This is a genomic window from Saccharopolyspora sp. NPDC050642 (assembly GCF_040654735.1).
Classification (GTDB): Bacteria; Actinomycetota; Actinomycetes; order Mycobacteriales; family Pseudonocardiaceae; genus Saccharopolyspora; species Saccharopolyspora elongata.
On sequence record NZ_JBFAIN010000025.1, the window covers coordinates 1 to 57,671 of the forward strand.

Consider the following 57,671-nt stretch of genomic DNA (forward strand, 5'->3'; position numbering starts at 1 on the left):
GTGCTGGGCGACCCGATCGCGGGGCACCAGCCGGGCTTCAGCCTGATCGCCGATCACGGCGGGATCCTGCCGAACGGCCTGATCCCGCTGGTGCTCGTGGTGCAGGGCATCGTGTTCGCCTACTCGGCCGTCGAGCTGGTCGGCGTCGCGGCTGGGGAGACGGAGAACCCCGCGAAGATCATGCCCAAGGCGATCAACTCGATCATGTGGCGGATCGCCGTCTTCTACTGCGGCTCGGTCGTGCTGCTGTCGCTGCTGCTGCCCTTCAGCGCCTACCAGAAGGGCGAAAGCCCGTTCGTCACGGTGCTTTCCGGCATCGGCGTCCCGTGGGCCGGCGACGTGATGAACCTCGTGGTGCTCACGGCCGCGATGTCCAGCCTGAACTCCGGGCTGTACTCCACCGGCCGGATCCTGCGGTCGATGTCGGCGGCCGGATCGGCGCCGAAGTTCACCGGCCTGATGAACCGCAGCCAGGTGCCCTACGGCGGCATCCTGCTCACCGGCGCGGTGTGCGTGCTCGGCGTCGGCCTCAACATCGTGGTGCCCGGGGATGCGTTCGAAATCGTGCTGAACTTCGCCGCGGTCGCCATCATCACCACCTGGTCCATGATCGTGCTGTGCCACCTGCTGTTCGTGCGCAAGGCGAAGTCGGGCGCGGTGGAGCGGCCGTCCTACCGGCTGCCGGGCGCGCCGGTCACGCAGATCGCCACCTTGGCGTTCCTGGCGTCGGTGGTGGTGCTGATGTGGTTCGACGTCCCGGCCGGGCGGCTGACGCTGCTGTGCGTGCCGGTGCTGGTCGTGGCGCTGGTGATCGGCTGGTTCGCCGTCCGCAAGCGCGTGGACACCACCAAGGCGCTCGACGAGAAGGTCTGAGCAACGGCAGGAGCGGGAGCGGTCGCGGACCACTCCCGCTCCTGCGTTTCGAGCCCCGCAATGAACCTTGAACGGCAATTCCATCGGTGGCGGGTTTCGCTGTGTTCACAGACCGGGCGGTACACGAACCCGCAGCCTCTGGCTTGCAGGTGGGCAATGCCTCCGGCGGTACGATCCCGGCCAGCCGAGCGCGTCTGGTACAAGTCTTCAGCTGATCTTGGTCCACTTACCTTTCGCGGTAGGTGATCGGGCTGTCTTCGCTGGGGGCGGCGTACCGGGCGAGGCGTGCGCGGGGAGCTTCCGGGTTCCAGGCGCCCGAGGACGTCTAGCGATGCGGGCTTTCCAGCGCTTCCACGATGAGGTTCAGCGGGTCTACCGGATCCAGGTGCAGTTCCGGGTCCGGAAGTACCACGGGCCGCTCGTCGGCGGCCCAGCCCCACTGGCCGCCGGCGATCATCATCAACGACTCGCCGAGGTAGGCCATCGCCCCGCGCCGGAAGTCCGCGGCATCGGGGCCGCCCTCGGGCCGGTAGGAGTTGACGAGTGCTTCTTCCAGCACCAGCAGGGAATCCTCGGACATGTCGGGCTGGACTCGAATTCCTGGTCCACGTGCCAGGTGTCGAGGCGCATCACCAGGGGCTGGACATCGTTGATCCACTGGCTCAGCTCGTCCCCGGACGTGCTCGGGGCCGCGGCAGCGCTGTCGGGCATGACGATCACTCCAGGGACGCTCGCCGACGCCCGGGCTGTTGCGCTACTGGGGACCGCAGCGCGCCAGGCCGCGGAGCGCTCGTGCCCGGGCGACCGGGCTAGGGGCGCTCTCGGTCAGCTCGACCGAGGTCAGGAACTGCTTCCTGGCGTCCGAAGGGCGGCCCGCCGCGAGGTAAGCGTCGCCGAGGTGGTTGCGGATCTCGATCGTGGTCTCGACCGCGTCGGCGTCGACGGCGTCCAGCGCGGCGAGATGCCGGGCGATCGCGGTGTCCAGGTCGCCGGACTGCTCCGCCACGGTGCCCAGGTGGGTCAGCGCGAACCCGCGGATCAGGACATCACCGGTCCGCTGCGCGAGGTCCAGCGCCTCGGCGAGCACCTCGCCCGCCTCCTGCGTGGCGCCGACCCGGCACAGCTGCTCGCCGAGCGCGCACACGGTCATGGTGCGCATCCGCGGATCGTCCAGCTCGGCCGCGAGCACCGCCGCGGCGCGCAGCTGTTCCAGCGCGACGCCGTGCCGGCGCATCTGGCCGTGGAGCATTCCGAGGTTGGACAGCATGAGGATCCGGAGGCGGTCGTAGCCGAGGTCTTCGGCGACGCCCAGCGCCCGGGTCAGGTACCCGGCGGCCTCGTCGTGCCGGCCCAGGGACCTGGCCGCGGCGCCCAGCCCGCCGAGCGCCCTGGTCTGGCCCTCCGCGTCGTCCAGCGCCCGGTAGCCGGTGAGGGCCTTCTCGAAGCAGTCCCACGCCTGCTGGTAAGCGCCGCGCATGCCGTGCACGTTCGCCAGGCTCGTCCACAGTGGAGCGGTCTGCCGCGGATCGGTTTCGGCGGTGAGCACGCACTCGTGCATCCGGCGGGCATCGGAGAACCAGGTGCGCATGGTGTACGGGTCCACGACGGCGGAGGTGATCCGCCCGGCCGCCGCCGGGTGGCCGGTTCGCGCGGCGTGCTCGACCAGCTCCAGCAGCGTCACCCGGCATCCGGTCAGCCAGTCCGCGGCGCTTTCGGCGTCGGTGAACGGGAATCCGCCCCGGTCGTCCGGTTCCGGATCCGGTTCACCGGTCAGCAGGACCCTGGTGCGGCGGGTCGCCCGCTGGTAGTGGTCCAGCACCCGTTCCAGCGCCCCCGGCTCCGGCGCGGCCTCGGCCAGCCTGCGGGCGTAGTCGGTCGCCAGGTCGTGCAGCCGGTACCGGTCGATCGCCGCCACGTCGAGCAGGCCGGCGTCGACGACCCGCTCCAGCAGGTGCCCGGCCTCCGGCGGTGCGACGTCGGCGAGCGCTGCGACGCAGTACTGATCCGGTGCGATACCAGGAATCTCGCCCAGCAGGCGGAAGATCCGTTGCTCGGCCGCGGGCAGCCGGCTGTAGGACAGCGCGAACGCCGCCTCGATGCTGCGGTCGCCGACCGCGAGCTCGGACAACCTGCGATTGCCGTCCGCGAGCCGGCTCGCCAGGTGCGCGAAGGTCCACGCCGGTCGGCTGCGCATTCGGGCCGCGACGATCCGGAGCGCCAGCGGCAGGCCTCCGCACGCCCGCACGACGTCGTGCACTGCGTCCGGCTCGGCCTCCGCCCTGGCAGCGCCGATGAGCCTGGACAGCAGGGCGGTGGCGGCGTCCTCGCCGAGCGCGTCCAGGGTGACCTGGTGGTCGACGTCGAGGTCGACCAGCCTGGTCCGGCTGGTCACCAGCACCCGGTTGCCGCCCCCACCCGGCAGCAGCGGGCGGACCTGCTCGGCTGACGCGGCGTTGTCGAGCACGACCAGCAGTTGGGCGTCGGCGGTCGCGGCGCGCCACACCGCGGCCCGCTCGTCGACGTCGTCCGGCACATCCCGGTCCGCCACGCCGATCGTGCGCAGCAACCGGCCGAGCGCGTCCGCCGGACCGAGCGGCGATCGGCCTGCCGTGTGCCCGTGCAGGTCGAGGAACAGCGCGCCATCGGGGTAGGCCGGGCGCAGCCGGTGGGCGAGGTAGACGACCAGCGCCGACTTCCCGACCCCGGCGATGCCGTCGACGGCGACCAGGTGCGGTGCGCCATCGGCACGCGGCGACAGGTGCTCGGTGAGCGCGGAGATCTGGTCGGCTCTGCCTTCCAGGCGGACGTTGTCGGGCGGCAGCTCGACGCGTCCGGCACCGCGCCGCACGGGCGGAGCGACCCGCTCGCCGAGACCGATCGTGACGTCGTCCTCGCGCAGCACGGCTTGGTGCAGCGCGCGAAGCTCGTGCCCCGGCTCCACGCCGAGGTCCCGCACCATGCGATCGCGCAGATTCCGGTAGTCCTGCAGCGCATCGGCCACCCAGCCACCGCCGTACCGGGCCCGCATCAGCAGCGCCACGCTCGGCTCGTCGTAGGGGTGCTCCGCGATGAGTGCGCTCAGCGCGTCGATGGCGGCGGAGTGCCGGCCGCTGCGGATCCACAGATCCGCGAGTTGTCGCCACGCGGTCAGGCCGCGATCGAGCAGCCGCTGGCGTTCGGCCGCCGCGTGGCCGCCGGGCAGCCCGGCCAGCGGTTCTCCGTCGAGCAGCGCCGTGGCGCTGATGAGCGCGGCCTCGGCGTCCACCCGCCGGTCGGCGGCCAGCGCTGCGGTCGCCCGGTCCACCAGGGAGTCGAACTCGGCGGCGTCCAGGTATGCGGACGCGGTGATCTGGTAGCCGGCCCCGTGCCGCCGGATGACTTCGTCGGTCGCCCCGGCGGCGCGGAACGCGGCGCGCAGCCGGTAGAGGTAGACGGAGACGACGTTGGAGCCGCTGGCCGGAGGCTCCTTGCCCCAGATCGCCCCGAGCAGCTCGTCCGCCGTCCGCACCGCGTTGCGGTTCAGCAGGAGCGCGGCGAGCACCGCCTGCTGGCGGACCGGGCCGAGCCCCACCGGCTTGTCGCCGCACCAGGCCCGCAGCGGCCCGAGGACGGCGAACCGCAGCGCGGGAGTGCCCTCGTCGCTGGCGATCGCGCCCTCCTTCGACCAGACGAGGTCGCTCACCCGAGCGACGGCGTTCCATCGGCGCACACCCTATCCGCCAGGTTCGCCGCGCGGAGGCGTTCCCGCGCCGTGGGGAGAGCTGGTGAAGTTCGCCGCCAGGACGCGCGGTCGCGGACGCACCCGTGGCCCGCGTCCAGAACGACGCGGGCCACGGAGATCTGTTCCTCGGTCGGCAGGGTCAGTAGCCGGCACCGGCCTCCTGCAGGGCCTGCCAGAACCCGTGGACGATCTGGTCACCGGGCAGGCCGAACGAGTTCAGCACGTTCGCCCAGGCAATGGTGTCTCCCGACTGCGTGAGACCGTCCATCACGCCCTGGTAGATCTCGTTGTCGTTCAGCATTTCCCGGGGCATTGGGGCCGGGAAGGCGGGCGGGCCCCAGGTGATCGGCGCGGACGGCGGGAGCAGCAGGTGCCCGACGTCCGCGAAATCGGCCGGCCTGGCCCAGAAGCTCCGGTTCGGATCCGCGTCGCCGTAGGCGCCGTGCGCGGTGTTGAGCCGCTGCAGCTGGCCGGAGAACGCCTGCGCGTTGGAGATCGGGTTCGCGGCGTTGCAGACGACGTCGTCCTCCCGGCAGATGCTCGCCACCTTGATGTCGCGGAAGTCGCGCGGTCCGGGGGTGTGCATGCCCGGGCCGTCCGGGGCGACCGACATGATGCCGCCGGAGGGCCCCTGCGCGCCGGTGTCGGCGACGCCGCGGCGCGGATCGGCGATCAGCACGGCGTTGACCAGTTGGTGCGGGACCTCGTTCTTGCTCGCCAGCAGCTCGGTCGCGTCGCCGGAGATCAGCGCGCCGAACGAGTAGCCGACGAGGGTGATCCTCGACCCCGGGCAGGCGCGGTGGAAGTCGACGACCCGCTTCTCCAGCGCCGGGGCCGCCACCCGGCGCGTGTTGTCCAGGCTGTGCGGGTGCACGCCCGGGACGATCCCGTCCTCGTACCGGAACTTCTCCATGTGCGCCCCGGCCGGCACGGCCGTCCCGGCGTCGTCCCAGGTCCGGCCGGTCAGCCCCCGGCCCCTGCCGTCGGTCAGGAGGTAGAGATGACTGCAGTCCGCCGTCGCCGCCGGTTCCGGCGCGGCCGCCGCGATCTCGACGCCACCCAGACCCGCGGCCAGTGCGACGCCCGCCAGCGCCAGACATGCCTTCTTCACCAATCGCATGGAATGCCTTTCCATCTGCGCGCAGCATCGACCGCACATTCCGCGGAAAGTGCGCGCGCCGCGCTGAGGAGGAACGAAAACGGTTGAACCGGGCCCGGATACGGTGAGCATGATCGTCGGGCGGCGATCACGGGGTCAACCCGGATTCGGCGGGAAATCCATTCGCGCCGCCCGATTTCATCGCCATTTCATCGATGCGGGAACGGGCGCCCGGGAAATCGCAGGAACGGGCTACGGCTCGATGAGCCCGGTCCGGATGGCGTAGCGGGTGAGTTCGAGGCGGTCCCGCAGCCCGAGCTTCTGCAGCAGGTTGGCGCGGTGCCGTTCGACCGTCTTGATGCTGATCACGAGCAGGTCGGCGATCTCCCTCGACGAGTGGCCCTCGGCGACGAGCTTGAGGATCTCCTCCTCGCGGCGGGTGATGACCCTGGTGCTCGACTCCTCGTCGGCGGCGTGGTCGAGGTAGTTGCGGATCAGCGCCGTGATCGCGCCGGGGTAGAGGAAGGGTTCGCCGCGCATGGCGGCGCGGCACGCCTCGACCAGGTCGCGGTCCGCGACGGATTTCAGCACGTAACCGGACGCACCGGCCTTGAGGGCTTCGAAGAAGTACTGCTCGTTGTCGTACATGGTCAGGATGAGGATGCGCAGATCGGGGTGGCGGCGGGAAAGCTCGGCGGTCGCCTGCAATCCGGTGAGCGCTCGGGGCGGGTCTCGTGCTCGGACACGCCTTGCTCCTCGCGGGCGGCCTCGTCCTCGCCGCCTCCATCGGGCACCTCGCCTGGCGGCCGAACCCCTGACGGGCACGAGCCCGGGGCGAACCGTGGGACGCGCCGACACCGGCCCGGTCGACCGGGTGGCCCCGTCGCGGATGAGGGGGAGGCGCGGCCGTGACCACCGCCCTGACGATCCTCGACTTCCTGACCGCGTTCGTGCTGATCGCCACCGAACGCATCCACCGGGTCGCCGCCGCGCTCGGCGGGGTCGCCGTCATGGTGCTGCTGGGCATGATGATCACGGTCAGCGTGCTCAAGCACACCGGGGTCTTCGACTACCTCGCCATCTGGTCGGCCAAGAAGAGCTGCGGCCGGACCTTCCGGCTGATGGTCATCCTGGTGCTGTTCGTGATGGTGGGCGGGCTGGTCGACGTCGGCGCGATCGACACCCTCGGCCGCGCCGCGATCGACCTGGCCGGCGACGACTACCTGCTGGCCGCGGTGGGGCTGATCATCGGTTCCGCGGTGGTCGGCGGCATGATCGACACATCCCGTTCGTGGCGACCACGATGCCCATCGTCGAGGAACTCGTGGCCACCGTGCCCGATCCGGACATCGGCCGGGCGCTGTGGTGTTCGCTTGCGCTCGGGGCCGACCTCGGCGGCAACGCCATCGCGGCGCGAGCGCCAACGTCGTCGCCATCGGCTGGGCGGCCCGCAACGGCCATCCCATCGGCTTCTGGGAGTTCACCAAGCACGGCCTCGTGGTCACCGCGGTGACCATCGCCCTGGCCACCCTCTACGTCTGGCTGCGGTACTTCGCGCTGTAGGCGGTCTGCCGGTGCCGACGGGCGGCACCGGCGCAGCCGCCCGGGCCAGAGGGTGCAGCGGGCGTCGGCTGGCGGGGTGCGCACATGATGAAGGCCCGCCGGGGGAGCGGCGGGCCTTCATCGGTACTCGGTGATGGGTGCTGTTCGTCAGGCGGCGTAGCCCTTGGGCTGGATCAGCGAAGCGAGCTGGTCGAGGCTCAGCCAGTAGTCCTCGATCCCGCTGAACCGCGCCGGGTCGGAGATGTGCACCGTCTTGTCCGCCGCGTTGTAGCCGACGATCGCCACGTAGTGGTAGATCGTCTGGCTCGACGGGTAGCCGGGCGGCTGGTTGCCGGGCGCCGCGACGATGTTGGCCACCATCGCCTTGCCGTCGGTGACGTTGCGTACGGTGTCCGACCACAGCTGCTCGGTCATCTCCGGCGTCAGCGAGCGGTCGCTCCAGTCCCGGGCGACGTACTGGGTGCCGGTTCCCGCGAGCTGCTTGTTGAGCCCGTCGACGACCTGGCCGATGGTGTCCGTGCCGTTCTCGGTGGTGCCGAGTTCGGCGGCCATCGTGCCCTGGTCCGGCAGCGCGTCGGTCTTGCTGGACAACGCGATGCGGGCCGCCGTGGGGCCGCACCAGTAGCTGGTCTTCTGCGCCTGGTAGTCGACGTCGAGGGACTTGGTGACCGGCGGCGGGGCGACCGCCGGGGCCGGGGCGGCCGGAGCCGGGGCAGCCGGGGCCAGGGGGGCGGCGGGGGCCTCCGGGGCTGGAAGGGCCGCCGGGGCGGGGAGAGCGGCCGGGGCTTCGGGGGCGGCCTGGGCTTCGGGAGCCGGGGCGGCGGCAGGGGCCAGCGGAGCTTCGTTGTCGACGGGCCGGATCTGCACGGGGTGCGGGGCGGCCTGCTCCGGGCCCGCGCCGGCCAGCAGCGGCTGACCGACCATCACGAGCGCTCCACCGGCGACGACCACCGGGAGCACCTTGCCGGACACCTTGCCGATGCGGGCGGTACCGCCCGCCTTCGGGCCGAACTTGTCAACGAGTGCGCGGACTGCGGCCTTCGGGGTGCGGCCGCCCGCGTTGCCATGCTTGTGCACGTGCGCCTTTCCGGGTCGGGGAAGATCCGGGCACCACCGCCGGGGTGCGGTGGCCTCTCGGGGCGAGGCGTCGTGACCGGACCGTGATGTACAGCCACCAGCAACGTAACTAAGGGTCACTGGCACTTCAACGTGTCACCTGATCAGGTCGGTATTTGACCCGGCTTGACTCCGCTCCGTAATGGTTGGCGCTGATCGGTCGATAACTCCCCGGCAATTCCCGGAAGCGGCCGCCCCGGGATCCCGTGCCATCAACGCCGCTGGCGACATTTGCACTGGTGAGGAGCCTGGTAATCCGCCGCGCGGAGAAGATCGAAGACGCCGGCCCCGGGCTCGTCCGGGCCGAGATCGGCTCCTCGCGAGCCGACCCGCGAAGATCGGCCAAAATGCGGTCGTGAGCCTGGGCACAGGGGCCGCGGCTCGCCGAGAGGTGATCTCACCGGCCGCGCGGGCTCACCACGGGTTGGGCCTGGGTGCGGCCGGGTCCTCGGTGGCCCAGGCCACGTGGCCGTCCGGCCGGATCAGCGCGGACCGCCGCCCAGTCCGGGCGGTGCCCGGCGAGTTCGTCGCGGCCCATGACACGGCAAGGAGTTTGCTCGTGCTGCCTATGACTCGCACCAGCTCCACGGCGGTCACGAACTTCAGGACGTCGTCGTTCAACGGCCGCAGGCCGTTGCGTTGCGCGCCGCGGTTGCAAGCGGCTCGAAGACCGCTGCGCGCGGAACGCTGACGCGACGCCGACTTGTGTTGCCGTGCAGGGGAATTGACCGGCCGGGAGGAAGTGGCGGTGACATGGTGGGGCTTCTGGATCTCAGTGCGCGGCGGTGGTGTCGGGGGTGCTCTCCGGCGCTGGGACGTGTCCGGTGGCTGCGCGCCGGCTGGTCAGCAGCGGGACGAGCGCCAACGCCAGCAGCGCCAGCACTGGCTGCGCGACCAGGGCGGCGATGAACGCCTGGCTGTAGGCCGCCGGCGCGGTGTCGGCGCCGAGGACGGTGAAGAACAGCAGCCCGATCACGGTGACCCCGAACGCCATGCCGACCTGCATGATCGTCTGGATGACGCCGGAGGCCGCGCCCGCGTCCTCCTCCGGGACGTCCACCAGCACCGCCGCCACCAGCGGGCTCATGCCCAGGCCCTGGCCGACGCCGATCACCGCCATCGACGGTGCCAGCATCCAGCCGGTCATGCCGGCGCCCGCGCTGATCGCCGTGAACAGGATGGCGACGTTGCCGAGGACGTTGATGGCGTAGCCGAGGCTCAGCACGTGGTTGCCCAGCCCGGGCTGCAACTTCGGGGCGAGCAGGGAACCGATCGTGAACGTCGCCGCCAGCGGGGTGAAGGTGAGGCCCGCGTACAGGGCGGTGTGACCGAGGCCCGCCTGGAGTTGCAGCGGTAGCAGGAAGAACAGGCCGCTGTTGCCCGCGAAGAACAGGAGAGCGATCGCGTTTCCCGCGCTGAAGCTGCGGATCTTGTACAGCTGCGGCGGCACCAGCGGTGAGTTGTCGCGGCTGGCGACCCGCCGTTCCCACAGCAGGAAGACGATCAGCGCCGGGACGGCCAGGACCAGCAGCGTGATGATCCACGACGGCCAGCCCAGTTCGCGGCCCTGGATCAGCGGGAAGATCAGCAGCACCAGCGTGACCGTCAGAAGGCCGACGCCCAGCGAATCCAGCCGCGCCTCGGCGGTGTCGGCGAGCTTCGGCAGGGTGGCGGCGGCGATCGCGATGGCGATCAGCCCGACCGGCACGTTGATCAGGAAGATCGGCCGCCAGGTCAGGCCGAACAGGTTCGCGCCGATCAGCACGCCGCCGATGAGCTGGCCCGCGATGGAGGCGAGCCCGATCGTCGCACCGAACACGCTGAAGGCCTTGGCGCGTGCGCGACCGGTGAACGCCAGCTGCAGGATGGACAGCACCTGCGGGTAGAAGATGGCGGCGCCGAGTGCCTGCATGATGCGGAACACGATCAGCAGCGCGGGATCGGGCGCCAGCCCGCAGGCCAGCGATGCCAGCGTGAACAGGCCGCTGCCCAGGAGGAACATCTTGCGGTGCCCGAAGATGTCGCCGAGCCGGCCGCCGGTCACCAGCACCACGCCGTAGACCAGGATGTACCCGCCGATGATGAGCTGTACCTCGGCGAAGCTCGCGCCCAGTTCGTCGCGGATGGCCGGGGTGGCGACGTTGACGATGAAGTCGTTGAGCATGGACAGGAACGTGCCGGTCATCACCGCGACGAGCATCAGCCACTGGTGGGCGGAGAGCTTCCCGGCCTCGGCCGGCGCGGTGCCCGGGGACTTGGGCGGTGCCATGGACGTTCAACCTTTCGGATCAAGGACTTCGTTCGTGCTTTCTTGATCGAGAATCGGCTCGAACGGGCCGGGGAACAACGCCGAACTGCGGTAGCTTCGCTAAGGCACGTTTAACGATGGAGGCGATCGGGGTGGAGTTCCGCGAGTTGGAAACCTTCCTGGTGCTGACGGAGGAACTGCACTTCGGGCGCACCGCCGAACGGCTCCACGTGTCTCCGCCGCGGGTCACCCAGAACCTCCAGTCCCTGGAGCGCCGCATCGGGGGAAGGCTGTTCGACCGCACCAGCCGCCGCGTCGCGCTCACCCCGCTGGGCAAGCAGTTCTGGCAGGACGTCAAGGACGCCTACCTGCAGCTGGACCGCGCGGTCGAACGGGCTTCCGCCGCCGCGCGCGGCATCGAGGGCGTTCTCCGGGTCGGCTTCCTCGGCTCCGGTGCGAACGAGTGGACCGCCGAACTGGTGACCGAGTTCCGCACCCGGCACCCCGGCTGCGAGCTGCGGATGACCGAGGTGCACTGCGCCGACCCGCTCGGCCCGCTGCGCATCGGCGACGTGGACGCGCTGATCACCAGGTTGCCCGTGGCGGAGCCGGACCTGACGGTGGGGCCGGTGCTGCTGTCGGAGCCGAGGATGCTCGCGGTGCCGGTCGATCACCCGTTCGCCGGGCGTTCTTCGGTGTCGGTGGAGGACCTGGCCCGGGTGGAGGTCATCGACGTGGTGGGCCCGGCACCGGACTATTGGTGGGAGTTCCACGTCCCGACCACGACGCCGGGCGGCCGGCCGATCAACCGCCGCCAGGCCGTGCGCACCTTCCAGGAGCTGCTGACCGCGATCGCCAACGGGCAGGGCGTGTCGCCCGTGGTCGAATCGGTGTCCCGGTACTACGCGCGTCCGGACATCGCGCTCGTGCCGCTGCGCGGCATGCCGGACTCCGAGGTCGCGCTGGTGTGGCGCACGGCGGGGGAAACGGCTCGGGTGCGGGCGTTCGCAGAAGCCGCCGAGCGCGTTGTGATCAGTCGCGACGACGAGAAGGCGCTCCGCTTGGCGTGACACGTGGACGGATTCCGATTCGACCCGGCCGGCGAACTCGCCCGCAGTGCGGTCGGGCCGGTGCTGTGCGAATCGAACCGTCCGAAGTGCTCCGCGAAACCAGAATCATCGCCGAGCCGTAGCCGGAACAGCGCTCGCCGGCGTCAGCTGGTCATGCCGCCTGCGAACGGCATCGCCTGCCAGTGGGCGACGGCAGGCTTCAGGTACTCCTCCAACACGGGCAGTTGCGGCACGAGCGTGAGGGTGGCGACGACCCGCAGCATCCCCACGGCGTTCACGAACTTCATGACTTCGTCGTTCAACGGCCGCAGGCCGTTGCGCTGTGCGCCGCGGTTGTAGGCGGCTTCGAGGTCGGGGCCGAGCGCGGCCAGGTCCCACTCGACGGGGCCCAGCGTGACCAGTTCGAAGTCGGCGAAGAGGTGCCCGTCCACCCCGGCGAAGATGTTCGCGGGCGGGGAGTCGCCGTGGATGGGCTGGAGGCCGACCCCGGGGAACGCCCCTTCGAACGCCGCGCGCGAGCTGACGAGCGGTTCCAGGACCTGCCACTCCCGGCTTGCGCGATCGAGCTCGGCCGGACCGATGAGGTCGGGGCGCTTTTCCAGCAGGGCAAGGCTTTCCGCGACGAACTGAGGTTCGGCCGAGGACAGGAACGACAGCGGTCCCGGGTACGCGCGCAGCGCGGCGTGCAGGTCGGCGGCGAGCTCGGAGTTCGCCACGTAGTCGGGTTCCCCGTCCCGGGACTCCTCGACGAACTGCCAGAACGTCATCGAGAACCCGTCGCGCTGAACGGCTTCCCGGGGCACGAGGGGGCTGGGCGGGATCACGGGCGTTCCCCGGTCTGCGAGCCACCGCGTCACGTCCAGTTCCGCCTGCTGGCGGCGCGCCAGGGAGTCGAGCTCGGTGTTGTGCGGCAGCACGGTGGGAATCCGGGCCACGACCGGTGCGGGCGCGAGGTGGACGACGACGGAGAACAGGTCGTGGAGCACCCGGGCATCGGTCACGGTGAGCCCTAGGTCGCGCCCCACCCCGACGGCCGCGTCGACTGCGGCGGAGGTGCGGTGGGCGATCTGCTGCGGCGACGCGAACTCGGTCATGGGCCCGATTGTTCCATTTCGCGCGGCCGCCAGGTGACGTCGGCTCCGCGGGCGGGAACCGGTCTGCCGCGGTACACAAGGGGACTGTTCGCTTTCCGGACGAGGGTGGTGCGTCGTGAAGGTAGGTGTGGGCGTGCTGTGAGCGCTGCTCGGGGTGAGGGCGGCGATCCGCCGTTGGGGGCCATGGCGGTGCTGCTGGCCTTCGGCAGCGGCGCCGTGGACGTCGCGAGCTTCACCCGGCTCGGCGATGTGTTCAGCAGCGTGATGACCGGCAACCTGGTGCTGCTCGGCCTTGCGATCGCACGGGCTTCCGCTCCGCTGGCAGTGCACGCTCTCGTCGCTTTCGCGGGTTACATCGCGGGTGTGGCGGCGGGCAGCCACATCACCGGGTCGCCGAGGCGGCACGGTCGGCTCTGGCCGGTGCGGGTCACGGCGGTCCTGCTGGTCGAAGCGGTCGTGCTCGCCGGATTCGCCGCCGGTTGGGTCGTGACCGATGCGCGGCCGAGCGGGGCCTGGCAGCTCGGACTGCTTGTGCTGGCATCGGTCGGGATGGGCCTGCAGAGCGCGGCGATGCGCGGGCTGGGGAGCAGGGCGAAGGTGTCCACCACGTACCTGACCGGCACGCTGACCGGCGTGGTCGAAGGGCTCGCGACCGGCGGCCGGGACAGGGTGTTCGACGTGCGGGGAGCGGCACTCCTGCTGGCGGTGGTGGCCGGTGCCGCGGCGGGCGGGGTCCTGCTGTTCGCGGTGCCGCGAGCGTTGCCGCTGCTACCGCTGGCAGCCCTGGCGGTCGTCATCGGCACCGCGGCGCCCCACCACCGCGCGGTCCGGCGATCCGGCCGCGCGGAGGAGTGATCCGCTGGTGTCCACAGTGGCCTGCCAGGTCCGGGCGGAAACCGGCTCGACCTACCGGAGAACGACCGAGCCTCTGCGAGTACATCGCGGGGCCTCCAAGCCGCCTGCTGTGCGAGGGGGCGGTGCGCGCACGGCAGAATCCGGGGCGTGACGGAGAAACGCCTTTTGGAGCAGCAGGAACTCGTCAACGGTGAGGCCCGCCGGGTGGCCGCCGAGCTCGACCTGATGGCCGTTCTCGGCGCGGTCGGTGAGCCGGTGCAGGTCGGCAGCTCGGCCCTGGGGGTCATGGTGCGGCGGGATCTCGACGTCACCGTGGTCTGCCGGGAGCTGGACCGGGACGTCCACCTGGCCGTCGCGCGCATCGGCGCGGAACTTGCGGTGCTGGAACGGGTCCGGGAGGTCCGGTTCCGCGACGACACCGGGATGTGGAACACCGACCCCCGCTACCCGGACGGCCTGTACCTGGGCGTTTCCTACCGGGCCATGGACGGCGCGGACTGGACGCTGGACATCTGGTTCGTCGATCGCCCCGACCGGCAACCGGACCTCGAACACCTGCGAACCCTCGCGCCCAGGCTCGACGACGACCACCGGGCCCTGGTGCTGGCCATCAAGGAAGAACTCGCGAAGAGACCGGCCGACGGCGTCGCCAGCTACGAGGTGTACCGGGCCGTGCTGGACCACGGCGTGACCACCGCGGAGGAATTCGACAACTGGCGAGAAGACCAACAGTGACACTGGGGCAGGGGGTGGGCGACCCGCCCACCCCCTGCCGCTTCGCCGAACGTCAAGCGGTTCGCGAGGCCGCGGCCGTGCCGGTCGTCGCGGCGGTGGTGAGGTCCTTGACGACCACACCGTCCTTGACGACGAGTTCGATGGCATCCGGGTCGGCGAGGGCGGCGATGTCGGTCAGCGGGTCGACCGACACGGCCACGAGGTCGGCGATCTTGCCGGCCTCCAGGGTGCCCAGTTCGCCGGCGAGCCCCAGCAGTCGCGCCGCGTTGGCGGTGCCGGCCACGATGGCGTCCGACGGGGACATGCCCAGGTCCACCAGGTGCGCCAGTTCGAGCAGGTTGCGCGCGTGCGGGCAGACGCCGGCGTCGGTGCCGAGCGCGACCTGGACCCCGGCCTGGATGGCCCTGGCGAGGTTCCCGCGGGCGATCTCCGACCACCGCACCTTCTTCTCGTACAGGTACGGCGGCACGAGCGCCGGATCCGGTACCCGCAGGGCCGCGCTGAGCGTCGGAACCAGGAAGGTGCCCTTGTCGAGCATCAGTTCAACGCCCTGGTCGTCGATCTCGTAACCGTGCTCGACGCTGTCGACGCCGCCGCGGATCGCCGCCAGGATGCCCGCGGTGCCCTGCGCGTGCGCGGCGATCTGGCGGGGTCGCGAATGGCGTTCGAGCTCGGCGCGGATCAGCGCGATCTGGTGCTCGGTGATCCCGAGGTCGTCCGGCTGGTCCGTCGGGCTCGACACCCCGCCGGTGGTGCAGACCTTGATGACGTCGGCGCCGGAGCGGATCAGGGTGCGCACCGTGGTGAGCACTTCCTCGTCGGTATCGGCCACGCAGAGGCTCGGAACGTTCACCAGCGGCATCACCTTGCCGTTGGGCAGGGTCAGGTCGGCGTGGCCGCCGGTCGGCGAGATCACCTGGACCGCGATCCGGGCCCGGGGGCCGATGATCAGCCCGTCGTCGAGGGCGCGCTGCATCCCGTGGTCGAGCCCGCCGAGATCGCGGATCGTGGTGATGCCCGCGTCCAGCGTCTGGCGCAGCCGCCGGGCGGTCTTGAGCGTCGCGTAGCTCCCGGCGTCGGACACCACGTTCCGCGCGTTCTCCTCGACCGCGATGGTGGCGTGCACGTGGGTGTCGAAGAAGCCGGGCAGCACGGTGCGGCCACCCCCGTCGACCGTCCGGACCGGCGTGACCCCGGCGTGCTCGCGCCGGGGACCGACGTAGGTCAACCGCCCGTCGGCCGCAACGATCTCGCCGTCCTCTACGGGGGAGCCGCCGGTGCCGTCGATGATCCGCACGTTGGTCAACCGGATCGTTCCGCCGTGACTCATGGTTCCTCGCTCTCGCTCGATTTCCTCGGCAGGCGCCGGAATCGCGGGGCGTCCCCGTCGATTCGCCGAACGCGCCTGCCGCGTGGCTGCCTGCGCCGTCCGGTCACTCCTGGGCGAACGCCTCCTTCGCCTGCCGCAGCAGGTCGGGCTCGGTCAGCAGCTGGATGGTGGTGGTGGCCAGCAGCGCCGCTCCGTCCAAGGCGACCTGGTCGCCTGCCGCGGCACCGGCCGCCTCGGCGGCTTCGTGGGTGTGCATGGTGACGCCGGGGATGAGCTCTAGGAGCGGGTGCGCCGACGGCACCACCTGGCTGACGTTGCCCATGTCGGTGGAGCCGCCGGCGCGGTTCGGCAGCTCCGCACCGGGCTCCCGGCCCATCGCGACGAGCGTGCCGGTGATGAGCTCGGCGAGCACGGCGTTGCTGCGCATGGCGGCGTAGGCAGGCGCGGACCGGCGGATCTCGACGTCCGTTCCGGTGGCCAGCGCGGCTCCGCGCGCGCAGTCGTGGACCGCCGGGACGAGCCGATCGGTGAGGTAGCGGGTGTCGGGGGAGCGGACGAAGGCCCTGATCGCCGCGCGCTCCGGGATGATGTTGGGCGCCTGCCCGCCGTCGGTGATGATCGCGTGGACGCGGGATTCCGGGCGGATCTGCTGGCGCAGCAGGCCGATGGCGTTGAGCGCGAGGGTGGCGGCGTCCAGGGCGTTGCGCCCCTCGTGCGGGGTGTCGGCGGCGTGCGCGGGGACACCGGTGAACACGAATTCCACGGCCTCGCGCGCCAACGAGGGCATGTGGACGCGGTTCGCGCCGGTCGGGTGGACCATCATGGCGGCGTCCACTTCGGACAGCACGCCCGCCTCGATCAGGTAGGCCTTGCCGCCGCCGCCTTCCTCGCCGGGGCTGCCGACCGCGAGGATCCGCGCGGCGGTGCCCGGGTGCTCGGCCAGCCAGCGCTTCACAGCGATCGCGGCGCCGAGCCCGGCCGCGGCGATCGTGTTGTGCCCGCAACCGTGCCCGAGGCCCTCCAGCGCGTCGTACTCCAGGAAGATCGCGACCGTCGGCAGGTGGCCGTCGTGGTCGCCGGCATTGGTGAACTCGGCGACGAACGCGGTGTCGAGATCGGCGACCCGCTCCCGGACGTCGAACCCGTGCGCGCTCAGCGAGTCGCGCAGCAGCTTCGCGGCGTGGTGCTCGGTGAAGCGGATCTCGGGCCGGTCGTGGATCCGGTGGCTGACGTCGAGGATCTCCGGTCGCAGCGCTTCGACCAGGCCGGTGATGGTGTCCAGCAGGGCGGTGCCGGAATCGTGGGTGGACAGGACTTCCTCCTAGATGGGTGGGGGTGGGTGGTCAGCGTCCGATGTGGAACGTCTCGCCCGGCCCGATCGGGATGCCGAGCGCGGTCCACACGACGAAGAACAGCAGCCAGCTGGCGTAGAACGCGGCGGTGTAGGGCAGCATGAGCGAGAACAGCGTGCCCAAGCGCGCTTTCTTGTCGTAGCGCTGGATGAAGCCGAGCAGGATGGCGATGTACGGGCTCAGCGGCACCATCATGTTGGTCGAGGAGTCCGCGATGCGGTAGGCGGCCTGGACGTAGGCCGGGTTGACGCCCTGGAGCATGAACATCGGCACGAACGTCGGCGCCTCCAGCGACCACAGCGCCGATCCGCTGGCGATGACCAGGCTCAACGCGGCGGTGAGCAGGCTGAATCCGACCAGCCCCAGGATGCCGCCGATGCCGAGGGACTTCAGCAGCGCGGCACCGTGGACCGCCAGCAGCAGGCCGAGGTTCGACCAGGTGAACCAGGCGATCGCCTGGGCCGCGACGAAGATCAGCACGAGGAAGCCGGAGAGTTCCTTGATCGACTTGCTCATCAGCGCGGGGATGTCGGAGGTGCTGGTGATCGTGCGGGCGGTGACGCCGTAGGCGATGGCGGTGCTGACGAAGAACATCAGCAGGATCGGCACGATCCCCTCCAGCAGCGGCGACTTGAGCAGGCCGCCGGTTTCCGGGTTGCGGAGCGGGGAACCGGGCGCGGCGGTGACGATCGCGACCGCGAGCACGTACAGCACGGCGGTGATGCCGGCGTTGCGCAGGGCCTTGCCGTTCAGGGCGGGCTCCGCGGCCGGGCTTTCGGCGTCGTCGTCCGGACCGGGGGTGTAGGTGCCCAGCCGGGGCTCGATGATCTTCTCCGTGACGATCGTGCCGACGACCGCGAGCATGACCGCCGATGCGGGCATGAAGAAGTAGTTCGCCAGCGGTGACACGGTGGTTCCGGGCGCGACGATCCCGGCGGCCGCGGTGGTGATGCCGGACAGCAGCACGTCCGTGCTGGTGATCACGAAGTTCGCCGTGAACGCCGCGCCGGTGGCGGCGAAGCCGGCGGCGAGCCCGGCCAGCGGATGCCGGCCCATCTTGAGGAAGACCATCGCCGCGAGCGGCGGAACGATGAGCGCCGAGGCGTCCGAGGCCAGGTGGCTGATGATGCCCACCAGCATCACCGTGAGCGTCACGTACCGGGGCTTCACCCCGGCGAGCGCCCGGCGCAGGACGGCCTCGATGAGCCCGACCTGCTGGGCGAGGCCGATGCCGAGCATGAGCACCACGACCAGCGGCAGCGGCGGGAACTCCACGAAGTTCTTCAGCGCGCTGGTCACCACGTACGTCAGCCCCTCGCCGGAGAGGATGCTGTGGATCATGACCTGCTTGCCGGTCCCCGGGTGCACCACCGACGCCCCGAACCAGCCGGCCACGGCCGACACCGCGGCGATCAAGATCGACAGGTACACGAACAGCATGAACGGGTGCGGCAACGCGTTGCCGACCCGCTCCACGACGTTCAACGTCGCCGCCAGAGCCCTGCTGCCGGCTCCTGGCTTCGTTCTCACCTTGGTCCTCGCCACTGAGTCCCCTAGTACGTCCGGGTGGTCTTTGGTGCGCACATCCTGGGGAGTGTTTTCGACTGACCGGGCTACGCTGCGGGAAAGTGGTTCTCAGGAAGATCGAATGCGCGAACTTGCCAATCTCGACGAACTGGATCTGGATCTGATCAGCGCCCTGCAGATCGCTCCGCGCGCCCCGTGGGCGCTGGTCGGCGAGGTGCTGCAGGTCGACGCGGCGACCGCGGCCCGGCGGTGGGAGCGCCTGAGCGAGGCCGGGGCGGTCTGGCTGACCTGCTATCCCGGCCCGCACTACCCGGAGCCGGTCTGCATGGCCTTCATCGAGGTCGACTGCGCCCAGGGGCAGGTGCTGGCGGTGGCAGAGCAGGCCTCGCGGCTACCGGCCGTGGTCACCGCGGAGCACGTCACCGGCGGACGCGACCTGTACTTCACGGTGATGGTCGGGGATCTCGGCGAGCTGACCGAGTTCCTGCTCGGCGACCTGCAGCGGATCCCGGGCGCGCAGACCACCCGGGTGCAGGTCGTCACGGAGCTGTACGCCCAGGGCGGTGACTGGAACCTCGGCGGGCTCGATGCCGCTCAGCAGGAGCGGATCAGGCGCTCGCGGCCCGGCGGCAAGGGCTTCTCGATCCAGGCGCTCCGGCCGGTCGACCGAAACCTGCTGAGGTTGCTGGCGAATGCGCCGCGCGCGTCGTACACGGATCTCGCCAAGGGGGCGGGGATCAGCGTCAGCACGGCGCGCCGCCGCGTCGACGCGTTGCTGGCGTCCGGGATGGTCGGCATGCGCTGCGAGGTGTCCCGGGTGCTCGCCGAGGTTCCGATGTCGGCCACCGTCTGGGCGAACGTGCCGCCCGCCGACCTGCCCGGCGTGGCCGCGCTGATCGCATCGCTGCCCGAAACGAGGGTGTGCGCCGGGATCACCGGCGGGATGGCGAACCTCCTGTTCAGCGTGTGGCTGCGCAGGCCGAAGGAGCTCCAGCTCATCGAACGCCGGCTCGGCGACCTGTTCCCGCAGGTGAGCATCGTGGACCGGGCCCTCTGCCTGCGCCACGTGAAGCGCGCGGGGCGCCTGCTGCACGACGGCGACCTCGCTGGCGACATGGTCCCGCTGGCCATGTGGAACGACTGACCACGCCCGCCATCACCCCGGGTGCGCCTTGCCCTCCGCCGGTGGCCGCCCGTCCGCGCCGCCCCGCAGATCCGTCCGGGTGCTGGCCTAGTTGCACCCTCTTTTTTCCTATGTATATTAGGTTCAATCCTAGGGAGGTTAGGAACCTGATGCCGCGTGAGAGGATCACTCCGGATGCCCTGGTGTCCGCCGCCGCCGATCTCGCCGACGAGATCGGCTTCGAGAATCTGACGCTGGCGGCGCTCGCGAAGCGCTTCGGCGTCCGCGACGCCAGCCTCTACACCCACATCCGGGGCCTGGCCGACCTGCAGGAGCGCGTGGCGCTGCTCGCGCTCACCGAATGGGCCGACGCGCTGGGCGCGGCCGTGGCGGGACGCTCCCGTTACGACGCCCTGATCGCCTTCGCCGACGCCTACCGGGCCATGGCGACCGGGCATCCCGGCCGCTACGCGGCCACCCGGTACCCGGTGTCGTCCGAGAGTCTCGCCGCATCGGCGGGCGTGGCTCGCATCGTCGAGGTCTGCTACGCGCTGCTGCGCGGCTACGACCTCGCCGAACCCGACGCCACCGACGCGGTCCGGTTGCTGCGCAGCACCTTGCACGGCTTCAGCGACCTGGAGGCCACCGGCGGCTTCACCGCCGACCGCAGTCCCGACGTCTCATGGCGGCGGGCGGTCGACACGCTCCACCACACCCTGACCAACTGGTCGAAGATCTAGAAACCTTTCCAGCCTCGATTCGCGTGGCGGTGCGGATAGCGGAACCTCAGAGGCTCCCTTGCGCCTGCGGCGCATGCGACACCCCATCGACGTGCAGCTTTGCGACCCGCGACTGCGGGCCGACCAAGATGAAAACGCTCATTAGGAGAAACCCATCCGCACCGGAACGCTCACCCTCGACGGCACTCCCATCGACTACCGCGAATGCGGCGACGGCCCCCCGCTGCTGCTCCTGCCCGGCGGCGCCGGCCACGCCGGCGTCCTCGACGGGATCGCCGCGCACCTGGCCGACCACTACCGCGTCGTCGCCATGTCCAGCCGCGTGGCCTCGGCGCGGCCGGGCACCGAGCACGGCGACCAGCACCCGAAGGTCTACGCCGAGGACGCCCTCGGCCTGATCGAGGCGCTCTTCGACGAGCCGCCGACCGTGTTCGCCTTCAGCGCCAGCGCCATCACCACCCTCGAACTGCTGACCCGCCACCCCGACCGCCTCCGCCTCGCGGTCGTCCACGAGCCCCCGGTGCTCGGCCTGCTGCCGGACGCCGCACGCTACCGGGACGCGCTCGAAGCGGTCCGGACGGCCGCGCGCACCCAGGGGATGGACGAAGCGGGTCGGCTCATGACCGAGATCATGACGGCCCCGGAACCCGGCACGGACTCCCCGGACCTGCGCCACCCCGGCGACTGGCTCGACGGCTACGCCGAGACCCTCCCCGAACCGCCCACCCCGGAACTGCTGGAGCTGTTCTCCCGGCTCGGCGAGCTCCAACCGCTGTTCCTGGAGCACATCCTGATCCCGTTCACCACCGCTGAGGTCGACCTGGCCGCGCTCGGCGCGGTGGGCCCGCGACTGGTCCCCGTCGCCGGCATCGACTCCCGGGGCCAGCTTCCCTACCGGGCCGCCGCGGCCCTCGCCACCGGGCTCGGACTCCCGCTGAACGAGTTCCCCGGCGGCCATCTCGGGCCCGTCGAACGCCCCGCGCAGTTCGCCGGCGCGCTCAGGGCGCTCCTCGAGGGACGCTGACGCGAGGGCGGTCTAGCTGCCGGGTGCGGCGGCGATCTGCTGGGTCGGGCTGTCCGGGGCGGTCAGGCTCGCGCTGACCGTTCGCTGCAGGTTCCGGTGCGCGTTGTTGAGCTCGTGGCGCAGGCCCAGGATCTGCTTGGTCAGCGCGTCGCCTTCGGCCAGCGTGCTCGTTTCGACCGCCCGCAGCAGCACTCCGAGGTGGCCGTGGAGGCGTTGGTGCACGTCGGAGAACGTGACGAACTGCTGCTGCACTTCCAGCGGCGGGGACGTTCGCGCCACCGCCTTGATCATCGTTTCCTGCCAGCGCCGGGTGGTTTGGCGGTAGTAGCGTTCCGCGGCGACGCGGTGGTGCGGGGCCACCTGGGTGTCCAGGGCGCTGCGGATCAGTTCCTGGCCCGTGTCGACCAGCTCCCGGGCGACCGTGGTCACCGCGTAGGCCCACTCCCACTGTTCCGTCTGGGTGGCGGTCCGGCGCTCCTGCCGCGCCTCCTCGAGCTCCCGGTCGGCCAGTTTCACCTGCTCCCAAGCTCGTTCGGCCTGCGCGCGTGCGGCTTGCGCGGAGCCCGCCGCCTTGTCGGCGTTGCTTTCCACGGCCGCCGCCAGGCGGCGCATCACCTCCGCTCGTTCCAGTGCTTCGCGGGCCGCGCGACGGGCCAGCCAGAGCTGCCAGGCCGCGAGCCCGACGGCCACGATCGCCAGGCCGGCGGAGATCCACGTGGCGAGCTCAGCAATCAGCATGAGGCCAGACCCTGGCACACCCGCGCCGCTCGGTGGTCCAGGTGCGCTAAATCTCACGGCCCTTCGTGCAATGTGCGGCTTGACTTGCCCGGCGCTCTGTGTCCGCCGGTGGATCTTGTCGCCGGGCCAGCCACCGATGGCCGTGGAGCCGGCACTGCCGACCTGGCGCCGTTGCGGGAACCCCACGCCGCGCGGACGGCGGTGATCCCGCAGTTTCAATTGAAACTGCGGGATCACCGGGCGGTCGTCGGAGTGCGGTCCTCGTTGATCGAGACCTTTGTGGACTGTCCCAGACGGCGCGACCGGTCTCGTCGGGTTCGGATGATCGATGCAGTCGGCGCAGCGGCACCGATCAGCTTGTGGCACGGGAGAATCCCGAGGCTGCGGTGAACGGCCACCGTGGGTAGGGGACTGGTCGCGGTGATGACATGATGGTCCTTCGTGGAATTGAGTCAGCTGCTCGAACGGATCGCGGACGAGGTCGCCCCGCTGCGCGGGGCCGGAACGGTCGCGGATTACATCCCGGCGCTCGCGCGAGTCGACCCCGGCCACTTCGGCATCGCGCTCGCCGATCTCGACGGCGGCGTCCACGGGGTCGGCGACTGGGAGACGCCGTTCTCGATGCAGAGCATCTCGAAGGTCTTCACCCTCGCCCTCGTCCTGGCCCGCAGCGATGAGGCGCTCTGGCAGCGCGTCGGCCGGGAGCCGTCGGGCAGCGCCTTCAACTCGCTGGTCCAGTTGGAGCACGAACGCGGGATTCCCAGGAACCCGTTCATCAACGCGGGCGCGCTGACGGTGACCGATGAGCTGATCTCCCTGGTCGGCGACGCCACCGGGGAGCTGCTCGCGTTCCTGCGCGCTGAATGCGGCAACCCCGCTCTGCGGGTCGACGAGGAGGTCGCTGCCTCCGAAGCGGCGCACGCGGACCGCAACCTGGCGCTGACCCATTTCATGGCGTCCTACGGCAACATGCGCAACCCGGTGGCGACCGTGCTCGACCATTACGTCCGGCAGTGCTCGATCGAGATGAGCTGCCGCGACCTGGCCCTGGCGGGGCTGTTCCTCGCCGCGCACGGTGTCCGCCGCGACGGTTCGCAGCTGGTCACCCGCAGGCAGGCCAAGCGGATCAACGCGATCATGCTCACCTGCGGGACCTACGACGCCGCCGGGGATTTCGCCTACCGGGTCGGCGTCCCGGGCAAGAGCGGGGTCGGTGGCGGGATCCTCTCGATCGTGCCGGGCCGGTGCGCGGTCGCGGTGTGGAGCCCGGGGCTGGACAAGCGCGGCAACTCCGTGGCCGGTGTGGCCGCGCTCGATCACTTCACCACGCTGACCGGATGGTCGGTCTTCTGACCGGATGATCCGCCGGGCGGGTGCTGACCGACGCGCGGGATCTCTGCGCACGTTCCGAAGCGCGCGTGACACTGGGGCGTGTCCGCCGGGTCATGTGCGTGGCGGAAAACGTCGTGCCACCACGTCACGCGCCTCAGCCCCCGAGTACCACCGGCAACGTACGCGGGGCGTGCACGTGGACGCTGCGGCGGTAGGTCAGCTCGGCCGGGTCGGCCACGATGCGCAGTCGCGGGAAGCGGTTGAACAGGGCGGCCAGCCCGACCTCGCCCTCCAGCCGGACCAGGGCGGCACCCAGGCATCGGTGGATGCCGTAGCCGAAGGCGAGGTGGCCGGTGGTGTTGCGGTCCGGGTCCAGCACGTCCGGATCCCCGAACCGCGCCGGGTCGCGGTTGGCCGCACCCGTGGACAGGGTGACCGACGCACCCCTGGGGATCGTGACCCCGCCGATCTCCAGGTCTTCGGTGGCGAACCGCAACGAGGCGTTGAGGGCCGGCGAGAGCCAGCGCAGCAACTCCTCGATCAGCGACGGCGCCGACTCGGGCCTGGCGAGTCGCTCGCGCGCGGAGTCGTCGGCCACCAGGGCGCGGACGCTGTTGGTGATGAACACCGCGGTGGTCTCGTGGCCCGCCATCAGCAGCAGCATGGCCATCGCCACGATCTCCGGGTCGGAGAGCCGGTCACCCTCGTCGGACGCCGAGATCAGCGCGGAGAGCAGCGCATCGTCGGGCGCGGCGCGCTTGGCCGCGACCAGCCCCTCCAGGTAGGTGGCCATCTGGGCGGAGGCGCGCTCCAGCTCGGGCTCGGGGCATTCGTCGATGAGGACGGTGGACAGGCGTGCGAACTCGTCACGGTCGATCTCGGGGACGCCGAGCAGTTCGCTGATCACCACCATCGGCAGCACGATCGCGTACTGCGCCACAAGATCGACCGGTTCGTCCTCGGGCAGGCCCGCCAGCAGTTCCCCGGCGACGGCCTCGACGCGCGGGCGCAGCCTGGCGATCCGGCGAGCGGTGAACGCCTGGGTGACCAGGCTTCGCAGCCGGGTGTGTTCCGGCGGGTCGAGCGAGGTCAGCATGTGCGACATCGGGGCGGGCAGCCCAGGCGGTGCGGACGCGCGTTCCTCGGCGGGCAGGCTGGACCGCCAGTCCTTCGCCAGCCGCTCGTCGGCGAGCCCCGCCCGCACGTCGTCGTAGCGGGTGACCAGCCAGGTCCGTCCACCCTCGAAGTCGACCTCGCGGACGGGACAGGTCTCGCGCGTCCCGGCGAGCGCCGCGTGCGGGTCTCGCCAGTAGTGCTCGGTGAAGGAATCCTCTTGCGTCGCACCTGTCATGAGGTTCTCCGTTCCTTGGAATGTGCCGTGCGGCGATGCCGGAATACCCGCGGGATCAGCGCACCGCATCCCGGTAGCGGCCGAGCGCGCGAAGGGCCATGCCCTGCGTGAACGCGGGGTTGCTGTACCGGCTCACGTAGCGCACGTACTCGTGGACGCTCTCCGCAGGCCACCCACCGCCGGGCTTCCGCCTCGCCAGCAACCAGTCCACCCCAGGACGCACGTGAGCCGGATCGGCGCCCGAGGCCAGCAGACCCGAGATCGCCCAGCCGGTCTCCTCGACGGTGGCGGACGCACCAGCCCCGTCGCCCCACGAACCGTCGGACAGCCGGGCACGTTCCAGCCATGCCCTCGCGCGGCGGGCCGTTCCGTCGTCCGCCAAGCCGGCTTTGGAGAAGGTTTCGAGCACCGCGGCGGTAGCCATCGTGTGGTGCCGGTACCACACCGACTCGAAGGCGCCGTCCGGCAACTGGGCCTTGGCGAGCCAGCGCAGCGCGCGGCGAACCCGGCGGTCGTCCGCCGGGACGCCCGCGTCGAGCAGCGCGTCGACGGCCTGCACGGTGGTCATCGGGCACGGCCCGCTGTTGGCGACCTTGGTGTTGCGCACGCAGAGTCCCCAGGAGCCGCGGGTGTCCTGCAACCGGGTCAGCCAGTCGACACCGCGCTCGATCGCCCTGGCCTGCCCTCCGCCGGGCAGCCGGCACAGCACGGAAAGGATCTCGCTCGTCTCCAAGGTCGAGGGCCAGCCCTCGGTGCCCGCCCAGCCCCAGTAGCCCGGCGGGCACCCGAACGCGAGGAACGGGCGATGCTGCTGGAGGCGCACGAACAGCTCGGCCGACGCGGCCAGCCTCGGGTCGTCGGCGTAACCGGCCTCGGCAAGACCGCGCGCGGCGTACATCGTCCACGCCGCGTCGAGCGGCCCGGTCTGCCACCAGCCGTCGGGGTCCATCGTCCGGCGAAACCACTTGACCGCGGCTTCGACCATGTCCGGCGCCAGGTCCGCGCGGGCCAGACCGGTGCAGACCAGACCGGTGACCCAGGCGTTCTCGCACCAGGCCCCGGTCGAGCCCTCGTGCTCGTAGACCTGCCGGATCGCCGTCAGCGCGTTCGGCTTCCCCAGCCGGGCCAGCACCCGCTGGAAGCGGGTGAGGGGCTTGTGCCGGGCCTGGGCGAGGCCGAGCGCGAACGCCATCGGCACGCGCAGGTCGAACAGCCTGCGGTACAGGCCCGGCGACAGCGCCACCTCCAGCGGGAAGCGGCGCATTTCCTCGGGAGCCAGCCAGCCGACGAAGCCGTAGTACTGCCGGCACCAGGAGACGACCTCGGGGTGCGGGATCGCGTCCAGGCCGCCGAAATCCGTCATCCAGCGCTGCCCGGCCGCCACCGACTCGGCGCTGCCCACCGGGTCGACCAGGTGGAGCACGGCCGAGCCGACGGCCGTCGGCCCGGCCTCGCTGGACAGGCCGGGAACCATCGCCCAGCCGCCATCGGCGTTCTGCGTTCGCCTGAGCCACCCGGCACCCGCCGCGATCAAGTCCGCACTGCCGTCCGGATCGGCGTAATGCAGCGCGGACAGCGCACCGACCGTCCCCAGCGTCGAGGTCAGGTTGTCCTCGCTGTAGTCGAACACGCCGTCGGCACGCTGAGCGAGGAACAGTGCCTCCGCGCCCTCACGGATCGCCTCGTCGAGCGCGTCCGTGAACGGATCGGGGTCGGCCTGCACCGTCGTCATGCGGATTCCTCCAGCCCAGTCGTGGTATTCGGCAACTCGTGGCGGGGCACGACGGCCCGGGAAGGACCTCTTCGAACCGGCGGGTACCCGCACCTGTGCGCGTGCCCGCCACAACCGCCGACCAGGTGACAACCTGTTGATCGGGCAGGTCGTCGGCGTCGTGGTCGCGGACACCGGTCGCGGATCCCGGGCTAAATGCGTTGTCCGCTAACCGATTTCACGCGTGCTTCACCGTACTCGATCACTCCTGGCTCGACCAGGTCTTCGCGCTGTGCGTCCGCGATGAGCCAGATCGAGACCGGAGAGTCCGGGTGCCGGAGCACGCGGAACCCGCTTTTCAGTAGTATACCGGCGATTCCGCGCATGTCGGTACAACGCCGGTCTGCCGCCCACCCGCGATGCACCGTAGTCAGGGCATCGTCAAGTTGATGGACTTCCAGGGGCTTTCGGGCAACACCCTTTGCCCGTTCGCGCCATTCTCGGCGCGGACCCGTTGACATGATGGCGTCCGGTCTGGAGTAATCAAGATCAATATCACAGGTTCTCGACGAAGGGACGGATGCGCCCTGTCCCGCACCGGAACAGGGAGCCGGCCGCCTGTTCCCCGCATCGCCCTGACTGGAAGAGGTGTCCGGGACGAGCGGGGCTTCCTGGTGAAGGATTCCCTTGCCGAAGGAGTGAACTTGGAGATCGCAGGCCACGGGTCACCTGCCCGGGACGCACGCCTACCGAACGATCCACCTCCGGACGCGGTGCCGCTCGACGGCACGCGCCACGAGCCCGCGCAGCGGTTCAGGCAGGAGCCCGCAGACTAATCGCGCACCCGTTCCGCGGCCGGCCGATCCTCTGATCCGCCCGGCCCGAATCCCGGTCTTCCTCGTTTCGGTCAAGCCTGTTCGCCTTTCGCGGCTCCATCGGCCGCGACCGGATTCCGCTTGCGCGGTGAGAACGTGTGCACGTCATGAACGGAGATCAGCCTGTGACTACCATCCGGCACCAATTGTCCCTGAACGAGAATTTCGCGGCACCGCTGCCCGGAGTGCGCGAGGCCATTGTGGACGGATCGGGTCGGGTCAACCTGACGCTCGACGCGATGTCCACCGGGTTGACGCGGGCGATCGCCGGACATTTCGGGCTGGATTCCGCGCAGGTGTTCGTCGGTCCCGGCTCGGGGGCGCTCCTGCAGCAGTTCCTCACCGCCTTCGCGGGCGGCGGCGAGGTCGTGCACGCGTGGCCGTCGTTCGAGATGTATCCGCTGCTGGTGCAGAATGCGGGCGCCACGGCGGTGCCGGTGGCGCTCCGGGAGGACGCTCACGACCTGGCGGCGATGGCCGACGCCGTCACCGAGCGGACCAAGGTCGTGCTGCTGTGCAATCCGAACAACCCGACCGGAACCGTGTTCGGCGAGGCCGAGATGCGGACGTTCCTGGACCGCCTGCCCGCCGGCGTCCTCGTGCTGATCGACGAGGCGTACGTCGACTTCGCCGATCGATCCGCGATCGCCAACGGCATCCGGCTCGCCGCCGAAGATCCGCGCGTTTGCGTGGTGCGCACCTTCTCCAAGTCCCACGGGCTGCTCGGGCTCCGGGTCGGCTACCTGATCGCCGACGAGGCAGTGGTCACCGGGCTCCGGCCCGGCTCGTACTTCTTCCGGGTCAGCACCGTGGCACAGGATGCCGCGATCGTCGCGCTGCGCGCCGAGGAGGTGATGCGGAGGCAGTGCGCCGAAGTCGCCGCCGAACGCGACCGGGTGCACGCGCGGTTGCTCGCGCTCGGCCTGGAGGTGCCCCACAGCCATGGCAACTTCCACTGGCTGACGCTCGGCGAGGCGAACGAGTCGTTCGTGCGCTTCTGCGCGGCCGGCGGCATCGAGGTGCGGACGCTCGCCGGCGGCGCCGGGGTCCGGGTGACGGTCGGCACTCCCGAGGCCAACGACGCATTGCTCGAACTCACCCGGCGTTTCCTGCACGGCGACGAACCGCCGGGCGGCGACTCCCAGGCCCGGCAGCCGGTTTCCGTCGATCGCGCCTGACATGACCAACACCGAAACCTGCGCGGTGCCCACCGGATTCGGCTCCCCGGAACTGATCGGGCTGCTCAACCGCGAGATGCGGAAAAGGTGGTCGGCGGTCGCCGAGCGGACCGACCAGATGGCCGGCTACGCACTCCTGGCCCCTGGCAAGATGCTGCGACCGATGCTGCTGCTCACCTCGGCGGATGCCACCGGCGGCGACAGCGCACAGCTGCTATCGGCCGCCCTGGCCGTGGAATACCTGCACGTGGCCACGCTGGTGCACGACGACATCATCGACGATGACGACCTGCGCCGGGGCCGGCCCACCGTGCACGCCCACTACGGCATGCCCGACGCGCTGGTCACGGGCGATTTCCTGATCCTGAACATGACCAGCGCACTCCTCGAATGCACGGCCGTGCAACCGGCCGCCGTGCTCGAGGCGGCCCGGGTCCTGTCCACCGCGGGATCCGATGTGTGCCGGGGGCAGGTCCGGGAAGCCGGCATGGCCGGCGATCTGAACTGCCCCGTCGGCGACTACCAGGAAATGGTGGCGCTCAAGACCGGCGCGCTGTTCCGGGGCGCCTGCCGGGCCGGGGCGATCCTCGGCGGCGCCACCGCCGAACACGCCGACGCCGTCACCCGGTACGCCGAGCATCTCGGCGTGGGCTTCCAGATCTTCGACGATCTGCTGCCCTATCTGGCCGATTCCCCGACGACGGGCAAGCCGGCCACCAGCGACGTGGCCAATCTGCGCCCCACCTTCCCGGTGCTCGTCGGCTACCAGGCCGCCGGGGACGGCGACCGGCGCCGGTTCGCCGAGGCGTTGTCGGGCCGGCTGCCGGTCGCGGATTCGCACCGGCTCATGCGGGAGCTCCTGATCACGACCGGAGCGCTGGACCTCAGCCGGGCGCGCGCCGCCGAGGAGATCGCCTGGGCCCGCGAGAGCATCGCGGACCTGCCGGGGACAGCGGCGGTCGAGCAGATGCTGGCCATCGCCGATCTGTCCATCGACCGGAACCGGTAGCCATGCGCGCCCGATGGGAGCGAGCGCGCCGAAGCCTGTGGGCGCACGTGCAGACCTGCCGGCCGTACACGCTTTGCTATCCGGTGCTCGTGGGCGTCGCGGGGGCCGGTGTCGGCGGCGCGGCCGGGCTCGCCGAGTTCGTCATCGCCGGCTGCGGGCCCGCATTCGGCTGGCTGTCCGGGCACTACCTCGGTGACTACTTCGACCGGGAGCTGGACCGGGTCGCGAAACCGCAGCGCCCCATCCCGTCCGGAAGGCTGCCGGCCGGGACCGCGCTCACCTGCGGCATCGGGTTCGCGGTCGGTGCGGCGGCGCTGCTGACCTGGGCGAACTGGCGGACGCTGCTGCTGGTGGTCGTGGCACTGGGCGGAATCGTGGCCTACAGCAGGTTCTGCAAGGCCCGTGGTCTCTCCGGGAACCTGGTGCGCGGCCTGATCACCGCGCTGGCCTTCCTGATCGGCGCCATGGTCGTGGATCCCCTGCCCGGTTGGCCGGCAGTCGTGTTCTCCGTGGTCTTCCTGCTGCACGACACGGCGTCCAATCTGGTCGGCACGCTCCGCGACGTGGACGGCGATCGCGCCGCCGGTTACCGGTCGGTGCCCGTGCGATACGGGATGCGCTACGCCACCCGGCTGACCACGGTTCTGTACGTCTCGGCGATCGTCACCGCCGCATTCGGCCTGTTGCTGCCGCACCGGCCCGGCTACCCGGTGCTGCTCGCCGCAGCGGCCTGCGTCGGCCTGGTCGCGGTGCTGCCGCTGCTGTGGCTGGCGCCGACGCTGAGCCAGGCCCGTGCGTTGCGGGCACATGAGCTCCTGGTCGCCGAACGCCTCGTTCTCGCCGGCGCGGTCCTCGCTCGCACCGTCCCCGCGGTCACGGTCGGCTCGCTGCTCGTCCTGGTGCTGGTCTTCAGCCTGTGGACCCAGGCCGTGATGCGGTCGAAACACGAAATCGCCGCCGACGACAAGGAGACCCAGCCGACATGAGCTCTCCCGCTTTCGAGGAAGTCGGCACCGAGCGTGCAGACGTCGTGGTCTGCGGGGCGGGTGTGGGCGGCTTGGCCGCCGCACATGCGCTCGGTGCGCTGGGGCTGCGGGTCGTGGTCGTCGAGAAGCAACCGAGGGTGCCCCGGATACCGAAGGGCGAGGTGCTGCAGCCCGGGGCGTTGAAGATCCTGGATGCGTGGGGGGTCACCGAACGCCTGGAACGTCAAGGCTCGGTACGGCTTTCCGCGCTGGTCGCCTGCGAAGGCCGGGGCGACGCCCGGATGTCGCTGGACTACACGCAGTTGCCGGACGCGACCAACTGGCTGCTGTCGGCCGACCACGAGTCGATCCTGGGCGCGCTCGCCGAAAGCCTGCCGGAGACCGTCGGGCTTCGCCGCGGTGTGGCGGTCCGCGAGGCGGTTCGCGACGACACCGGACGAATCACCGGAGTGACCGTGCGGGAAGGCGGACGTGCGCACGAAATCCGCGCACCGCTGGTGATCGCGGCCGACGGCGTGTCATCGCGGCTCCGGCGTGCGGCGGGCATCGACGCGAACCGGAAGGACTACCCGCACCGGCTGGTCGCCCTCGACATCCCCGACGTGCCCGGCGCGGCGGCGGAGGTGACCGCCTATGTCACCGACCGCGGTCTGCGAATGCGCTATCCGCTGCCCGGGGACCGGGTCCGGCTCTACGTCCAGGTGGAACCGAACGAGCTCCGGGGCATGGAGCACGACGCGATACGGCGCTGGGGTGACGCGCTGATCGCGGAACTGCCCGATCTGGCGGCGTTCGAGGACCAGTTGCGGGGCAGTCTGCAGAACCGGCAAACGCTTCCGGTGGCCCGGTTCGTCGCCGATGGCCTGTCCGCGCCCGGCATGGCTCTGGTCGGCGAAGCGGCGCATTCGGTGCATCCGATGGCGGCGCAAGGCATGAACAGCGCCATCTACGACGCCCACGCCCTGAGCACCTGCATCGCCGACCGGTCCCTCGAAGAGTCCGATGTGGACATCGCGTTGCTCGAGTACCAGCGCCGACGCCTGCCCGAACTGCGCCAGATCGGCAAGATCAGCCACAACGCCGCGCGCATGCTGACCGACCTGTCGTGGGTGGGCCGCACGATCGGCCGGCGGGCTCTGCGGAACACCGGCGCCAACCAGCGGCTCAGCTTCACCGTCATGCACAACCTGGCCGGTCTCGGCCTGCACCGGCTTTCGCCGTTCGACCGGCTCTGCCAGCTCGGGTTGCTGCCGGATCCGCTGGCCCGGCGCCGGCCCGGATGGGCATGAGGACCGGCGCCGTGCCAGGGGCGTCACTTCGGGCTGCACTCCACGACGACGAGGCCACCGGGCCAGGTGCGGGTCTCGGTCAGGCTCAGCCCCGCCTTGCCGACCAGCGCCTCGAAGTCCGCGACGCTGCGTTCCTGGCCGCCCAGCAGCACCAGGGACTGCAGGTCGAAGGAGGTGTTCTGCTTGGCGTGGTCGTCGCCGGCGAGAACTTCCACGACCAGTACCCGGCTGCTGTCGCCGGCGGCTTCGGCGCAGCGCCGCAGAATCCGCACCGCGTCCTCGTCGTTCCAGTCCGTGAGCACGCGGGAGACCAGGTAGACGTCCCGGCCGGGCGGCAGCGGGTCGAAGAAACTGCCGGGCACGAACGAGATCTGCCCTGCCACGCCCGCCTCGGTCAAGAACTGCCCGGCCTCCGGGGCGACCGCCGGCAGATCGAGCACCTCGCCGCCGAGGTGCGGATTGGCCCGGACGACCTCGGCGAGCAGGGCACCGTGCCCGCCGCCGACGTCGATGACGGTCCGCGCCTGCGTCCAGTCGAACTCCGTGGCCAGCACCGGTCCGGTCTGCCAGGCGTAGGCGGCCATGACGCCGCCGAAGAAGCGCCGGAGGTCGTCGTTTCGCTGGTAGTCGTCCCAGAACGGGGTGCCGTGCACCGTGCCGTAGGCCGACGTGCCGGTGCGGATGGAGTGCAGCATGCCGCTGAACGCCAGGTCCATCCGGGTGCCCGGCCCCTCCAGGTCGAGCCAGTCCCGCAACCACTTGCCGTCCCCGGAGAGCAGCTGCCGGGACAATGCCGTCAGTCCGTAGGTACCCGGCTCGGTCTCGGCGAACAGTCCGATGTGGACGAGGTGGCGCAGCAGCCGCGCCAGGGATTCCCGGTGTGCCCCCGTGGCGGTCGCGAGCGGACCGAGTTCGGTCGTGCCCCCGGACACCAGCTCCGGCAACCGCAGCGTCACCGCGACGCGAATGGCGAAAGGTGTTGCCAGATCGATGAGTCTGGCCAGTTCGAGACTTGTCTCGGTGACAGCATCTTGAGATTCCGCGGAATCCATGGACACCTGTTTCCCTTCGAATTGAAGACCCGACCGCCTCCTTCTTTCCATCCTTACCGGCCGCCGGTCGTCGCGTCAACGACCGCGATCACGAGGAGAGCCGCATCGGAGTCCCCGGTGCGGGCTCGCGCAAGCATGCCAGAAATATGCGGATACAAAGGGAAAATGAGGTGACCGTCCAATGGCGAGCAACGACATCGACGTACGTCCCGTCTCCGGTGCACTGGGCGCCGAGGTGCGCGGCCTGGACCTGGAGGAGCTGACCGAGGAATCCTTCGCGCAGCTGCACGATCTGCTCATGGAGAATCTCGTGCTGTTCTTCCCGGAGGCCGATCCGCTCTCCGCCGAGGCGCACAAGAACTTCGGCCGATTCCTGGGAGAACTGGAGGTTCATCCGTTCCTGCCCAAATTGGACGGACACCAGGAGATCGTGGTGCTCGACTCCGATCAGGGCGCGAAGGCCGACGTCTGGCACACCGACGTGACCTTCCAAGCGAATCCGCCGGTCGCGTCCATCCTGCAGATCGTGCAGTGCCCGCCGCGCGGCGGCGACACGATGTGGAGCAACCAGTACCTGGCCTACGAGGCCCTCTCCGCGCCGCTCAGGGACTTCCTGGACGGGCTGACGGCCGTGCATGCCTTCACGCACCCGAACGGCACCTCCTTCGAGGCCGAGCACCCGGTGGTGCGCGTGCATCCGGTGACCGGCAGGCGATCGCTGTACGTGAACCGGATGTTCACCATGCACATCCCGCAGCTGCGCCGGGCGGAAAGCGATGTGCTGCTCGAACACCTCTTCACCGTGGCGGAGCGCCCGGAGAACGTCTGCCGGTTCGGCTGGCGGCCGGGCGCGATCGCCATGTGGGACAACAGGGCCACCCAGCACTACGCCGTCAACGACTACACCGAGCGCCGCGTCGGGCACCGCGTGACGATCCTGGGTGACGAACCGAAGGGCGACGAGCCGCGCTGGCCGCACCTCGCGGACACCGGAAGCACCGCCGCCGACTTCCGGCAGCGAGCCTGAAAAGGGCATGACGGCATCGGCCTGCCCCGACATGCGCCGTCCTGCCCCCGGCTTGGACACCAACAGCGGAACCCCGCCGGTGAAGCCACCGGTGGGGTTTCGATCTGTGCATCCCTGGGCGGCGACGGTGCAGATCCACAGCCGGAGTCGTGCGGGCACCCGGTAATTCCGGTCGACGACCGGGCTACCGGTCCGCGGAACGCGCGGAGCCAGGCAGGAAGGCGGCGATCAACAGGGCGAAGAGCGCGGCGACCGCGCCGATGGTCAGCACGACGCGGAACCCGTCGAGCGAGGGGATCGCCGCGCGGCCCAGGTCGATCGTCATGTGCGCGAGCACGACCCCCGCGACCGAACTGGACAGCGAGGTGCCGATCGAGCGCATCAGCGTGTTGAGGCTGTTGGCCGCCGCGGTCTCGGACACCGGCACGGCGGCCATGATGAGCGCGGGCATCGCGGCGTAGGCGAGTCCGACGCCGACGCCGACGATGCTGGAGACGATCACGAGCTGCCAGATGCTCGACATCATCACCTGGCTCAAGCCGTACCCGATGGCGACCACGAGCGCGCCGGCCATCAGCGTGACCTTCGGGCCCCTGGTCCGCGAGATCCGCGCCGACACCGGTGCCATCGCCATCATGATCAGCCCGTTCGGCGCCATCACCAGGCCCGCCACGAGGAGCGACTGCCCGAGCCCGTGTCCGGTGGCCACGGGCAGTTGCAGCAGTTGCGGGACGACCAGGGACATCGCGAACATCGCGAACCCGAACACCACCGAAGCGGTGTTGGTGAGCAGCACCTGGCGGCGCACGGTGGTGCGCAGGTCGACCAGCGGCTGCGGCGCGCGCAGTTCCCACCAGCCCCACACCGCCAGCACCGCCAGTCCGGTGACGAGCAGTCCGGGAGTCAAACCGCCGGTCCAGCCCCAGTCCGCGCCCTTGGAGATCACCAGCAGCAGGCACAGCAACGCGACCGACAGGCCCACCGCGCCCGGCAGGTCGAACCGCCCGCCGGTGCGGACCCGCGACTCCGGCACGAGCGAGATCACGAGCACTGCTCCGACGGCGCCGAGGGCCGCGGCCACCCAGAACAGGGTGCGCCAGTCGGCGTTCTCGGCGATGAACGCCGCCGCGGGCAGCCCCAGCGCCGCGCCGACGCCGAGGGAGGCGGTCATCACCGCGGTCGCGCCGCTGAGCCGTTCCGGCGGCAGCTCGTCGCGCATGATGCTGACGCCCAGCGGGATGACGCCGGCGGACAAACCCTGCAACACCCGCCCGGTCAGCATCGGGGCGAGCCCGCTCGACAGCGCGCAGACGACCGAGCCCAGCACCAGCATCCCGAGGCTGAACAGCAGCATCCGCCGCTTCCCGTACATGTCACCGAGCCGGCCGACGGTGGGCGTGGCGATGGCCGCGGCGACCAGCGCGGCGGTGATCGCCCACGCGGCGTCCGCCGCGCTCGCGTTCAGCATCCCGGGCAGCTTGGGCACCAGCGGGATCATCAGGGCCAGCGTGAGCGAGACGACGATTCCGCTGAACGCCAGCACCGGGACGACGGTGCCCGACCGCACCTGCGGGGCTGCGACGGGAGGCGTGCTGGAGGCACTGGTCATGGTCGGATGAGCTCCCATCGTCTGCGCGGTCGGGCGACTCGGAGTCCGGCGGGCTCCACGAAGCCTTCAACCATCGAAGCATCGCGATCATGCCGGTAGCGACTGTCTTTCCCGGACAGGAGTAGCGTTTTCAGGGTTTTCCTCCACCTGTGGCGGCCGGATCACTTTCCCGGTGCCGCAAAAGCACTAGGACGCGTCCGCCGGAAGGTCGAGCGGTGGTGATCGATTGTGGTTGTGGCGCGTGGCGATTCGACGGATGCGGAGTGGGCGATCCTGGAGGCGTGGTTGATCGCCGTCGCGAGCACGAGGGTGCACAGCCACGGGTGAGCTCCCACCGGGACGCGACGCGGTGAGCGGAGCCGGCCCGTTCGCCGTTCACGAGTTCCGTGGGAGTTTCCCGAGTTCTCCCTTGAGCTCTTCCTGGGCCGTCCGGAGGTGCCGCACCAGCACGTCCCACCCGACCGCCTGCTCCGGGGCGTGCTTGCGCGTCTCGACGAAATCGACGATCGTGCGCAGCCGCTTCGCCGCCTCCGCTCGCGCCGAGGCGTCTTCGACGAACTGCATGGCCCGCTCGCACTGGAACTTCAGGATCACGATGTCGCCGGCCAGCTCGACGGCCTGGTCGGCGTGCCCGCGGGCGTTGTCGCCGGCGTTCCTCGCCCAGACGCGGACCCGCTCCTCGACGTCGAACTCGGTGGCGTCCGGCTGGGGCGGGGCCGGCGCGAGCTTGCGCCACGTCGCGATCAGGAACACCACGACGGCGATCGCCGGCCCGACGACCGCCGCCAGCCACGGCCACGGCCACCACAGCGCGAAGATCCCGCTGAGCAACCCGAAGACGATCGCCTCGGCGACCGCCACCCGATCGCGGAACCGCTCTGGAAACGACATGTGCTCACCCGAAATTCCGGAAGACGCGTTCGAACGTCTGGTCGATGTCCAGGGGATTGGTCGTGTCGTTGTACGTGGCCTTGGTGATCCTGGAGATCTCCTGCAGCGCTTTGACGTTCTCGTCCCCTGACTGTCCATAGGGGATGGTGAAGATGGGGATCGGCGTCTCCCGGGCCTGCGGGTCGAGCTTCGCCAGCAATGCCGGTGCGCCGCCGGGGTAGGGCTCGGTGTTCGCGCCGTCGCTGAGCAGCACGATCGCGTTGATGCGATCCGGGTTCGCATCCCTCGTCATCGTCTGGTAAGCCTCATCGATCGCCTGGTACAACGCCGTTTCCCCGACCGCCGTCAGGCCCTGGATCTTGGCCTTGAGCTCCTCGCGCACGCCACCGACGCGGGAGACCGGCACCACCTGGACGACGGACGGGTTCGACGAGAACGTCCACAGGCCCACCTCGTCGTCGACGTTGAGCAGATCCAGCGCCCGCTGGGCCGCCGGGATCATCAGCTGCAGCTTCGACGGATCCTGGTTCGTGTCCGGGTCGTTGACGGATTCCTTCATGGACCCCGAGAGGTCGAGCAGCAGCAGAACGCGTGCCTTGCGGCGCACGTTCTGCCAGCTCTCCAGCATCGCCGCCAGCAACTGGCCGTCGGGCGGCGGCACGAAGTTCAGCTGCTGATCGGCCGGCACGTGGAGGGTTCGCCTGAGCTGATCGGTCGGCCGCGTCGCGTCGTCGAGGGAGCGGAAGCCGAGGTCGGCGAAGCGCTTCTGCCGGTCGGGCTCGATCAGGAACCGGTAGAAGTCCTCTGCGACGGCCCGCTGTTCGCCGGTCGCCGCGGACATGACGACGAAAGGATGATCGAGCTCCAGCGTCCCGTCCCGCGGGTGCACCGCGCGCAGCGGGTTCTTCGGGCCCTGGCCGTTGATCCGACCGGGGTCACCGGTCGGCGCGCCGAGGTTGTAGACGTAGGCCATCTGCTCCTGGATCACGACGGCGTCGAGGTACGGCCGGTAAGCCGGGTCGTTGCTGTCCCAGCGCTGTTCCTGGTCGTAGATCGTCTGCATGTACTGCACGGCCTCGTCGCCGTAGTTGGACACCGACAGCTCGATGTCGCGCACGAACTGCTGGACCTCGACGGCGTTCAGCCGTTCCCGGGTCAACTCGCCCGGCGCCGCGTTGTAGGTGACGACCGTGGCGGCCAAGCCGGAGGTCGAGGTCTCGGCGTTGTCCCTGCCGAGGATGAAGTCGTCCCAGTCCGGCTTTCCGTAGCTGGACCACCCGGACTGGGCCAGCTGGAGCACGTCGGCCCACGTGCTGAGCGGCCTGTTGCGCTGTTCGAGCGCCGCGGCCACCGACCCCGGCATGGCGATGACCAGCGTGCTCCTGGTGATCGACCGGGCGCCCGGCACCAGCAGGTCGCCGTGGCCCTCGTGTTCGAGCAGCCGCAACCACATCGACGACGTCGGCAGCCACACCTCCGGCGGTTTCGCGCCCTCGGCGAGCAGGTTCTTCATCTTCCCCGAGGTGAGCGCGGTCATCTCCACGCGCGCGCACAGACCGCCCACCGCGCGGTGCGCGTCGTTGTACTCCTTGATGAGTTCCGCCATGAGGGCGGCCTTCTCCGACGACGAGCTGACGCGGATGGTCTCCGTCCGGCTGCATCCCGTCGAGGTGGACAGCGATATGGCGCCGGCCGCGCCGGCCAGTGCGACACCGGCGATCCCGCCGAGCACGTGGCGTCGTTGAACGAGTCGAGCCACGTCAGTCCTCCCCAGATCGCGTGCGAGGCTCGGTCAGGTCCCAGGTCTCGAAGCTGAACCGAGCGATCGTACCCGCCCAGCGGCGGTAGGTCGAAGGATTCCCGTGCACCGCGGGCCCGCGGCTCAGCACGCCCAGCAACCTCGTCCAGATGTCGCGCACTCGTGCCGACTGTTCGGCGGCGACGCGTTCCTCCACCAGCGCAACGACGTCCCCCTCGTGGCTCGGGTCGCGCAGCATCGCGATGAGGGCCCGGCATCCTTCCGGCGCGGCGACGAGCACCGCCAGGAGCACGAGAACGGCCTGGTACTCCCCGGTGCGGATGAAGTCCTTCTCGTCGCGGACGGTCGTGCGCACGAGGCGGTAGAGGTTCACGAACCGCTTCACCGCGCGGGGCGTGGCCAGCAGCGGGCGGAGCCGCTGGATGAACTCCAGCTCTTCGGTCTGCAGCCACAGCTTTTCCGGCTGCGGATCGGGCGACTGCAGCCGGGGTTCGGCCGGTTTTCCGCGGTCCGGCGCGAACATCTCCGGGCCGACACCGCCCGACCGCGGGGCGTCCGGCGCCGGTGCCGTCGGCAACGCGGTTTCGGTCGGCACGAGCGCCTCGACGAACCGCTCGGCCTCGGTTCCCATGGGGCGCAAGCCGAACACCACCTGGAAGATCTTGTCGAGGTAGTCCAGCGGCGTCGCGCCGTCCTCCCCATCGGCGTGGCCGCCGAACAGTTCCGAGTGGTACTGCTCCAGGCAGCGCCGCAGCCACCGGGGATCCACCGCGACCACCACGACGAAAAGCCGGAGCGCGAGCAGCATGTGCACCGCGGCGAGCACGTCGACGACCTTGCGCGGCGAGCAGCGGTCGAGGTCGTCGATGTGGAGGATGACCCGTTCCAGCGGCGGCGAACCCGCGGAGGCCGCCCGCTGCTGTTCGTCGGCCTGATCCCACTCCGCGAACGCCTTCTCGGCGGATTCGCTGAGCCTGCGCAGATCGGCGTGCGCGCGGCCGAACAACCCGCGGTACTGCTCGTAACCGCCGGCCCGGGCCTCCTCGATCACCAGCGCCAGCTCCTGGGCGGCGTCGAGCTTCGCGAGCTGCATCTTGGTGTCCCGCACGCGGCTGTCCAGGTTCGGGGAGTCGCCAGCGGTGAGCCGCCGGGCCGTGGGCCACGTCGTGGTGATCAGTTCGACGATCGGCAGCACGGTGCTCACCGCGCCCACCAGCCACGCCCAGACGGCGCCGCCGGTCAGCCACACCACCAAGCCGGTCGCGGCGGCGAGCAGCAGTGCGATCCCGGCTGCCCACGCGAGACGAGCACGCCGGAGCACGAGCTTCGCCCACCACAGCCGCATGCGCGCACGCAGCCGCCGGCCCAGGCCGGCCTCGGGATCGGCCAGCTCTTCGAGGAAGCGGAGCTCCTTGCGGAGGGTGGTGCGTTCGGTGCGGACGTCATCGGCGTCGGGGGGCACGGGTTCGGCGAGGGTGGCGAACAGGTGCTCCACGATCCCGACCCACAGGTGGTCGTCGTTGTAGTGCCACGCGTCGAAGCGCACCTGGCGCACCGCCGTCGCGAAGACGCTGCGCGCCGGATTCCGGCCGGCTTCCTTCGCGAGCCGATCGACGTTCTTCTCGAGCTGGCGCAGGAAGCTCGACTTGCCCGATCCCCAGCGGCCGAGCAGTGCGATCGCCAGCGGCGGCCTGGTTTCCCGGTCGAGGACGAGCTCGGCGAGGCCGCGCACGTCGTCGGCGAAGTCGAGCAGGTCTTCGTCGCTCTCCTGGTCGCTGGCGAGCCCGGCCTGCGGTCGCTGCTTCGTGCCGGGATCCGCGGGGCCGCCCGTCGTCAGGTCCCAGACGCGGATCGAGCCGTCCTCGGCCCCGCTGATGAGCAGCCTGCTGTTGGGCGTGACGGCGAAGGACCGCACGGCGCCGTCGTGCCTGCCGTGCATCTGCATCGGCTTGGTGGGGCGCTCCGGCTCCCAGGCCCAGACGCCGCCGTTGAAATCGCCCGCGACGACCTGCCGTCCGTCGTGCGTCACGGCCACCGCGACCACGTCTTCGCAGCCGGTCAGCTGCACCGTGCTTTCCTTCTGCCCGCGGTTCCAGCAGAGCACGCCGTCCAGGGTTGCGCAGGCGACGCGCGTGCCGCCGGGGGAAGCCGCCACCGCGGCGTTGCCGGGCGCGTGGCCGTTCAGCCGGCCCAGTTCCTCGCCGGACCAGTCCGTGACGCGGATGAGCGGGTCGGAGCCGGCGGTGACGACCTGCCGGTTCCTGGTCACCGCGATGCTCTCGACGAGCCGGTGCCCGCTGGGCCAGCTGCTGCCGTCGGGCGGTTGCAGGACGGTTCCCGCGAGGTCGATGGCCGCGACGGCGTCGCCGCCGGGCGAGATGGCGGCTGCCGTGACGCGAACGCGGTGCCGCGCCGGGGCGGTCCCACGGTTCGAGACCGCCCAGTCGACCGTCGCGGTCCGGCCGCACGAAACGACTCGGTCGTCGGCGGTGACCGAGACCGCGAGCACGGCGTCCTCGTGCTCGGAGTGCTCGTGCAGCAGCACGCCGGTGCGCAGGTCCCAGACCCGGACCGTGGCGTCGTCGCCGCCGGTGACGAACCTGCGGCCGTCCGGGAAGACGGCGATGGCGCGAACTGCGCCGCGATGGCCCGCGAACGGTTCCGGTGTGCTCGTCATGGTGATCACCGACACTATCGCGATCAAGACCGGGCACACGTGGATTCGGGAAGAAAGGCAACGCCTTCGCCACGCAGACCCCGCGCCACGGCCCTACCAGGCGAAACGGGGTGTGGCGGCCGCTGATCAGGGAAGACCGGCCCCGGCCGCGGGAAACCACCCGCGAGCAGTGCTGAACCGAACGGCACCACGCCGCCGTGATCCAGGAGAAGGCGCGCGGGACGAGTCCGGGAACAGGTCCGGCCTGGGGGACAGCCCTACCCCCGCGGGGCGGGACAGCCACCGGAAAACCAGCGGGACAGCACCGGGGAACGGAGGGACAGACCCGACGATTCCCGCGCCGATCAACGGAAGCATTCCTGTCGACACCAGGGGATCGCCCAGCACATCCGCCGGGAAGGGAATGCGAAATGAACACCATGGACAGTGTCATCCGGGAGCACGGTGCCGCGCTGCGTTCCTACGCCACCCGCCTCACCGGCGACCGGTACCTGGCCGAGGACGTCGTGCAGGAGACGTGGCTGCGGGCCTGGCGCCACGCCGACCGCCTCACCAACGGCAAAGGCTCGGTGCGCGGCTGGCTGCTGCGCATCGCCCACAACGTCGCCATCGACCTGCACCGCGGCCGGCGGGCCCGGCCGACCGAGGTCGGCTTCGACGGCGAAGCGCTGGCGAACACCGCCGTGCAGTCGGCGCCCAGCGACGAGGTGGAGAACCGCATGGTCGTGGGAGAGCTCCTCGACCACCTCTCCCCGGTTCACCGCAGCGCGGTGGTGGAGGTCTACTTCACCGACCGCACCGCGACGTCCGCGGCATCCGTGCTCGGCGTTCCCGTCGGCACCGTGAAGAGCAGGCTGCACAACGCACTTCGCACGCTGCGCGACCAGTTCCCCAGCCCGCTCCCGGAAGCCGCGTGACGGAATGGCAGGAGCGGCGGGTCAGCGCAACTCGGTGCAGGACGTGACGTCCGCGTCGTCCGCGGCGCCGGTCTCGATGCGCACGTTGGAGAAGGTGACGTCCATGCGCCGCTGGGAGTAGACGACGAACGGGGTGTTGACCTTCCTCGGGTCCAGTCCCGCCGACACGAAGCAGGACAGCGGAATCTTCACCGCTGCCTGCTTCTCCACCGGCAGCCCGGCGAACAGCGAGGTGGCCGGCAGCTCGGCGACGCACGGGTACTGGCAGTGCACCACCGCGATCTTCGTGGTGTCGTCCGGCGGCGGCGCGTGCAGCACCGCGTCGAAGACCAGCGCACCCCCCGTTTTCCACATAGGACGATGCGCGTGCTGGAGATCGGCGCGGAGCGCATCGGCTACCGGCTCAAGGAGCGCGTCGCGGGAGTGCAGGTGCTCGCCGACACGCTGGACCGCATCGCCGCGGGCGAGATCGTGATCGAACCGGCGTTCGCCAAGCGCCTCGTCGAGGCCCCGGCCGGGCACAAGGACAGTCCCATCGCCGCGCTGACCGAGCGGCCAACAACGCGATCGCCAAGGAGCTGTTCGTCTCCGCGAAGGTCGTCGAGAAGCACATCGCGTCGATCTTCACCAAGCTCGGGCTGCCGCATGACCAGGTCCGTGCTCGACGAGCGCGAGCGCCATCCGCAGCGCGACGAGGTGGTGCTGGGCGCCGTCGTGCAGGTCGCGTTCCAGCCCGCGTCGTTCCTGCTCCATCTCCACCGTCGCGCGCCACCGGTCGTCGGCCAGCTCGCGCGCCGCGGCATCGCCGTCGCGGCGCAGCCGGTCGGTCTCGGTGGCCAGGCGCACCGCCGCCAGCGGCGCGCCGAGCACCGCTGCGAGCGCGGTCACCGGCCCGGCGGATTCCGGCGCGAGGGCGAGGATTCCCTGCAGCTCACCGCCGTACTCGACGGGGTGCTCCAGCCGCGGCCCGGCTCCGTGCCCCCACCGGTAGCGGTCTCCTGCAACGCTGAACGCGCATCCGGTGGCACCGAGCGCGGTGCCGACCACGCGGGCCAGATCGCGCGGGTCGGGGGCGCGCCTCAGCTGCGCGAGGTACTCCGACACCGCCTCGATCGCTCGTCTTTCCTGCCCACGCACCCTGCGAAGGTATCGCGTGGCGCGAAGTGCAGGACGACCCGCCGGGCGAATACCGGCGAAAACTGTGGAAATGGCGTGCTCAGGGCCCGCTCTCAGGGGATTGTGTTATGGATCACGCCGCGAATTGAGGTCCGGCGGGCGGCCGAGGAATCAAAGGGGGCGGAGAAATCCGGGGCGAAGGGCGAGCGGGTTTCGCAGATGTTCACGCATTCGCCGCATTGCCGCTCGGATCGCCCCGGTGGCGGAGCGGGGGCGCCCGGTTTTCGCCGGACGCCCCCGCTCCGGGTGCTCGATCAAGGGCGAGCGGTCACCGCATCCGCCACAGCTCGTAAACGCCGTTCGCCGGCCTGCACTCGTGCGGCAGGTCCACGCCCGGGCTGCCCGGGCCGCCGACCATGTCCTGGTAGCCCTGCTCGCACGCGGCCGCGGTGTGGTACCAGTGGCCGGTGTAGTACCACTCGGCCGGTGCGGCGGTCGCGGACGTCGCGGTGGCGACGAGCATGCCGAACCCCACGAGGGCACCGGCCATGAGCTTCTTCACAGTTGATCCTTCCTTCGCCCGGGAAAATGCCGAACTCGCATTCCCGCCATGGATTGCCGCCGGCGCGCGCCGGTATTCCAGCCTCGCGGTTGACCGGGATCCGGCGCGGCGGCGGCCTTTCGGATGAACCTGCGATCGTTGCCGGGATCGGATGAACGCCGTCCGCGAACTCGATCGCTGCGGCCGAAGTTATCAGCGCGGTGACCGGGGCCACCGGAATTGTCCGCGGGTGGGGAAGAACGGGCAGTGGATTTGCCCGCGATCCGGGCGAGGAGCGCGGAGTGAACCGCGCGCGGTGGATCAGCGTTCGTGTGACCGGGCTTCAGCCGCAGCAGAACGGGTCGTCGCAGGGGGCGCCGGCTTCGCTGCCGTAGGCCACGAAGTCCCGGACGGGCGCGAGGATCTCCTCCGCGGTAGCGGCGGCCAGGGCGGGGAATGTCTGGTTGAACGGCTTTCCCCAGGTGGGCGGTGTGCTGTCGGTGTCGAAGCGCGCCGCGCCGTCGACGAACAGGGTCCACAGCGGATGATCCGGGAAGCTGTTGAGCCGCAAGACCCACGACCGGCCGTCGACGGTGGCGGCCACCGGGAAGCGCGGGTCGCCGGTTCGTCGCCATTGCGGCCTCGCGAGCAGTTCTTGCGGTGGCATGCGCTCAGTCTCGCCGAGTGATCGGCAGCGTGGAAGCCCCGGCCCGCCGCGATGAGTGCCCGCCCGCGTCTGGATGATCCTTTTCGCGCAGTGCTGTTCCCTTGATCACTCGATCCCTACGCCCGATTTGATTAGGTTAGGCTAACCCAAGTGGCCTGCCGGGCTTCGTGCTCCCGGCGCCGACCGCTTCGGGAATCACGACGGAGGAGGAGCTCGCCGGCATGGCTGGACCCGCGGTACCCCTCGAACTGCCCGCCATCGCGGACGAACCGCTCGCCCTGGCGTGGCCGGACGACTCGGCACGGGTCCTCGGGCCGCTGCCCACCCCGGCCGAGCTGGCCGAGCGCTTCCCGCGCGGCGAACGGCTGCGCGCCCAGGTGGCCGGGCACCGCCGTGCAGTGCGGGAGATCGTCGACGGCGCGGATGACCGGCTGCTAGTCATCGTCGGACCGTGCTCCGTGCACGACCCGGACGCCGCGCTGCAGTACGCCCACGAGCTGGCGGCCGCCGCCGCGGCGCACGACCGCGACCTGCTGGTGGTGCTGCGCGCGTACCTGGAGAAGCCGCGAACCTCGGTCGGCTGGAAGGGACTGCTGCACGATCCGCACCTGGCCGGCCGGGAGGACCTGGCCGAGGGTCTGGCGATCGGGCGCGAATTCCTCGTGCGCGCAGCGAATTCCGGCCTCCCGCTGGCGTACGAGTTCGTGGACCCGTTCCTCGCCCCGTACGTGCTCGATCTGGTGTCGTGGGGCGCGCTAGGCGCGCGCACGGTGGCCTCCCAGCCGCACCGGCAGCTCGCGTCGGCGCTGCCGATGCCCGTCGGCATGAAGAACGGCGTGACCGGGGACGTCGAGGTCGCGATCGCCGCGGTGCGAGCCGCGCGGGCACCGCACACCTTCCCCGCGCTGGCCGCCGGCGGAGCCCCGTCCGCGGTCGTCGGCGCGGGCAATTCCGCTTGCCACGTCGTGCTTCGCGGTGGTGCGCGGCCCAACTACGACGCGGCGTCCGTCGGTGCGGCGCTCGACGAGCTGCGCGCCGCGGGCGTCGGGGCGGGCGTCGTGGTCGATGCCTCGCACGGCAACAGCGGGAAGGACCACCGGCGGCAGCCGGGCGTCGTCGAAGACGTGGCGGCGCAGGTCGCGGCGGGCAACCGCGGCCTGCTCGGAGTCATGATCGAATCCTTCCTGGAAGCGGGCAATCAGGACATCGCGGCGAGGCCGCTGCGCCACGGCGTCAGCGTCACCGACGGCTGCCTGGACTGGCCCACCACCGCGCACTGCCTGGACGTCCTCGCGGAGGCGGCGCGCCGCAGGCGGATCGCGCCGGTGCGGCCCCGGACCCGGCCGGCCGGGTTGTGAGCGGTCTGCGGGCCCGGTCGGCGTCAAGCACTATTCGAGAGAGGTGAGCAAGTCCTGATGAACCCGTTCGACGACCCGGAGGGCACCTTCCTGGTGCTGGTCAACGACGAGGAACAGCACTCGCTCTGGCCGGAGTTCGCCGAGATCCCGGCGGGCTGGCGGCAGGTGTTCGGCCCGGACGCCCGCGAGGCCTGCCTGGATCACATCCGGGCGAACTGGACCGACCTGCGGCCGAAGAGCCTGCGGATCGCGATGGGGGAGGGGGTCGCATGACGCGCGCGGAGGCGGAGCGGATCGGGCACCTGGACCGGATCGCGCAGGTCCGGGAAGGCCGGCACGCGGAGAAGGTGGGCTACCCTATCCGGATCCGCGAGACGGAGGTCGTGCGCACCGAGATGATCGGGGCCGGGCTCCTGCGCGTCACGCTCGGCGGCCCGGGCACCGAGGGCTTCGAAGCGCACTCGCCGTGCGAGCACGTCAAGCTCATGTTCCCGGACCCGGACGGCAGGCTGCGGCTGCCCGAGCAGAACGGGCTGCTGCTGCGCTGGCCCAAGCCGTCCCCGACGTCGCGCGAGTACACGGTGCGCCGGTACGACCCCGTCGCGGGCGAGATCGACATCGACATCGTGCTGCACCCCGGCGGCCTCGCCTCGGAGTGGGCGCGCGCGGTCGCGCCCGGCGACGTCATGCACGTGGCTGGCCCGCCCGGCGGGCTGATCGTGCCGCACACCTACGACCGCTACCTGCTGGCCGGCGACATCACCGCGCTGCCCGCGATCGCGCGTCGGCTGGAGGAGCTGCCGCGCACGGCGAAGGGCTGGGCGTTCATCGAGGTCGCCGACGCCGATGAGGAGATCGAGCTGTCCGCGCCGGAGGACGTCGAGGTGCGGTGGCTGCACCGGGGGCCGAAGCCGCCGGGCACGTGCGACGCGCTGGAGAGCGCCGTCCGGTCGGTGCCCGTGCTCGACGGCGAGCGGCTGTACGTGTGGCTGGCGGGCGAGGCCGGCGTGCTCAAGCCGCTGCGCCGCTGGGTCAAGGGCGAGCTGGGGCTGGACAAGCGCGACTACGACGTCACGGGCTACTGGAAGCGCGGCATCGCGGACTTCGACGACGACCACGACCACCACCACGAGCACGAGGCGTGACCGGGTGAGCGGTTGCGGCAGATCGTTCTTGTGGACGCCGCGGACCGCCGATTAAGGTTAGCCAACCCTAAATTAACCTCAAGTCAAGGACACACGAATGCGTTTAGCTCGGTCTTTCGGGGTCGTCGCCGCCCTCGTCGTCGCCGCGGCCGGTCTCGCCGGCTGCGGGGCGGGCGGCTCCGCCACGACCGCGGATGCCCAGACCCGGGTCTTCGCCGCGGACAACGGCCAGATCACCATTCCGGCCAAGCCCCAGCGCGTGATCGCGACCGGGTACGCGGTGCCGGCGCTGATCGAGGCCGACGCCCCGCTGGTCGGCATCTCGGCCTGGGCGCGCGGCGTCCCGATGTTCACCCCAGAAGACCTCGCGACGTACGAGAAGCTGGACAAGGTCGCGGGCGAGTCGGCGGCGGAGACCAACTACGAGGCGATCGCCAAGGCGCGGCCCGACCTGATCGTGATCGGCGTGCCCACCCCGGTGCTCGGCGACGTCGACGTGGAGCGGCTCAAGGCGGTCGCGCCGGTCGTCGCGATCGGCCCGAAGAACCCGGCCGAGTGGCGCGAGCTCACCCGCAAGTACGCCGACGCCGCAGGCGCGCTGGAGAACTACGACGCGGCCAAGGCGGAGTACGAGGCGAAGGCCGCCGAGCTGAAGCAGAAGTACGAGCCGGTGCTGCCGGGGCTGAAGCTCGGGCACGTCGGCTCCTACGGCCAGGTGGCCAAGGGCAACTTCCAGCGCGAGTTCGACAAGTCGTGGGGCACCAGCGTCATCAACGACATCGGCGGCGACTACTACGGCGACGTCAAGGTCAAGGGCGGCGGCTCGCGCGACGTCAGCGAGTACCCGTCCATCGAGGAGCTGCCCGCCGCGTTCGCGGAGGCCGACGCGATCACCTACTCGGTCAAGCCGGACGGCACGGTCTCCCCGGCGGTGCAATACGTGCTCGACTCGGAGCTGTGGAAGAACCTGCCCGCGGTCAAGGCCGGCAAGATCTTCCCGATCCGCTACACGGAGGCGGCGACCTACCCCGAGGCGATGCGCGCCCTCGACGCGATCGACCAGGCGTTCGCCCCGCTGCTGGCGCAGTGATCTCCGGCAGTCGCGTGAGTTCGACGAGAGATGGCATGGCGCCCGGGTCGACCGGGCGCCGTGCCGTGATGCTGCTGGGAGCGGCCGTCGCCCTCGCGGCGGCGGCCGTGCTCGGCATCGCCATCGGCGCGCAGTCGCTGCGACCCGCCGAGGTGCTGCAAGCGCTGGTGGCCTTCGACGGCTCATCCGAGCACCTGATCATCTGGGACGTCCGCGTGCCGCGCGTGCTGCTAGGCATCAGCGTTGGCGCGGCGCTGGCCGTCGCGGGCGGGCTGATCCAGACGCTGTCCCGCAACCCGCTCGCGGAGCCCGGCATCCTCGGCGTGACCGTGGGAGCCGGCTTCGCCGTCGCGGTCGGCTCCGCGCTCAGGGTGGCGGTTTCCCAGCTCGGCGAGCTGCTCGCGGCGATCGTGGGCGCGGTGCTGGCCGCGCTGCTGGTCTACGCGGTCGGGCGCCGGTCGCCGCTGCGGCTGGTGCTCACGGGCGTTGCGCTGAGCGCGGTGCTGTCCGGGCTGTCGCTCGGGTTGCGCCTGCTGAACCCCGAGGTCTTCGACCAGTACCGCTTCTGGGCGGTGGGCTCGCTGGCCGGCCGCGAGCAGGTGCCGCTGGGGCTGCCGCTGGTCGCGATCGGATTGGCGCTGGTCGCGGCGATGCTGCTCGCCCGGTCCCTGAACGCGATCGAGCTCGGCGAGACCGTCGCGCGCACCCTCGGCACGCGCGTGGCGCGGGTGCGGGTGGCGACGCTGGTCGTGATCACGGTCCTGACCGGGGCGGCGACGGCACTGGCCGGGCCGATCCTGTTCGTCGGGCTGATCGTGCCGCACCTCGCCCGCCGGATGGCCCCCGGCTCCGTCCCCTGGCAGCTGGCCTACACCGCCGTGCTGGGTGCGGTGCTGATGCTGCTGTCCGACGTCGGCGCCCGCGTGCTGCTGCCGACGGGGGAGGTGCCGGTGGCGATCGTGACCGGCTTCCTCGGCGGCCCGGTGCTGATCTGGGCGGTCCGGCGATACGGGTCGGTGGCGCTATGAACGCGATCGTGGTGCGTGCGCGCGGCCGGGCGCTGCGCCTGCCGCGCCGGACGGTCCTGCTCGCCGCCGCGCTGATCGTGCTGATCCTCGGCCTCGCGCTGCTCGGGCTGTGCTTCGGCGCTTCCTGGCTGTCGCCGGGGGAGGTGCTGGCCGCGCTCGCGGGCACCGGCGACTGGACGGTGGTCGTCGCGCAGTGGCGGCTGCCGCGCGTGCTCGCCGGGATCGTGTTCGGCGCGGCGCTCGGCGTGGCGGGGGCGATCTTCCAGAACATCACCCGCAACCCGATGGGCAGCCCGGACGTCATCGGCCTCGACGCGGGCGCCTACACCGGCGCGCTGTTCGCGATCACCGTGCTGTCCGGGACCTCCGCGCAGCTGGCGGGGAGCTCGGTGCTCGGCGGGGTGCTGGCCGCCGCGGTGATCTACCTGCTCTCGGCCAAGGGCGGGCTTTCCGGGCTGCGCCTGGTGATCGTCGGCATCGCGATGAACGCCATCCTCACCTCGGTGAACGCCTGGATCGTGCTGCGCGCCGAGCTGGAGGTGGCGATCGCCGCGGTCGGCTGGAGCGCGGGCTCGCTCAACGGCATCGACTGGGCGGACGTGTACCTGCCGTTCGCGATCATCCTGGGCCTGCTGGCGTTGCTGGCCACCCAGGCGCACGCGATGCACCAGACCGCGCTGGGCGACTCCGTCGCCGTGGCCACCGGTGTTTCGCTGCACCGGCACCGGTTGCTGCTGGTGCTGGTCGGCGTCGGATGCACGGCGACCGTGACCGCGGTGGCCGGGCCGATCGTGTTCATCGCGCTGGCCGCGCCCCAGATCGGGCGACGGCTGGCCAAGGCCGCCGGCGTGCCGCTGTTGCCCGCCGCCCTCACCGGCGCGGTGCTGCTGCTCGCAGCGGACCTGATCGCGCAGATGCTGCTGGCGCCGGTGTCGCTCCCGGTCGGCGTGGTGAGCACCGCGATCGGCGGCTGCTACCTGATCTGGCTGCTCACCAAGGAGGTGGAGCGCGCATGACCTCGCGACTGAGCGCGCGGGAACTCACCCTGGGCTACGGCGACAGGGTGGTTTCCACCCGGCTCGGCCTCGACATCCCGGACGGCGCGTTCACCGCCATCGTGGGCCCGAACGCGTGCGGGAAGTCGACCCTCCTGCGCGCGTTCGTGCGGCTGCTGAAGCCCGTTTCGGGCGAGGCGAACTTCGACGGCCGGCCGGTCGGGTCGTACCCGACCAAGGAACTCGGCCGCGCGCTGGGCTTCCTGCCGCAGGACCCGGCAGTGCCGGAGAACATCCGGGTGGAGCAGCTGGTCGGCCGGGGCCGGTTCCCGCACCAGTCCTTCCTCGCCACGACCTCGGAGGAGGACGAGCGGGCGGTCGCCGAGGCGATGACCGCCGCGGGCGTCGCCGAACTGGCCGAGCGGCCGGTCGCCGAGCTCTCCGGCGGGCAGCGGCAGCGGGTGTGGGTGGCGATGGTGCTGGCCCAGCAGACGCCCTACCTGCTGCTGGACGAGCCGACGTCGTTCCTGGACATCGCGCACCAGTACCAGCTGCTGACGCTGCTGGCGAAGCTGCGCGACGAGGGGCGGACGATCATCGCGGTGCTGCACGACATCAACCAGGCCTGCCGCTACGCCGATCACCTGGTGGCGATGAAGGACGGCCGGGTCGTGGCGGAGGGCGCCGCCGCCGACATCGTCGACGAGACGCTGCTCGAAGACGTCTTCGACCTCCCCAGCATCGTCGTCCCGGACCCACTGACGGGCACGCCGATGGTCGTCCCGAAACCCTGACCCCGCGTGCTGTGCCGCAATTTCAATGGAAATCGAAGATCCGATTTCCATTGAAATTGCGGGAGTTGTCCACAGCCTTCGGCGTGGCGTGGCCCGACACGCCGAAGGACCGCAGTTTCCATTGAAACTGCGGGACCGGGTTCGCACCGCCGAGGCCGCGGGTGAGATCGGCGTGACGTTCGCTTGAGATTGTCTTAGCTTAGCCTAAGCTAACGATGACCTTGGTCGTTGTCATCCCCAGGAGCCCGCGTTGAGCACTGCCAGCATCGAGTCCCGCACTCCCGCCGAGTTGCCGAGGGACCAGGCGATGGAGCTGACCCGCGCGCAGCTCGGCGTCTGGAACGCGCAGCGGCTAGAGCCGGACTCGCCGTACTACGTCGTCGGCGACGTGGTGGAGCTCTCCGGGCCGGACCCGATCGACGTGGACGCGCTGGCCGATGCGGTGCGGGCCACCACCGACGAGGCGGAGAGCCTGCGGCTGCGGGTGTTCGAGACCCCGGACGGGCCGCGCCAGTACATCGACGAAGGCCCGACCGAACTGCCCGAGATCGTCGACCTGCGGGCCGAAGCCGACCCGGCGGCCGCCGCGGAGGCGTACATCGCGGCCGAGCGCGGACGGCTGGCCGCGGAGTGCCGGGAGATGGTGGGCCGCAGGCTCTACACCCGGACCGTGCTGCGGCTCTCCGACCGCGAGGTCTGGTACACGCAGCTCGGCCACCACCTGGTGTTCGACGGCTACAGCGCGGCGATGCTGGCTCGTCGCACCGCCGAGCACTACACCGCCCGGATGAAGGGCGTCGAGGTCTCGCCGTCGCCGTTCGGCCGGTTCGCCGAGCTCGTCGAGGCGGACCGGGAGTACCTCGCTGGCGAGCGGTTCGCGGCCGACCGCGACTACTGGCGCGACGTGCTCACCCCGCTGCCGGAGCTGGCCACCGCGGTGGACGAGCCCACCGGGCCCGCGGACGAAACGCTGGTCGCGCGTGCGGTCCTGCCCGCCGACGAGGTGGCGAGGCTGCACGCGGTCGCCGAAGCGGCGCGCACCAGCTGGGGCGAAGTGCTCATCGCCTGCTACGCCGCGTTCGTGCACCGGGTGTCGGGGGAGTCGGACGTGGTGTTCGCGCTGCCGCTGATGTGCCGGTTCGGTTCCGGCCTGCGCACCCCCGGGATGGCGGTGAACGTGCTGCCCCTGCGGGTGCCCGTGCGCGGCGGCGACCGGCTTCCCGAACTCAGCCGCCGGGTGGCCAAGGCGATGCGCGACATGCGCAGGCACCAGCGCTACCGGGGCGAGAACTTGCCGCAGGACCTCGTCGCGCCGGGTGCCGGCGCGCTGCTGCACGGCCGGGGCATCAACCTCAAGGCGTTCGACCTGACCATCGACTTCGGCGGCGCGACCGGCGTGATGCGCAACATCGCGGGCGGGCCGCCGGAGGACCTCGGGCTGAGCGTGCTGCCGACCGCCGACGGCGGCCTGCTGCTCGGCTTCGAGGTGGACGCGCGCACCAACACCCAGTCCGATGTGGACGGCAGGCTCGCCGCGCTGCGCGGGCTGCTGGCGCAGCTCACCGCCGATGACGCCCCGGCCGTGGGGCAGGTGGAGCTGATGGCGCCGGCCCTGCGGGAAGAGCTGCTCGCCGAGTGGTCGGTGCCCGCGCTGCCGGGCGAACCGGTCGACGTCCCGACCGCCCTGAACGAGCTCGCGGCCGCGGAACCGGAGCGGACCGCGCTGGTGCACGGCTCCGAGAGGCTGTCCGCCGCGGAACTCGCCGTGCGGGTGCACCGGCTCGCCCGCGCATTGCGGGCGCGGGGCATCGGCCCGGACGACGTGGTGGCGCTCGCGCTGCCCCGCTCTGTCGACCTGGTCGTGGCGCTGCTCGCGGCGCAGGACGCGGGTGCCGCGTACCTGGCGCTGGACCTCGCGCATCCGCCGGAGCGGCTGCGCGAGCTGCTCGCGGACGCTCGCCCCGCCCTGCTGCTCACCAGTGGGGAAACCGGGCTCGACGCCGAAGTGGACCTGCACGCCGCGGAGTTCACCGCCGAACTCTCGGGCTACGCCGATACCCCGCTGGCGGACGACGAACTGGCGGCGCCGCGACACCCCGAGCACCTCGCTTACGTGATCTACACGTCGGGCTCGACGGGCCGGCCGAAGGGCGTGCTGGGCCGGGTCGGCGCGCTCGCCGGTCTCCTGCACCACAACCGCAGCACCGTCGTGGCCGAGACGCACCGGCAGGCGGGGCGGCGGTTGCGCACGGCGCACACCTACTCCTTCGCCTTCGACGCCTCCCTCGACCAGCTGCTCTGGCTGCTGTGCGGCCACGAGCTGCACCTCTACGACGTCGAGCTCGCCAAGGACGCCGACGCGCTGCTCGCCGCCTACCGCGAGGACCGGATCGACGTCGTGGACACCACGCCGTCGATGGCGGCGCCGCTGGTGGATGCGGGATTGCTGGACGCCGAAGACCACCGGCCGTCGCTGCTCGTGCTCGGCGGCGAGGCCACACCGGGCGCCCTGTGGCAGCGCGTCGCCGACTCGCCGGTGCCGGGGCGCAACCTGTACGGCCCGACGGAGGCGACCGTGGACGCCACCGCCGCGGTGATCGACGGTGCCGAACACACCATCGGGCGGCCGCTCGCGGGCACCTGCATCTATCTGCTGGACGCCGCGCTGCGACCCGTCGCGCCGGGCGCGATCGGCGAGCTGTACCTGGCCGGGCCGCACCTGGCCCGCGGCTACCTGAACCTGCCCGCGACCACCGCCGAGCGGTTCGTCGCCGATCCGTTCGGCGCGCCCGGCGACCGCGCCTACCGCACCGGCGACCTCGCCCGCTGGGTGCCCGGCCGCGGCCTGGAGTACCTGGGGCGCGGCGACGGGCAGGTGAAGATCCGCGGCTACCGGGTCGAGATCGGCGAGGTCGAGGCCGCGCTCGCCGCGGTCGCCGGGGTGAGCGCGGCGGCGGCCGTGTTGAACACCGACGGCGAGCGGCCGAGGCTGATCGGCTACGCCGTGCCGTCGGACGGGGCATCGCTCAGCCCGGAGGCGGTGCGCACCGCCGTCGCCGAGCGGCTGCCGGACGCGCTGGTCCCGTCGGCCGTCGTGCTGCTCGACGAACTGCCGGTGACGATCAACGGCAAGCTGGACCGGGCGGCGCTGCCCGCGCCGCGGATCGAGTCCGGCCGCGCGCCGAGCACCGAGCGCGAGCGCCTGCTCTGCTCGGTCGTCTCGGAGGTGTTCGGCGCCGACGAGGTCGGGGTCGACGAGGACTTCTTCGGCCTCGGCGGCGACAGCATCTCGGCGATCACCGTCAGCGCCCGGCTCCGGGCGCACGGCCTGCACCTCCGGCCCCGCGACCTGCTGGCGCGCCGCACCCTCGCCGCGCTCGCGGCCTCGGCGGAGGAGATCGCGGACGAGCCCGCGCAGGTTCCGGACGACCCGACCGGGCCGGTGCCCGCGCCGCCGATCGTCCGGGGACTGCTCGACCCGCACCCGGACGTCGACGTCGTGGCGGGCTACGCGCAGTGGACCGCGCTGCACGTGCCGGAGGGCCTCGCGATGGGAGACCTCGTCGTCGGCGTCCAGGCCGTGCTCGACCGGCATGACGCGCTGCGGCTGCGCGCCGAGGGCGCGGACGCGCTGACCGTGCGCCCGCTCGGGGCGGTGCCCGCGCAACGCGTCGTCCGCGAGGTGCCGAGTTCGGCGGATATCGCCGGTATCGCCGAGGAATTGGCGGCCGAGCTGGACCCGCGCGCGGGCGAGGTGCTCCGGGTGGCGCTGGTGCGCACCGAGGCGGGCGTGCCCGATCGGCTCCTAGTGCTGGCCCATCACCTGATCGTCGACGGCGTGTCCTGGCGGGTGCTGCTGCCGGACCTGCACGCGGCGTGCCAGGCCGCGGCGGACGGCACTAAGGCCGAGCTCTCCCCGGCAGGCACGTCCTGGCGGCGGCACGCGACTCTCCTTGCGGAGCAGGGCGAGCAGGGGGCTCGACGCGGCGAGTTCGCGGATTGGCGCCGGGCGGCGGAAGCCGCGGTCCGGCTCGGCAGCCGCGCGCTGGACCAGCGGCTGGACACGGTCAAGACGGGATTCCGGAGCACGACCACGGCCACGCCGGAGGCCACTGCGGCCGTGCTGACCGCGCTGCCGGAGGCCTACTGCGCCGGGGTCGACGAGGTGCTGCTGGCCGCGCTCGTGCTCGCGCTGCGCTCCGTGCGGCCCGGCACCGACGCCGCGACCGTCACGATGGAGGGGCACGGCCGGGAACCGCTCGTGGACGGTGCGGACCTCTCCAGCACGGTCGGCTGGTTCACCAGCGAGTACCCGGTCCGCGTGCCGGCGGATGCGGTGGCCGCCGATGCGGACTTCGCCGAAGCGCTGGCCGGCGGCCCGGCGGCCGGGCGGCTGCTGCGCGCGGCCAAGGAGGCCAAGCGCTCGATCCCGGACGGCGGCATCGGCTACGGCGTGCTGCGCCACCTCGACCCCGAGACCCGGACCGAGCTCGGCGCGACGCCGCCGCCGGACGTGCTGCTCAACTACCTCGGCCGGTTCGCCCCGCTGCCGGGCGGGGGCTGGCGGCTGCCCGACGGCGACCCGTTCGCCGTGCTGGAACCGCCGGACAAGGCGCTGGAGCAGGTGCTGGCGCTGAACTGCTTCGTGCACGAGGCCGACGCGCCCCGCCTCGCCGTCGAGTGGACCGCCGCCGGGCTCGTGCTGACCCCCGACGACGTGGCCGAGCTGCAGCGCGCGTTCGCGACCGCGCTCGACGCGCTGGCCGCGCACGCCGAGGGCCTCGGCGCCGGCGAAGGCGGACTCACGCCCTCAGACCTTCCGCTGGTGGACCTCGACCAGGCCGGTGTCGACGCGATGCAGGCCGCCCGGCCGATCGCGGACGTGCTGCCCGCAACCCCGCTGCAGGTCGGGCTGTCCTTCCACAGCATGGTGCGCGCCGATACCGACGCCGACGTGTACGTCGTGCAGGCGATGACCCACCTGGCCGGCGCGTTGGAGCCGGAGCGGTTGGCGGGCGCGGCGGCGGAACTGCTGCGCCGCAACCCCGCGCTGCGGGTCTACCTGGACACGACCGCGGCGGGCGAGGTCATGCAGGTCGTGCCCGCGGACGTGGACCTGCACTGGCGCGAGGCCGACCTGTCGGCGAGCTCTCCGGAAGAGCGGGAGCGCGCGCTCACCGAGCATGCCCGCGCGGAGCTCGACCGCCCCTTCGACCCGGCGCGGCCGCCGCTGATCCGGTTCCTGCTGTGCAAGCTCGGCGAGACCGAACACCGGCTGCTCATCACCAACCACCACGCGCTGCTGGACGGCTGGTCGATGCCGCTGGTCGGGCGGACCCTGCTCGCGATCTACGCCGAGCTCGGCGGCGGCGATCCGGTGCCGACCGCGCCACCGCTCGTCGAGTACTTCCGCTGGCTGGCCCGCAGGGACGGCGAGGCCGCGCTGCGGGCCTGGCAGGACGAGCTGGCCGGGATCGACGAGGGAACCCGGCTGGCACCGGCGAACCCGACGTCCCGGGTGGACCGGCCGGGCCGGGTCGCGATCGAGCTCGGCGCCGGGTTCAGCGCCGAACTGCGCGCGTTCGCGCAGGTCAGGGGCATCACCCTGACAACCGTGCTGCAGACGGCGTGGGGCGTGCTGCTGGGCAGGCTCACCGGTCGGCGCGACGTGGTCTTCGGTTGCCCCGTGTCGGGCCGGCCCGCCGAGGTGGACGGCGTGGCCGCGATGATCGGGCAGCTGGGCAACACCATCCCGGTCCGGGTTCGGCACGCCGCGGGCGACACCGCCGCACGGCTGCTCTCCCACGTGCACGAACGCAGCGTCGCCCTCGCCGATCACCACCACGTGGGCCTGCCGGACATCCAGCGCGCCGTCGGCGCGGGCGAGCTGTTCGACACGATGCTCGTGATGGAGAACTTCCCGCTCTCCAGCAGGCAGCGCACGCCGCTCGCGCCGGGCCTGGAACTGGCGGGCGTGGACATCACCGACGCCACGCACTACCCGCTGACCGTGGTCGTCATCCCCGAGGACGAGATCGTCATCGGGCTCGGCTACCAGTCGCACGCCTTCGACGAGGCGACCGTCCGCGACTACGGCCGCTGGCTGCTCGCGCTGCTGCGGGAACTCGTCGCCGACCCGGACCGGCCCGTCAACCGGCTGCCGATGCTGGAACCCGCCGAGCGGCGTGACCTGCTGGCGGCGGGCGCCGGGGCCGCGCCCGCACACGACTACGGCAGCGTGCTGGCGCGGTTCGCGAAGTGGGTGGGTGGCAAGCCGGACGCCGAGGCCGTGGTGTGCCGCGACCGGGTGCTCAGCTACGTCGAGCTGGACCGGCGCGCGAACCGGCTGGCGCACGCGCTGCTGGCCGCCGGAGTTCGCCCGCAGGACCCGGTCGCGGTGCTGCTCGGCCGGGACGTGGAACAGGTCGTGGCGCTGTTCGGCGTGCTCAAGGCGGGCGCGGTGTACGTCCCGGTCGACCCGGGCTACCCGGCCGACCGGCGGGCCTACCTGCTCGGCGATGTCGTCCCGGCCGCGGCCGTGATCACCTCGGACGTGCTGGCCGGCCTCGACGGCGGCCTGCCCTCGGATCTCCGGGTGTTGTCGCTGGACGGCGCCGCGCCGGACGGCCCCGCCGAGTGGGACGCCGACCCGGCGGACGCGCGCCGCGGCCTCACCGAGGACGCGCTGGCCTACATCATCTACACGTCCGGCACGACGGGGCGGCCGAAGGGCGTCGCGGTGCCCCACCGCGGCATCCCGGACCTGGTCGCGCTGCAGGAGGAGACGTTCGGGATCACCGAGCGCGACCGCTACCTGCACTTCGCCTCGACTAGCTTCGACGTCGCGTTCTTCCAGACGATGATGCCGCTGCTCTCCGGCGGCACGCTGGTGATCGCGCCGGAGGAGGTGCGGATCCCCGGCGACGAGATCCTCGACTACGCCGCCGAACACCGGGTGACCGCGCTGAATCTGCTGCCGTCCTTCCTGACCGCGATGCCCGACGACGCCGAGGTCGACCCCGGCGTGATGTTCATGGTCGGCGCGGAACGGCTGGACCCCGCGCTG

Annotated in this window: 46 protein-coding genes and 1 pseudogene (1 of these 47 running past the window's edge); 23 read left to right on the forward strand and 24 right to left on the reverse strand. The window is 71.3% G+C overall.

Annotated features, from left to right (window positions below; genetic code table 11):
- Positions 1-873, forward strand: a pseudogene (locus AB0H93_RS29820) (L-asparagine permease); the annotation flags it as partial.
- 325 nt (positions 874-1,198) lie between these two features.
- Here AB0H93_RS29820 and AB0H93_RS29825 read toward each other — a convergent pair.
- The 4 genes from AB0H93_RS29825 to AB0H93_RS29840 all read right to left on the reverse strand — a co-directional run bounded on the left by AB0H93_RS29825 (position 1,199) and on the right by AB0H93_RS29840 (position 6,401).
- Positions 1,199-1,453, reverse strand: a complete 255-nt coding sequence (locus tag AB0H93_RS29825; RefSeq protein WP_358576751.1) for a hypothetical protein — start codon at positions 1,451-1,453, stop codon at positions 1,199-1,201.
- A 174-nt stretch (positions 1,454-1,627) separates the two neighbouring features.
- Complete coding sequence (locus AB0H93_RS29830) at positions 1,628-4,555, reverse strand: BTAD domain-containing putative transcriptional regulator (protein ID WP_358576752.1); 2,928 nt, start codon at positions 4,553-4,555, stop codon at positions 1,628-1,630.
- Positions 4,556-4,733: 178 nt separating this feature from the next.
- The gene (locus AB0H93_RS29835; RefSeq protein ID WP_358576753.1) at positions 4,734-5,705 is read right to left on the reverse strand and encodes a cutinase family protein; all 972 of its coding nucleotides are present in this window, start codon (positions 5,703-5,705) and stop codon (positions 4,734-4,736) included.
- Between the two features lie 240 nt (positions 5,706-5,945).
- On the reverse strand, positions 5,946-6,401 hold the full coding sequence (locus tag AB0H93_RS29840) for a response regulator transcription factor (protein ID WP_358576754.1): 456 nt from the start codon (positions 6,399-6,401) through the stop codon (positions 5,946-5,948).
- A 200-nt stretch (positions 6,402-6,601) separates the two neighbouring features.
- On the opposite strand from AB0H93_RS29840, the gene AB0H93_RS29845 reads away from it, so the two are divergent.
- Positions 6,602-7,390 carry an SLC13 family permease gene (locus tag AB0H93_RS29845; protein WP_358576755.1) on the forward strand — a complete coding sequence of 263 codons (789 nt, stop codon included), beginning with the start codon at positions 6,602-6,604 and terminating at the stop codon, positions 7,388-7,390.
- 13 nt (positions 7,391-7,403) lie between these two features.
- Here the strand turns inward: AB0H93_RS29845 and AB0H93_RS29850 are convergent, their stop codons facing one another.
- The 3 genes from AB0H93_RS29850 to AB0H93_RS29860 form a co-directional block, all read right to left on the reverse strand.
- Positions 7,404-8,333, reverse strand: a complete 930-nt coding sequence (locus AB0H93_RS29850; RefSeq protein WP_358576757.1) for a C39 family peptidase — start codon at positions 8,331-8,333, stop codon at positions 7,404-7,406.
- Positions 8,334-8,786: 453 nt separating this feature from the next.
- Positions 8,787-8,993, reverse strand: coding sequence for a hypothetical protein (locus AB0H93_RS29855; RefSeq protein WP_358576758.1), 207 nt, complete (start codon positions 8,991-8,993; stop codon positions 8,787-8,789).
- A 151-nt stretch (positions 8,994-9,144) separates the two neighbouring features.
- Complete coding sequence (locus AB0H93_RS29860; protein WP_358576759.1) at positions 9,145-10,641, reverse strand: MFS transporter; 1,497 nt, start codon at positions 10,639-10,641, stop codon at positions 9,145-9,147.
- A gap of 116 nt (positions 10,642-10,757) precedes the next feature.
- Between AB0H93_RS29860 and AB0H93_RS29865 the strand changes: the two genes are divergently transcribed.
- Positions 10,758-11,690 carry a LysR family transcriptional regulator gene (locus AB0H93_RS29865; protein ID WP_358576760.1) on the forward strand — a complete coding sequence of 311 codons (933 nt, stop codon included), beginning with the start codon at positions 10,758-10,760 and terminating at the stop codon, positions 11,688-11,690.
- A gap of 143 nt (positions 11,691-11,833) precedes the next feature.
- Here the strand turns inward: AB0H93_RS29865 and AB0H93_RS29870 are convergent, their stop codons facing one another.
- Entirely contained in the window at positions 11,834-12,784 is a 951-nt protein-coding gene (locus tag AB0H93_RS29870; RefSeq protein WP_358576762.1) for a phosphotransferase, read from the reverse strand.
- A 138-nt stretch (positions 12,785-12,922) separates the two neighbouring features.
- On the opposite strand from AB0H93_RS29870, the gene AB0H93_RS29875 reads away from it, so the two are divergent.
- Both AB0H93_RS29875 and AB0H93_RS29880 read left to right on the forward strand, forming a co-directional pair.
- Positions 12,923-13,639, forward strand: coding sequence for a YoaK family protein (locus AB0H93_RS29875; protein ID WP_358576764.1), 717 nt, complete (start codon positions 12,923-12,925; stop codon positions 13,637-13,639).
- 147 nt (positions 13,640-13,786) lie between these two features.
- Positions 13,787-14,374 (forward strand): hypothetical protein, encoded by a 588-nt coding sequence (locus AB0H93_RS29880; RefSeq protein WP_358576766.1) that lies wholly within the window; start codon positions 13,787-13,789, stop codon positions 14,372-14,374.
- Positions 14,375-14,426: 52 nt separating this feature from the next.
- Here AB0H93_RS29880 and AB0H93_RS29885 read toward each other — a convergent pair whose 3' ends face one another.
- From AB0H93_RS29885 to AB0H93_RS29895, 3 genes are all read right to left on the reverse strand, one after another.
- Positions 14,427-15,704, reverse strand: coding sequence for an amidohydrolase family protein (locus AB0H93_RS29885; protein WP_358576767.1), 1,278 nt, complete (start codon positions 15,702-15,704; stop codon positions 14,427-14,429).
- Positions 15,705-15,807: 103 nt separating this feature from the next.
- The gene (locus AB0H93_RS29890) at positions 15,808-17,016 is read right to left on the reverse strand and encodes an amidohydrolase (RefSeq protein ID WP_358576930.1); all 1,209 of its coding nucleotides are present in this window, start codon (positions 17,014-17,016) and stop codon (positions 15,808-15,810) included.
- 31 nt (positions 17,017-17,047) lie between these two features.
- The gene (locus AB0H93_RS29895; protein ID WP_358576768.1) at positions 17,048-18,586 is read right to left on the reverse strand and encodes an AbgT family transporter; all 1,539 of its coding nucleotides are present in this window, start codon (positions 18,584-18,586) and stop codon (positions 17,048-17,050) included.
- Between the two features lie 118 nt (positions 18,587-18,704).
- On the opposite strand from AB0H93_RS29895, the gene AB0H93_RS29900 reads away from it, so the two are divergent.
- Together AB0H93_RS29900 and AB0H93_RS29905 are read left to right on the forward strand one after the other, a co-directional pair.
- Entirely contained in the window at positions 18,705-19,727 is a 1,023-nt protein-coding gene (locus AB0H93_RS29900) for an AsnC family transcriptional regulator (RefSeq protein ID WP_358576769.1), read from the forward strand.
- A gap of 149 nt (positions 19,728-19,876) precedes the next feature.
- Positions 19,877-20,446 (forward strand): WHG domain-containing protein, encoded by a 570-nt coding sequence (locus AB0H93_RS29905; protein WP_358576771.1) that lies wholly within the window; start codon positions 19,877-19,879, stop codon positions 20,444-20,446.
- Positions 20,447-20,492: 46 nt separating this feature from the next.
- Here the strand turns inward: AB0H93_RS29905 and AB0H93_RS29910 are convergent, their stop codons facing one another.
- Positions 20,493-20,741, reverse strand: coding sequence for a hypothetical protein (locus tag AB0H93_RS29910; protein WP_358576772.1), 249 nt, complete (start codon positions 20,739-20,741; stop codon positions 20,493-20,495).
- Between AB0H93_RS29910 and AB0H93_RS29915 the strand changes: the two genes are divergently transcribed.
- Entirely contained in the window at positions 20,670-21,470 is an 801-nt protein-coding gene (locus AB0H93_RS29915) for an alpha/beta hydrolase (RefSeq protein WP_358576932.1), read from the forward strand. The genes AB0H93_RS29910 and AB0H93_RS29915 overlap by 72 nt on opposite strands.
- 12 nt (positions 21,471-21,482) lie before the next feature.
- Here the strand turns inward: AB0H93_RS29915 and AB0H93_RS29920 are convergent, their stop codons facing one another.
- Entirely contained in the window at positions 21,483-22,208 is a 726-nt protein-coding gene (locus tag AB0H93_RS29920; protein WP_358576773.1) for a hypothetical protein, read from the reverse strand.
- Between the two features lie 441 nt (positions 22,209-22,649).
- Between AB0H93_RS29920 and AB0H93_RS29925 the strand changes: the two genes are divergently transcribed.
- The gene (locus AB0H93_RS29925; RefSeq protein ID WP_358576775.1) at positions 22,650-23,561 is read left to right on the forward strand and encodes a glutaminase; all 912 of its coding nucleotides are present in this window, start codon (positions 22,650-22,652) and stop codon (positions 23,559-23,561) included.
- Positions 23,562-23,694: 133 nt separating this feature from the next.
- On the opposite strand, the gene AB0H93_RS29930 is transcribed toward AB0H93_RS29925, so the two are convergent.
- Together AB0H93_RS29930 and AB0H93_RS29935 are read right to left on the reverse strand one after the other, a co-directional pair.
- Complete coding sequence (locus tag AB0H93_RS29930) at positions 23,695-24,891, reverse strand: cytochrome P450 (protein ID WP_358576777.1); 1,197 nt, start codon at positions 24,889-24,891, stop codon at positions 23,695-23,697.
- Between the two features lie 55 nt (positions 24,892-24,946).
- A complete protein-coding gene (locus AB0H93_RS29935; protein WP_358576779.1) occupies positions 24,947-26,623 on the reverse strand; it encodes a prenyltransferase/squalene oxidase repeat-containing protein in 1,677 nt (558 codons plus the stop codon).
- A 1,000-nt stretch (positions 26,624-27,623) separates the two neighbouring features.
- Here AB0H93_RS29935 and AB0H93_RS29940 point away from each other — a divergent pair.
- The 4 genes from AB0H93_RS29940 to AB0H93_RS29955 are packed head-to-tail and all read left to right on the forward strand — an operon-like array spanning position 27,624 to position 31,939.
- The gene (locus AB0H93_RS29940) at positions 27,624-28,655 is read left to right on the forward strand and encodes an aminotransferase class I/II-fold pyridoxal phosphate-dependent enzyme (protein WP_358576780.1); all 1,032 of its coding nucleotides are present in this window, start codon (positions 27,624-27,626) and stop codon (positions 28,653-28,655) included.
- 1 nt (position 28,656) lies between these two features.
- On the forward strand, positions 28,657-29,664 hold the full coding sequence (locus AB0H93_RS29945) for a polyprenyl synthetase family protein (protein ID WP_358576781.1): 1,008 nt from the start codon (positions 28,657-28,659) through the stop codon (positions 29,662-29,664).
- 2 nt (positions 29,665-29,666) lie between these two features.
- On the forward strand, positions 29,667-30,650 hold the full coding sequence (locus AB0H93_RS29950; protein ID WP_358576783.1) for a UbiA family prenyltransferase: 984 nt from the start codon (positions 29,667-29,669) through the stop codon (positions 30,648-30,650).
- Positions 30,647-31,939: an NAD(P)/FAD-dependent oxidoreductase gene (locus AB0H93_RS29955; RefSeq protein WP_358576785.1), complete on the forward strand. Its 1,293-nt coding sequence runs from the start codon at positions 30,647-30,649 to the stop codon at positions 31,937-31,939. Before AB0H93_RS29950 ends, AB0H93_RS29955 begins: the two co-directional genes overlap by 4 nt.
- A gap of 23 nt (positions 31,940-31,962) precedes the next feature.
- Here the strand turns inward: AB0H93_RS29955 and AB0H93_RS29960 are convergent, their stop codons facing one another.
- Entirely contained in the window at positions 31,963-32,895 is a 933-nt protein-coding gene (locus AB0H93_RS29960) for a methyltransferase (RefSeq protein ID WP_358576787.1), read from the reverse strand.
- A 277-nt stretch (positions 32,896-33,172) separates the two neighbouring features.
- Here AB0H93_RS29960 and AB0H93_RS29965 point away from each other — a divergent pair, with 277 nt between their 5' ends.
- On the forward strand, positions 33,173-34,018 hold the full coding sequence (locus AB0H93_RS29965; protein ID WP_358576788.1) for a TauD/TfdA family dioxygenase: 846 nt from the start codon (positions 33,173-33,175) through the stop codon (positions 34,016-34,018).
- Between the two features lie 184 nt (positions 34,019-34,202).
- Here AB0H93_RS29965 and AB0H93_RS29970 read toward each other — a convergent pair whose 3' ends face one another.
- The 4 genes from AB0H93_RS29970 to AB0H93_RS29985 form a co-directional block, all read right to left on the reverse strand.
- On the reverse strand, positions 34,203-35,627 hold the full coding sequence (locus tag AB0H93_RS29970; protein ID WP_358576789.1) for an MFS transporter: 1,425 nt from the start codon (positions 35,625-35,627) through the stop codon (positions 34,203-34,205).
- A 375-nt stretch (positions 35,628-36,002) separates the two neighbouring features.
- Entirely contained in the window at positions 36,003-36,518 is a 516-nt protein-coding gene (locus AB0H93_RS29975) for a hypothetical protein (protein WP_358576790.1), read from the reverse strand.
- A 4-nt stretch (positions 36,519-36,522) separates the two neighbouring features.
- Entirely contained in the window at positions 36,523-38,277 is a 1,755-nt protein-coding gene (locus AB0H93_RS29980) for a VWA domain-containing protein (RefSeq protein ID WP_358576792.1), read from the reverse strand.
- 1 nt (position 38,278) lies between these two features.
- On the reverse strand, positions 38,279-40,954 hold the full coding sequence (locus AB0H93_RS29985) for a P-loop NTPase fold protein (RefSeq protein WP_358576794.1): 2,676 nt from the start codon (positions 40,952-40,954) through the stop codon (positions 38,279-38,281).
- 410 nt (positions 40,955-41,364) lie between these two features.
- On the opposite strand from AB0H93_RS29985, the gene AB0H93_RS29990 reads away from it, so the two are divergent.
- On the forward strand, positions 41,365-41,871 hold the full coding sequence (locus tag AB0H93_RS29990; RefSeq protein WP_358576796.1) for a sigma-70 family RNA polymerase sigma factor: 507 nt from the start codon (positions 41,365-41,367) through the stop codon (positions 41,869-41,871).
- Between the two features lie 21 nt (positions 41,872-41,892).
- Here AB0H93_RS29990 and AB0H93_RS29995 read toward each other — a convergent pair whose 3' ends face one another.
- From AB0H93_RS29995 to AB0H93_RS30010, 4 genes are all read right to left on the reverse strand, one after another.
- Positions 41,893-42,393: a putative glycoside hydrolase gene (locus AB0H93_RS29995; RefSeq protein WP_358576797.1), complete on the reverse strand. Its 501-nt coding sequence runs from the start codon at positions 42,391-42,393 to the stop codon at positions 41,893-41,895.
- 102 nt (positions 42,394-42,495) lie between these two features.
- Entirely contained in the window at positions 42,496-43,008 is a 513-nt protein-coding gene (locus AB0H93_RS30000) for a histidine kinase (RefSeq protein ID WP_358576799.1), read from the reverse strand.
- A 307-nt stretch (positions 43,009-43,315) separates the two neighbouring features.
- The gene (locus AB0H93_RS30005) at positions 43,316-43,549 is read right to left on the reverse strand and encodes a hypothetical protein (protein WP_358576801.1); all 234 of its coding nucleotides are present in this window, start codon (positions 43,547-43,549) and stop codon (positions 43,316-43,318) included.
- Positions 43,550-43,871: 322 nt separating this feature from the next.
- A complete protein-coding gene (locus AB0H93_RS30010; RefSeq protein ID WP_358576803.1) occupies positions 43,872-44,195 on the reverse strand; it encodes a hypothetical protein in 324 nt (107 codons plus the stop codon).
- A gap of 221 nt (positions 44,196-44,416) precedes the next feature.
- Here AB0H93_RS30010 and AB0H93_RS30015 point away from each other — a divergent pair, with 221 nt between their 5' ends.
- From AB0H93_RS30015 to AB0H93_RS30050, 8 genes are all read left to right on the forward strand, one after another.
- A complete protein-coding gene (locus AB0H93_RS30015; RefSeq protein ID WP_358576806.1) occupies positions 44,417-45,553 on the forward strand; it encodes a 3-deoxy-7-phosphoheptulonate synthase in 1,137 nt (378 codons plus the stop codon).
- A gap of 54 nt (positions 45,554-45,607) precedes the next feature.
- Entirely contained in the window at positions 45,608-45,826 is a 219-nt protein-coding gene (locus tag AB0H93_RS30020; RefSeq protein WP_358576934.1) for an MbtH family protein, read from the forward strand.
- Positions 45,823-46,698, forward strand: coding sequence for a siderophore-interacting protein (locus tag AB0H93_RS30025; protein WP_358576809.1), 876 nt, complete (start codon positions 45,823-45,825; stop codon positions 46,696-46,698). The genes AB0H93_RS30020 and AB0H93_RS30025 overlap by 4 nt, the downstream gene beginning before the upstream one ends.
- Positions 46,699-46,795: 97 nt before the next feature.
- Entirely contained in the window at positions 46,796-47,788 is a 993-nt protein-coding gene (locus AB0H93_RS30030) for an ABC transporter substrate-binding protein (protein WP_358576811.1), read from the forward strand.
- Positions 47,789-47,823: 35 nt separating this feature from the next.
- Complete coding sequence (locus AB0H93_RS30035; RefSeq protein WP_358576813.1) at positions 47,824-48,816, forward strand: iron ABC transporter permease; 993 nt, start codon at positions 47,824-47,826, stop codon at positions 48,814-48,816.
- A complete protein-coding gene (locus AB0H93_RS30040) occupies positions 48,813-49,832 on the forward strand; it encodes an iron chelate uptake ABC transporter family permease subunit (protein WP_358576815.1) in 1,020 nt (339 codons plus the stop codon). Before AB0H93_RS30035 ends, AB0H93_RS30040 begins: the two co-directional genes overlap by 4 nt.
- Positions 49,829-50,605, forward strand: a complete 777-nt coding sequence (locus AB0H93_RS30045) for an ABC transporter ATP-binding protein (protein ID WP_358576817.1) — start codon at positions 49,829-49,831, stop codon at positions 50,603-50,605. Before AB0H93_RS30040 ends, AB0H93_RS30045 begins: the two co-directional genes overlap by 4 nt.
- Before the next feature lie 307 nt (positions 50,606-50,912).
- Positions 50,913-57,671 carry the 5' portion of an amino acid adenylation domain-containing protein gene (locus tag AB0H93_RS30050; RefSeq protein ID WP_358576936.1) on the forward strand. 3,630 nt of this gene lie beyond the right edge of the window, so 6,759 of the gene's 10,389 nt are visible here — the first part of the coding sequence; its start codon is at positions 50,913-50,915; its stop codon lies beyond the right edge, outside the window.

What these genes read in the sequence shown, in the direction of transcription:
- AB0H93_RS29825 (WP_358576751.1), bottom strand. Translation starts at nt 1,453, where the DNA reads ATGTCCGAGGATTCCCTGCTGGTGCTGGAAGAAGCACTCGTCAACTCC.
- AB0H93_RS29860 (WP_358576759.1), bottom strand. Translation starts at nt 10,641, where the DNA reads ATGGCACCGCCCAAGTCCCCGGGCACCGCGCCGGCCGAGGCCGGGAAG.
- AB0H93_RS29865 (WP_358576760.1), top strand. Translation starts at nt 10,758, where the DNA reads ATGGAGGCGATCGGGGTGGAGTTCCGCGAGTTGGAAACCTTCCTGGTG.
- AB0H93_RS29870 (WP_358576762.1), bottom strand. Translation starts at nt 12,784, where the DNA reads ATGACCGAGTTCGCGTCGCCGCAGCAGATCGCCCACCGCACCTCCGCC.
- AB0H93_RS29885 (WP_358576767.1), bottom strand. Translation starts at nt 15,704, where the DNA reads ATGAGTCACGGCGGAACGATCCGGTTGACCAACGTGCGGATCATCGAC.
- AB0H93_RS29900 (WP_358576769.1), top strand. Translation starts at nt 18,705, where the DNA reads ATGCGCGAACTTGCCAATCTCGACGAACTGGATCTGGATCTGATCAGC.
- AB0H93_RS29905 (WP_358576771.1), top strand. Translation starts at nt 19,877, where the DNA reads ATGCCGCGTGAGAGGATCACTCCGGATGCCCTGGTGTCCGCCGCCGCC.
- AB0H93_RS29920 (WP_358576773.1), bottom strand. Translation starts at nt 22,208, where the DNA reads ATGCTGATTGCTGAGCTCGCCACGTGGATCTCCGCCGGCCTGGCGATC.
- AB0H93_RS29930 (WP_358576777.1), bottom strand. Translation starts at nt 24,891, where the DNA reads ATGACAGGTGCGACGCAAGAGGATTCCTTCACCGAGCACTACTGGCGA.
- AB0H93_RS29935 (WP_358576779.1), bottom strand. Translation starts at nt 26,623, where the DNA reads ATGACGACGGTGCAGGCCGACCCCGATCCGTTCACGGACGCGCTCGAC.
- AB0H93_RS29945 (WP_358576781.1), top strand. Translation starts at nt 28,657, where the DNA reads ATGACCAACACCGAAACCTGCGCGGTGCCCACCGGATTCGGCTCCCCG.
- AB0H93_RS29950 (WP_358576783.1), top strand. Translation starts at nt 29,667, where the DNA reads ATGCGCGCCCGATGGGAGCGAGCGCGCCGAAGCCTGTGGGCGCACGTG.
- AB0H93_RS29955 (WP_358576785.1), top strand. Translation starts at nt 30,647, where the DNA reads ATGAGCTCTCCCGCTTTCGAGGAAGTCGGCACCGAGCGTGCAGACGTC.
- AB0H93_RS29965 (WP_358576788.1), top strand. Translation starts at nt 33,173, where the DNA reads ATGGCGAGCAACGACATCGACGTACGTCCCGTCTCCGGTGCACTGGGC.
- AB0H93_RS29970 (WP_358576789.1), bottom strand. Translation starts at nt 35,627, where the DNA reads ATGACCAGTGCCTCCAGCACGCCTCCCGTCGCAGCCCCGCAGGTGCGG.
- AB0H93_RS29975 (WP_358576790.1), bottom strand. Translation starts at nt 36,518, where the DNA reads ATGTCGTTTCCAGAGCGGTTCCGCGATCGGGTGGCGGTCGCCGAGGCG.
- AB0H93_RS29985 (WP_358576794.1), bottom strand. Translation starts at nt 40,954, where the DNA reads ATGACGAGCACACCGGAACCGTTCGCGGGCCATCGCGGCGCAGTTCGC.
- AB0H93_RS29990 (WP_358576796.1), top strand. Translation starts at nt 41,365, where the DNA reads ATGAACACCATGGACAGTGTCATCCGGGAGCACGGTGCCGCGCTGCGT.
- AB0H93_RS30010 (WP_358576803.1), bottom strand. Translation starts at nt 44,195, where the DNA reads ATGCCACCGCAAGAACTGCTCGCGAGGCCGCAATGGCGACGAACCGGC.
- AB0H93_RS30015 (WP_358576806.1), top strand. Translation starts at nt 44,417, where the DNA reads ATGGCTGGACCCGCGGTACCCCTCGAACTGCCCGCCATCGCGGACGAA.
- AB0H93_RS30025 (WP_358576809.1), top strand. Translation starts at nt 45,823, where the DNA reads ATGACGCGCGCGGAGGCGGAGCGGATCGGGCACCTGGACCGGATCGCG.
- AB0H93_RS30030 (WP_358576811.1), top strand. Translation starts at nt 46,796, where the DNA reads ATGCGTTTAGCTCGGTCTTTCGGGGTCGTCGCCGCCCTCGTCGTCGCC.
- AB0H93_RS30035 (WP_358576813.1), top strand. Translation starts at nt 47,824, where the DNA reads ATGGCGCCCGGGTCGACCGGGCGCCGTGCCGTGATGCTGCTGGGAGCG.
- AB0H93_RS30040 (WP_358576815.1), top strand. Translation starts at nt 48,813, where the DNA reads ATGAACGCGATCGTGGTGCGTGCGCGCGGCCGGGCGCTGCGCCTGCCG.
- AB0H93_RS30045 (WP_358576817.1), top strand. Translation starts at nt 49,829, where the DNA reads ATGACCTCGCGACTGAGCGCGCGGGAACTCACCCTGGGCTACGGCGAC.